At 64.6% G+C, this 57671-nt stretch carries 45 protein-coding genes and 3 pseudogenes (1 of these 48 running past the window's edge); 22 read left to right on the plus strand and 26 right to left on the minus strand.

The features are described from left to right. Positions 1–252, plus strand: a pseudogene (locus tag JQ603_RS27585) (SAM-dependent methyltransferase); the annotation flags it as partial. On the opposite strand, the pseudogene JQ603_RS27590 reads toward JQ603_RS27585, so the two are convergent. Then, a pseudogene (locus JQ603_RS27590) lies at positions 236–465 on the minus strand (Fe-Mn family superoxide dismutase); the annotation flags it as partial. The pseudogenes JQ603_RS27585 and JQ603_RS27590 overlap by 17 nt on opposite strands. A gap of 188 nt (positions 466–653) precedes the next feature. Between JQ603_RS27590 and JQ603_RS27595 the strand changes: the two are divergent. Continuing rightward, entirely contained in the window at positions 654–1361 is a 708-nt protein-coding gene (locus tag JQ603_RS27595; RefSeq protein WP_245003898.1) for a family 16 glycoside hydrolase, read from the plus strand. A gap of 81 nt (positions 1362–1442) precedes the next feature. On the opposite strand, the gene JQ603_RS27600 is transcribed toward JQ603_RS27595, so the two are convergent. Next, positions 1443–2381, minus strand: a complete 939-nt coding sequence (locus JQ603_RS27600; RefSeq protein WP_212343897.1) for a transcriptional regulator GcvA — start codon at positions 2379–2381, stop codon at positions 1443–1445. A 215-nt stretch (positions 2382–2596) separates the two neighbouring features. Here JQ603_RS27600 and JQ603_RS27605 point away from each other — a divergent pair, with 215 nt between their 5' ends. The 3 genes and pseudogenes from JQ603_RS27605 to JQ603_RS27615 form a co-directional block, all read left to right on the plus strand. Further along, a complete protein-coding gene (locus JQ603_RS27605; protein WP_212343899.1) occupies positions 2597–2743 on the plus strand; it encodes a DUF1127 domain-containing protein in 147 nt (48 codons plus the stop codon). A gap of 39 nt (positions 2744–2782) precedes the next feature. Further along, positions 2783–3475, plus strand: coding sequence for a glutathione S-transferase family protein (locus JQ603_RS27610; protein ID WP_212343901.1), 693 nt, complete (start codon positions 2783–2785; stop codon positions 3473–3475). 42 nt (positions 3476–3517) lie between these two features. Then, positions 3518–3757: pseudogene (locus JQ603_RS27615) on the plus strand (SAM-dependent methyltransferase); the annotation flags it as partial. Positions 3758–3844: 87 nt separating this feature from the next. Here the strand turns inward: JQ603_RS27615 and JQ603_RS38125 are convergent. Further along, on the minus strand, positions 3845–8485 hold the full coding sequence (locus JQ603_RS38125) for an autotransporter domain-containing protein (protein WP_212343903.1): 4641 nt from the start codon (positions 8483–8485) through the stop codon (positions 3845–3847). Positions 8486–8898: 413 nt separating this feature from the next. On the opposite strand from JQ603_RS38125, the gene JQ603_RS27625 reads away from it, so the two are divergent. Further along, the gene (locus tag JQ603_RS27625) at positions 8899–9714 is read left to right on the plus strand and encodes a helix-turn-helix transcriptional regulator (RefSeq protein ID WP_212343905.1); all 816 of its coding nucleotides are present in this window, start codon (positions 8899–8901) and stop codon (positions 9712–9714) included. Between the two features lie 666 nt (positions 9715–10380). Here JQ603_RS27625 and JQ603_RS27630 read toward each other — a convergent pair. The 6 genes from JQ603_RS27630 to JQ603_RS27655 form a co-directional block, all read right to left on the minus strand. Continuing rightward, positions 10381–13629 carry an efflux RND transporter permease subunit gene (locus tag JQ603_RS27630; RefSeq protein ID WP_212343907.1) on the minus strand — a complete coding sequence of 1083 codons (3249 nt, stop codon included), beginning with the start codon at positions 13627–13629 and terminating at the stop codon, positions 10381–10383. 3 nt (positions 13630–13632) lie between these two features. After that, the gene (locus tag JQ603_RS27635; RefSeq protein WP_212343909.1) at positions 13633–14805 is read right to left on the minus strand and encodes an efflux RND transporter periplasmic adaptor subunit; all 1173 of its coding nucleotides are present in this window, start codon (positions 14803–14805) and stop codon (positions 13633–13635) included. 13 nt (positions 14806–14818) lie between these two features. Next, complete coding sequence (locus JQ603_RS27640; protein ID WP_212343915.1) at positions 14819–15097, minus strand: metal-sensing transcriptional repressor; 279 nt, start codon at positions 15095–15097, stop codon at positions 14819–14821. A 419-nt stretch (positions 15098–15516) separates the two neighbouring features. After that, complete coding sequence (locus JQ603_RS27645; protein WP_212343916.1) at positions 15517–16101, minus strand: DUF1254 domain-containing protein; 585 nt, start codon at positions 16099–16101, stop codon at positions 15517–15519. Next, the gene (locus JQ603_RS27650; protein ID WP_211410405.1) at positions 16098–16676 is read right to left on the minus strand and encodes a DUF1214 domain-containing protein; all 579 of its coding nucleotides are present in this window, start codon (positions 16674–16676) and stop codon (positions 16098–16100) included. The genes JQ603_RS27645 and JQ603_RS27650 overlap by 4 nt, the downstream gene beginning before the upstream one ends. A 9-nt stretch (positions 16677–16685) precedes the next feature. Continuing rightward, the gene (locus JQ603_RS27655) at positions 16686–18977 is read right to left on the minus strand and encodes a transglycosylase domain-containing protein (protein WP_212343918.1); all 2292 of its coding nucleotides are present in this window, start codon (positions 18975–18977) and stop codon (positions 16686–16688) included. 295 nt (positions 18978–19272) lie between these two features. Between JQ603_RS27655 and JQ603_RS27660 the strand changes: the two genes are divergently transcribed. Continuing rightward, positions 19273–19788: a YcgN family cysteine cluster protein gene (locus JQ603_RS27660; RefSeq protein WP_212343919.1), complete on the plus strand. Its 516-nt coding sequence runs from the start codon at positions 19273–19275 to the stop codon at positions 19786–19788. 160 nt (positions 19789–19948) lie between these two features. Next, positions 19949–21535 (plus strand): MDR family MFS transporter, encoded by a 1587-nt coding sequence (locus JQ603_RS27665; RefSeq protein WP_212344636.1) that lies wholly within the window; start codon positions 19949–19951, stop codon positions 21533–21535. Between the two features lie 8 nt (positions 21536–21543). On the opposite strand, the gene JQ603_RS27670 is transcribed toward JQ603_RS27665, so the two are convergent. From JQ603_RS27670 to JQ603_RS27705, 8 genes are all read right to left on the minus strand, one after another. Beyond that, positions 21544–23256, minus strand: a complete 1713-nt coding sequence (locus JQ603_RS27670) for an alpha/beta hydrolase (protein WP_245003899.1) — start codon at positions 23254–23256, stop codon at positions 21544–21546. A 35-nt stretch (positions 23257–23291) separates the two neighbouring features. Beyond that, positions 23292–25298: a GAF domain-containing protein gene (locus tag JQ603_RS27675; protein ID WP_245003900.1), complete on the minus strand. Its 2007-nt coding sequence runs from the start codon at positions 25296–25298 to the stop codon at positions 23292–23294. An 89-nt stretch (positions 25299–25387) separates the two neighbouring features. After that, complete coding sequence (locus tag JQ603_RS27680; protein WP_283817481.1) at positions 25388–27127, minus strand: thiamine pyrophosphate-requiring protein; 1740 nt, start codon at positions 27125–27127, stop codon at positions 25388–25390. Next, positions 27128–30058, minus strand: coding sequence for an ATP-binding protein (locus JQ603_RS27685; RefSeq protein ID WP_212343921.1), 2931 nt, complete (start codon positions 30056–30058; stop codon positions 27128–27130). A 144-nt stretch (positions 30059–30202) separates the two neighbouring features. After that, a complete protein-coding gene (locus JQ603_RS27690; protein WP_212343922.1) occupies positions 30203–30625 on the minus strand; it encodes a putative quinol monooxygenase in 423 nt (140 codons plus the stop codon). A 78-nt stretch (positions 30626–30703) separates the two neighbouring features. Continuing rightward, entirely contained in the window at positions 30704–31555 is an 852-nt protein-coding gene (locus tag JQ603_RS27695; protein ID WP_212343927.1) for a VOC family protein, read from the minus strand. Positions 31556–31651: 96 nt separating this feature from the next. Beyond that, entirely contained in the window at positions 31652–32665 is a 1014-nt protein-coding gene (locus JQ603_RS27700) for an aldo/keto reductase (RefSeq protein ID WP_212343929.1), read from the minus strand. 55 nt (positions 32666–32720) lie between these two features. Then, a complete protein-coding gene (locus JQ603_RS27705) occupies positions 32721–33476 on the minus strand; it encodes an alpha/beta fold hydrolase (protein WP_433996656.1) in 756 nt (251 codons plus the stop codon). Between the two features lie 337 nt (positions 33477–33813). Here JQ603_RS27705 and JQ603_RS27710 point away from each other — a divergent pair, with 337 nt between their 5' ends. The 6 genes from JQ603_RS27710 to JQ603_RS27735 all read left to right on the plus strand — a co-directional run bounded on the left by JQ603_RS27710 (position 33814) and on the right by JQ603_RS27735 (position 39327). Further along, positions 33814–34749: a helix-turn-helix domain-containing protein gene (locus JQ603_RS27710; RefSeq protein WP_212343931.1), complete on the plus strand. Its 936-nt coding sequence runs from the start codon at positions 33814–33816 to the stop codon at positions 34747–34749. A gap of 82 nt (positions 34750–34831) precedes the next feature. Then, positions 34832–35296 (plus strand): (2Fe-2S)-binding protein, encoded by a 465-nt coding sequence (locus JQ603_RS27715; RefSeq protein WP_212343933.1) that lies wholly within the window; start codon positions 34832–34834, stop codon positions 35294–35296. Position 35297: 1 nt separating this feature from the next. Continuing rightward, positions 35298–37553 carry a xanthine dehydrogenase family protein molybdopterin-binding subunit gene (locus JQ603_RS27720; protein ID WP_212343935.1) on the plus strand — a complete coding sequence of 752 codons (2256 nt, stop codon included), beginning with the start codon at positions 35298–35300 and terminating at the stop codon, positions 37551–37553. A gap of 8 nt (positions 37554–37561) precedes the next feature. Then, on the plus strand, positions 37562–38194 hold the full coding sequence (locus JQ603_RS27725) for a hypothetical protein (protein WP_212343937.1): 633 nt from the start codon (positions 37562–37564) through the stop codon (positions 38192–38194). Between the two features lie 63 nt (positions 38195–38257). Beyond that, a complete protein-coding gene (locus tag JQ603_RS27730; protein WP_212343939.1) occupies positions 38258–38929 on the plus strand; it encodes a type 1 glutamine amidotransferase domain-containing protein in 672 nt (223 codons plus the stop codon). A 92-nt stretch (positions 38930–39021) separates the two neighbouring features. Further along, positions 39022–39327 (plus strand): putative quinol monooxygenase, encoded by a 306-nt coding sequence (locus JQ603_RS27735; RefSeq protein WP_212343941.1) that lies wholly within the window; start codon positions 39022–39024, stop codon positions 39325–39327. A 188-nt stretch (positions 39328–39515) separates the two neighbouring features. On the opposite strand, the gene JQ603_RS27740 is transcribed toward JQ603_RS27735, so the two are convergent. The 9 genes from JQ603_RS27740 to JQ603_RS27780 all read right to left on the minus strand — a co-directional run bounded on the left by JQ603_RS27740 (position 39516) and on the right by JQ603_RS27780 (position 50985). After that, positions 39516–41699: a GmrSD restriction endonuclease domain-containing protein gene (locus JQ603_RS27740; protein ID WP_212343943.1), complete on the minus strand. Its 2184-nt coding sequence runs from the start codon at positions 41697–41699 to the stop codon at positions 39516–39518. 134 nt (positions 41700–41833) lie between these two features. Further along, positions 41834–42103, minus strand: coding sequence for a P27 family phage terminase small subunit (locus JQ603_RS38460; RefSeq protein WP_212344642.1), 270 nt, complete (start codon positions 42101–42103; stop codon positions 41834–41836). Positions 42104–42725: 622 nt separating this feature from the next. Beyond that, positions 42726–45479: a beta strand repeat-containing protein gene (locus JQ603_RS27750; protein ID WP_212343945.1), complete on the minus strand. Its 2754-nt coding sequence runs from the start codon at positions 45477–45479 to the stop codon at positions 42726–42728. A 268-nt stretch (positions 45480–45747) separates the two neighbouring features. Further along, the gene (locus JQ603_RS27755; protein ID WP_212343947.1) at positions 45748–47343 is read right to left on the minus strand and encodes an MBL fold metallo-hydrolase; all 1596 of its coding nucleotides are present in this window, start codon (positions 47341–47343) and stop codon (positions 45748–45750) included. A 4-nt stretch (positions 47344–47347) separates the two neighbouring features. Continuing rightward, entirely contained in the window at positions 47348–48874 is a 1527-nt protein-coding gene (locus JQ603_RS27760; RefSeq protein WP_212344644.1) for a thymidine phosphorylase family protein, read from the minus strand. Positions 48875–49020: 146 nt separating this feature from the next. Then, entirely contained in the window at positions 49021–49185 is a 165-nt protein-coding gene (locus tag JQ603_RS27765) for a Flp family type IVb pilin (protein ID WP_018647793.1), read from the minus strand. Between the two features lie 197 nt (positions 49186–49382). After that, on the minus strand, positions 49383–49565 hold the full coding sequence (locus tag JQ603_RS27770; protein WP_212343949.1) for a hypothetical protein: 183 nt from the start codon (positions 49563–49565) through the stop codon (positions 49383–49385). Between the two features lie 141 nt (positions 49566–49706). Continuing rightward, complete coding sequence (locus tag JQ603_RS27775) at positions 49707–49943, minus strand: hypothetical protein (protein ID WP_212343951.1); 237 nt, start codon at positions 49941–49943, stop codon at positions 49707–49709. 58 nt (positions 49944–50001) lie between these two features. Continuing rightward, positions 50002–50985: a Ku protein gene (locus JQ603_RS27780; protein WP_212343953.1), complete on the minus strand. Its 984-nt coding sequence runs from the start codon at positions 50983–50985 to the stop codon at positions 50002–50004. A gap of 235 nt (positions 50986–51220) precedes the next feature. On the opposite strand from JQ603_RS27780, the gene JQ603_RS27785 reads away from it, so the two are divergent. The 8 genes from JQ603_RS27785 to JQ603_RS27820 form a co-directional block, all read left to right on the plus strand. Next, complete coding sequence (locus JQ603_RS27785) at positions 51221–51376, plus strand: hypothetical protein (protein ID WP_018315820.1); 156 nt, start codon at positions 51221–51223, stop codon at positions 51374–51376. A gap of 229 nt (positions 51377–51605) precedes the next feature. Next, positions 51606–52280 (plus strand): response regulator transcription factor, encoded by a 675-nt coding sequence (locus tag JQ603_RS27790; protein ID WP_212343955.1) that lies wholly within the window; start codon positions 51606–51608, stop codon positions 52278–52280. Positions 52281–52374: 94 nt separating this feature from the next. Continuing rightward, positions 52375–53751, plus strand: a complete 1377-nt coding sequence (locus JQ603_RS27795) for a sensor histidine kinase (protein WP_212343957.1) — start codon at positions 52375–52377, stop codon at positions 53749–53751. Between the two features lie 161 nt (positions 53752–53912). Then, positions 53913–55313, plus strand: a complete 1401-nt coding sequence (locus JQ603_RS27800) for a hypothetical protein (protein ID WP_212343959.1) — start codon at positions 53913–53915, stop codon at positions 55311–55313. Between the two features lie 100 nt (positions 55314–55413). Beyond that, a complete protein-coding gene (locus JQ603_RS27805; protein WP_212343960.1) occupies positions 55414–55683 on the plus strand; it encodes a hypothetical protein in 270 nt (89 codons plus the stop codon). 132 nt (positions 55684–55815) lie between these two features. Further along, the gene (gene ccmI, locus JQ603_RS27810) at positions 55816–56931 is read left to right on the plus strand and encodes a c-type cytochrome biogenesis protein CcmI (protein ID WP_212343964.1); all 1116 of its coding nucleotides are present in this window, start codon (positions 55816–55818) and stop codon (positions 56929–56931) included. A 37-nt stretch (positions 56932–56968) separates the two neighbouring features. Beyond that, complete coding sequence (gene ccmE, locus JQ603_RS27815) at positions 56969–57478, plus strand: cytochrome c maturation protein CcmE (protein ID WP_212343965.1); 510 nt, start codon at positions 56969–56971, stop codon at positions 57476–57478. Next, on the plus strand, positions 57475–57671 hold the start of the coding sequence (locus JQ603_RS27820) for a heme lyase CcmF/NrfE family subunit (protein ID WP_212343966.1). 1786 nt of this gene lie beyond the right edge of the window; only the first 197 of its 1983 coding nucleotides appear in the window; it begins with the start codon at positions 57475–57477; its stop codon lies off the right edge, out of view. Before ccmE ends, JQ603_RS27820 begins: the two co-directional genes overlap by 4 nt.

Here is a 57671-nt window from a genome sequence, read left to right on the forward strand (position 1 = left end):
CTTCCGCTTCTGTCGATGTCGCCGCGCAAGGTGATCGCGATCCTGACGGGCGCCTTCCGCCACATGCAGGAGGGCGGCACGCTCTACCAGTTCACCTACGGACCGCGCTGCCCGGTGCCGCGGCCGATCCTCGACCGTCTCGGGCTGAAGGCGAGCCTGGTCGGGCGCACCGCGCTCAATATTCCGCCGGCATCTGTTTATCGCATCCGGCGGCGTCCGTGGACGCACGCCGGCATCAACCTTGCGGAATAGCTCGGGGCGAGGACGATTGCGGGAGCAGGGCGACGTAGTCGCCGGTCTTGGCGCCGTAGTCGATGTGATAGGAGTGCTCGTACATGTCGAGGGCCAGGATCGGCGTTGCACCCGCAGCGTGTGGCAATGATCGGACGCCCATTGGTTGGTGAACTTCCGATCGCGCGGTGACCAGGTCAGCAGCACCCAGCCGGAGCCGCCGCCCAGTGCCTTGTATTGCATTTGTCGCTTTCCTGAACTACGACGTCTCCAGGGGAACCACAGTCTCCCCTTGAGGCTTCGGTCCAAGAACTGTGCAACGCTCGACGTGTCGAGGATTTGCACATATGGACGAAAGCGGACCTCCGATTTTTCCCGCGGACTTCATGCTTGGAAGGCAATCAAAGCGCCAGTGAGGCTCTTTGAACGATCTGTGCCGTCCCGATATTGCAGGAGCTCTGCCTATGTCTCATCCGCAACGCCGAAGGGCCATCCTCGCTGCCACACTGTTCTTGATGGGAGTAAGTGCCATGTCAAAGGATGCGATCAGCTTCGAGAGTTCGGAGACCGGGGCCGCGCCCCAGGGCTGGACTTCCACCCTCACAGGAACTGGCGCCCCAAAATGGACGGTCGAAAGCGATGCGACGGCACCGTCCAAATCGAAGGTGCTCAGGCAATCCGGCCGCGCGACTTACCCGCTGCTGCTGAAGAACGACACCAGCATCAAGGACGGTTTTGTCGAGATCAAGTTCAAGGCCGTCGCGGGATCGCAGGATCGCGCCGCCGGCATCGTCTGGCGGGCGAAGGATGCGAACAACTACTACGTCGCCCGGGCCAATGCCCTCGAGGACAATGTCGTTCTCTACAGGACCGTCAATGGGGTTCGCAGTCCGCTCGACATCGTCGGGCGCAAGGGAGGATACGGGATTGACGCAAAGGTTCCGTCGGACACCTGGCATAGCCTGCGCGTCGACTTCAGCGGCCCCCGCTTCCGCGTGTCCTTCAATGGCAAACAACTGTTCGAGGTCGAGGATGCCACCTTCGCTGATGCCGGCAAGGTCGGGCTCTGGACCAAGGCCGACAGCGTGACGCTCTTCGATGATATCACCTACGGCGAAGCGCAGAGGTGATCTGGCGCGGCCGTTCTGGATGAGCCCGCCAGTCGCGACCAACCGCCTGATGGGTGAGAAAATCGCGGGAAGCGCAAGGCTCTATCGCCGCTTCGCTACCTTTGAAGTCCCGGTGAAGGATTTGAGCAGGCGCAGGTCGCTCGACGCCTCCGCGAGCAGCCAGTCACGGAATGTCGCAATCTTCGGAAGTGACGCGGTCGCTTTGGGGCAGACGATCCAGTAGCTTTTCGATAATGGCAGGGATTCCGGGAAGGGCAGTGCCAGCCGGCCGTTGATCAGGTCCCAGGCTCCTAATGTCGTGCGAGCCAGGGCGATGCCCTGGCCGTTGATTGCGGCGTCGATGACCATGCTGGCACGATTGAGCACCGGGCCATGCGTGACATCGGCGTCGTCAATGCCGACACCACGCAGCCAATTTGCCCAGTCGGATCTGCTGTCGAGGTGGATCAGGGGAAATTTCAGGATGTCCGCGACCCCGCCGATGCGGCGGCGGCCGGACAGCAGCTTGGGACTGCATACGGCAAAGAGCCGTTCTGTGCAGAGCCTCGTGGCATCGAGGCCCGGCCAGTTTCCATCGCCATGGCGCACCGCAAGGTCGACCTCCTCGCGCGCAAAATCGACGTGATGCATCGTTGCCGAGACGCGGAGATCGATTCCCGAATGCGCTTCCGCGAAATTGCCCAGTCGGTGCACCAGCCATTTGGCGGCAAAATCCGGGGACGTGCTGACCGTGAGCACGCCTGCGTTCTGTCGCTGCAACAGGCGCTCGGTGCCTGCGGAAATTCGATCCAGCGCATCGCGGATCACCGCGAGATAGTCGCGGCCCGCTTCCGTGATGATCAGGCGCTGGCGCTCGCGGCTGAACAGCTTGATCGCGAGCTCCGTCTCGAGCGCCTTGACCTGATGGCTGACCGCACCTTGCGTGACGCACAGCTCCTCGGCGGCCCGCGTGAAGCTCTCGTGGCGGGCCGCGGCTTCGAAGGCCTTCAGTGCGTTCAATGGCGGCAAACGCGGGCGCATCGCGAAAGTCCGGAAGATCATGAGAAAATCTAGGGCTGGCCCGAGAAAGGATGCTTTGCGGCCTTCGCCCTAGCGGCCTTATGCAGGCGGCAATGACGCGAAATCATGCGATCCGGAGCCAACAAATGTCAATATCTTTTGCCGATCGAAGCTTCTTGGCGCGAGTTCGGGGCAGCGCGACGGTCGTGGGTCATAAGCAAAATTCATGGCTAACGATGATCGACAGATGCCTCGCCGGCAGCGAGCGGGCGCACCAGCGCGCTGATCTCCGCACGATTGCTGACGACCCTCATCTCCTTGCCGATCTCGGGCTCACCCGGGAGGAGGCTTTGGAGCAGGCCAACAAGCCGTTCTGGCGCTGATCGAGCTCAGTGACCGGAAGCCAACCGGGAGAAGAAGACATGTCCGAGACCATCGTTTACGGCTTTCCCCGCAGCACGTTCGTCAACATCGTGCGGCTCGTCCTCACCCACAAGGATGTGGTCTACCGCTTCGAGGACCTCGAGCCTGTGATGGGCAGGAGCGAGCATCTCGCGCTTCATCCGTTCAATCGCGTTCCGATCTTCCGGCACGGCGACTTCACCGTCTACGAGACGCGCGCCATCGTCGGCTACATCGATGAGGTGTTCGCGGGGGCACGGTTGACGCCGCAGGACCCGCACGCACGGGCGCGCATGAATCAATGGATCGGTGTCGTCGATTCCTACGTCTATCCCTACATGATCTACCATGTGACCCACGAGCGGCTGGTGTTTCCCGAGCTCGGGATTGCATCCGACGAGAAGGTGGTGGCGCACGCACTGCCCAGGGTCGAGAACGCACTCGTGACCATCGAGCGCGAGCTTGCCGATGGTCGGGACTACCTCCTCGGTCCAGAGCTCTCGATCGCGGATTTCTATCTCTTGCCGAGCACCTTTGCGTTCAGCCTGACGGAGGAAGGCAAGGCCATGTACCCGAAATTTCCGGCCTTCTGTCGATGGCGGGAGCGCATGGAGAGCCTGCCGACGACGCAGAAGCTGCGCGCGATCCTGCCGCCGCGCGAGCCCATTGCACATGCCCGCGAGTGGGCGAAGTCACACCGCCCGCGATATTAACCGGGGCCAGGGCCGGTTTGCGGGGTGAGGACGATCTAGGTGCTTCCGCTTCTGTCGATGTCGCCGCGCAAGGTGATCGCGATCCTGACGGGCGCCTTCCGCCACATGCAGGAGGGCGGCACGCTCTACCAGTTCACCTACGGACCGCGCTGCCCGGTGCCGCGGCCGATCCTCGACCGTCTCGGGCTGAAGGCGAGCCTGGTCGGGCGCACCGCGCTCAATATTCCGCCGGCATCGGTCTATCGCATCCGGCGGCGGCACCGGTTGCAGGCGGTGTCCTAAAGCATGATCCGGAAAAGTGCGAAGCGTAGATCATGCGCAAACAACAACCTAAAGCGCGATGACGATTCATTCCAATCTCATCGCGCTTTAGAACTTCATGCGGAAGTTTGCACGGACGCTGTTGTCGGTGACGCCCGAGCCGAACTGGCCGTTGTAGGAAACCCCGAGCGTGGCGTTGTTGCTGATGGCGAGGTCGAGGCCGGTGTCGATGGCGGCCGCGTTTCTGGCGATGGGAACACCCCAGACGGTGAACGCGCTGCTGCCCGCGAACCGCAGGTTCGATTGCGGCGTCATGTCGCCGAAGGCGTGACGCCAGCCGAGCGAGCCGGTGGCCGTGGCGATAAGGCCGCCAAGGTTGAAGCTGGTCGAGCCGCGCAGACCGAGCGTCGAGAAGGAGGTGTCGGTGCTTCCGCTCCGGCCTGTGAGCGCCGCGGCGCCGCCATGCTCGCTGAAGCCGTTCGTGTGCAGGTTCACATAAGCGAGGTTGGCGAAGGGCTCGAAGGTGACGGCGCCAGTCTTCACGTCGTAGCCGAGTTCGCCGAACGCCTGCGTCGTGCCCGCGTTGTAATGGCCCTTGAGGCTGTCCGAGAAGCCGGAGAACGCGACCGAGCGGCTGCTGGAGATGTTGTGCCACGTATAGGCGGCACCCGAGCGGAAGGCGAGATTGCCCCACTGGTTGCCTGCATAGAGGCCGAGCGTGTAATTGTCGCTCGTGCCCGACGAGCTGCGATCCTTCACATTGAAGTCGGTGTGGCCAATGCCCCCGAGGATGCCGACCCGCCAGCTATCGAATAGCTGACCATCGGCGCCGATGAAGAAGCCGCCGGTCGCGCGGCCGAGTTTTGCCGCGTTGCCGTCGCCGGCGGTGGTGCCCCAGGAGCCGAAGGCCCTGGCCCAGGTCACGGCCTCGGCGCCATCACAGCCCGTGCCCGAACGGCCATCGGCATTGCCGGTCGCGAACGTGGTCGTGCCGCCCGAGATGCCGCAGCGTCCCGACCGCAATCGGTCGAGGGCCGCATCGCGCACGAAACGGCTGTCTTCGATCAGTGCCGTCTTGGCCGAGGCGTGGACTTCGCCGGAGAGCTGGTCGAAGGCTCTGCGCGCGGTCGCGGTGTCGAGCTGGACGACGGCGTCCCAGATGGAATTGCCAAGACCCAGCGTCTCCACACCGCCGCCGGCGGCCCGCTGGTTCACCGTGCCGCCGACGTCGGCGAAGTCGGTATTGTTGCGGGTCATCGTCAGATAGACGTCGCTGGCGTCATAGCTGAGCGAGGGCGTCAGGAAGGCCAGGTTCGAGATGACCCCGCCGAACGTGCCCGTCCTGCCGCCACCCGTCGTGCTGAGGATGGTGTAGGTGGTGCTGGGCGCATAGTTGCCCGAGCCCGCCAGCACATTGACTGTGCCGCCGTTGATTGTGATCGCGCCCGTGGCGATGATGCGACTGCCCTGGCCGGCAGCGTTGACGGCGACTTGATAGATCGAGCCGGCATTGAACGTGACATTGCCGGCCACGCTCATCGTGCCGATGCCGCCATTTTGGCCCGGCGCAATGGTCGCGCCGCTGTTGATCGTCAGGTCGCCGGAGGAGCCGATGCCCGTGAACAGGCCGCCCGAGACTGTGACGGCGCCGGTGATCGTGCCGTTGTTGGTCGTCGTTCCGGCGCTCTGCGTCAGGCTGCCGTTGATCGTGCCGTCGTTGTTGACGATGCCCGCCGTGTTGAAATTGCCGTTCCAGGTCGCACCAGGGCTGTTGGTGATGGTTCCGGTGTTGGATGCGACATTGGCATTGTAGATCGCATTGTTGGTGACGAGCCCGGCATTGGCGAGATCGTCGGTCACCGTGCCGTTGTTGGTGATCACCCCGTTGGCCGTATTGATGATGCCGACAGCGGTTGTCAGCGAGCCGCCCGCGGCGACCGTGACGCCGCCGCTGTTGGTCAGTCCAGCGAATGTGGTGTTGCCACCGTTCGCCACTATGAGGGTTGCGCCGCTGGCGTTGGCGAAGGTGTCATTGCCGACGACAGCACCGCCGATGGTGAAGATACCGGCATTGTTGACGATCGCGCCATTGAGTTGGCCGCCATTGACGTTCACGGACCCGGAATTGGTCACGCCGCCAGAGAGGCTGCCGGCCATCTGGATCAAGACCGCCCCGGCGTTATTGGTGACGCTGCCCGCCACCGTGCCAACGTTCACGATGGTGGCATTGTTGACGATGCCCGCATTCGCCGTCAGCGATCCACCTGAGGCCACGCCGATGCCGCCGCCATTCGTCAAGATCCCCGCGAGGGTGTAGTTGCCGGTTGCGGCCACCGTGAGGCTCGCGCCACTGGCGTTGTCAAACGTGCTGTTGCTGGTCACGGTACCGCCGACATTGAAGCGGCCGCCGGCATGGTTGACCATCGCGCCATTGAGCGCGCCGCCGTTGGCATTCACGGTGCCGTCGTTGGTCACGCCGCCTGAGACGCTGCCGCCCGTCTGAGTGAAGACCGCTCCGGCGTTATTGGTGACGCTGCCCGCCACCGTGCCGGCGTTCGCGAAGGTGGCATGGTTGGTGACGTCGGAGGTGATGCCACCCGTCGCGGCAATCGCCAGCCTGCCGCCGTTGATCATGGTGGCGCCGGTGTAGGTGTTCATCGCCGAGAGCGTCAGCGTGCCGTCTCCGTTCTTGGTCAGACTCTTGCCGTCCCAGCCGCTGGCGAAGGTTCCGCTCTGGTCCGTGAGCGCCACGCCGACAGTGAACGCGTCGGTGGCATTCGTCAGGGTGAAGACGCCATTACCCAGCGCCGTGCCGGCGTTCCAGGTCAGGTCCGTGTGGACGATATAGTCGTTCCCGCTGATCCGCCCCCCGACTGTCAGATAATCGACTGGGCTCGACGAGCCGCCGATGCTGACATTTGCGAAGTCACCGGTGATGCCGCCGGTCGTGTGGATCACCGTATATTGCGTTCCGGTATAGCCGGCGACGTTCAGCGTTCCGTCCAGGGATGCGGTCGCCGCGGTGATGGCGGGATCGTTGGCGCCAATGGCAACGTTCAGCGTCGAGCCCGCGCTTTGTGTGAAGGCTCCGGCCACAACGAGCTGCGCGGTGCCGTCGACGGCCGTGCTTCCGCCGCTCCCGGTCGTATAGCTTGCCGCGGTGAATGTCCCGGTCTGGCCGAACTCGAGCGTGCCGCCGCTGACCGTAACTGCGCCCACCGAGCTGCCGCTGCCGGTGAGGATGGTTCTGCCGGAGCCGATCTGGTTGACCGCGCCCGTGCCGGTGACGGTTCCCCCGAAAGTCATGGTGTTGCTACGATTGAATTCCAGCGTGCCATGATTGACGATGGCACCCGTGACGGAGCCTGTGGTGCCGCCATTGCCAATCCGCAGCGTGCCGCCCGAGATGGTGGTGCCGCCCGTGTAGGTGCTGGCGCCGGTCAAGGTCAGCACACCGTTACCGGCCTTGATGAATGCGCCCGCACCGGAGAGCACGCCGCCATAGGAAGCATTGGCGGTCTGATCGAAGGTCACCGACGCGCCCGATCCAATGTCCGCATTACCGGTGAAGCGCTCGGCGGCGGTGAGAAGCCCTCCGGACTGTATCCCCCAGTCGAGACTCGAATTCCCGGTGAGCGTGAGCTTGCCCGAGCCCTGTTTGATCATAATGCCGGAAGTGCCGCCATAGCCGCCGATATTGCCGGCGAAGGTTCCGTCACTCGCCTGGTCAAAGGCGGCAAAAGCGACGTTGCTGACGCCGATATTGCCCGAGATCGAGCTGGCATTGCCGATCAGCAGACCTTCAGCAACCAGTGTGTTGCCGTAGGCATTGCCGGCGTTGTTGAGGTACAGTGTGCCCGATAAGCCTGTCTTGATCAGATCGCCGGGGCCTGACACCACGCCGGTCAGGTAGAGCGCCGAGCGATCCACGATGTCGATCTCGCCAGCCTGCTGCAATGAAATCGCCCGGGCAATGCTGAAGGTCCCTGATGTGGCCAGCCTGCCGCCATTGAAGGTCAGGGCGCCCGACGTGCCGCCCAGATTGGCGTCGGAGATGATGGAAATCGTGCCGCCGGCGATCGTTGTGCCGCCCGTATGGGTGTTGGTGCCGGTCAGAGACAGCGTGCCCGAGCCGGCTTTGACCAGACTGCCACCGACACCACCCGATATGCCGCCATCCTGAATCGTGCCGCTGACGGCGTAATCGACATTACTTGTGAGGGTCAGCTCGTTGGCGCCAAGCTTGAATGTTCCGGATTCATGAATGTCGCCGGCGCTGATCTTGTGATCCCCGTTGGGACCGCTTGTACCCGAGAAGTCGACAACGTCGCCCGCACTGAAATTGATGAACGCAGCGTTGCCGGGGTTGCTGTTACCGTAGAAAAATATCGAGCTTCCGTAGTTATTGGTGATGATCGCATTGCCGGCGGTGCTCGTGTCCTGGAATGTCGTGTAGCCACCGCCCTCATTTAGAATGAGGGCGCTGCCAGCCGTACTGTTGTTCAAAAACAATGTCACACTGCCATTGCGGATTACCGCAGTGCCGGCGTCGCCGACGGTTCCTTCTGTTGTGTTTGCCTGGAAGTGCACTTCCTGGCCGGGGGTGACATTGTCGATGATCACGTTTGGAACGGGATTGGGATTGGCGGTGCTGCCATCATAGATGACGATCTGCGCAGAAGCAGGCGCAGCGGCGACCATAGCCAGACCAGTGGCTGCAACGAGCGGCGCAAGGATCGTGGTCAGCACAGTGGAGAGCTTGAGGGCTCCTGAAGGAAGCGCCGCCTTGCAACGGGATGCCGGCTGGGATTTCGCCTGAAATGGCGCGCGCTGGTTAGCGCCCGACTGTTTGAAAGCGGCGCGTCTTGCCGCAGCTTGCCACGTCGTCACCGCATACTTCCCCCGGCCGTTGTCGAGACATTGGTGGCAATTCAGTCCCTAAACGAATTCCGCCGGCATCGATCGAATCCCCAAGATGTGTCGCGATGGACACGTTCGTCATACTCTGCGATAGATCGCCGTCTGACTATTACCCCTACGGGTAGTCGGAGCATAAACAACGTTCGCGGGCTGACGCATTGTGAGGCCGGGTGCGCTCGCGCGGGAACGTGAATGGTCTGCAAATCTGAAATCGGCTTGGAATTCGTCGTCAGGAATGCGTGGTGGACAGGGACAGCAAACTCGATCTTGAAATCATCCGTCTCTATGAGTCCGAACCCGATCTGCACAAATTGCCGTTCGCCCTGTTCGAGGCCATCGGCCCTCTCATCGATGCGGACGTCGTGAGTTTCACCGAGTTCCATCATCCGAGCAGAGACTTTCGTGCCCTGATATCCGTCGAGGATGAGCCGGAGAACCGCACACGTGCGATGCAGGCATTTGCGCGGCACATGCACTCGCATCCGTTCTGGCAGCATGATCCCGCCTTCTATGGCGAGCGGGCCTTGCGTGAGTCGGATTTCTTCACCGACGAAGAGTTCGCCCAGCTTCCAATGGCGCGGGAAGCGTTTCTGCCCTCCAATGCGCGCCGGATCATGGGGATCGTGCTGGAATACTCGGGCTATGCCGTTTCGATTACCGGTCACCGTATCGTAGGACGATCGCCGTTCAGCGACGCGGACCGCGACCGGCTGCAAGGGCTGCGTCCGCATATTCTGCGCTGCTATCGTCAGGCGCAGGACCGGACGCTCGCCAAACTGACGCCGGCCGACCGGCTGCGTCTGGCGTTTCCGGCGCTCACGCCGCGCCAGGTCGAGGTGGCGTCCTGCATTGCCCAGGGCAAATCCAACGAGGAGATCGCCAATGCTCTCGGAGTTGGTCTCGACGCCATCAAGGCGCATATCAAGGCGATCAACAGCAAGGTCGATTCCGACAGCCGTCGCGCGGCCATCGTCATCGCCCACACGGCCCCTCCCTTTGCCGACATGCCACCGTTATGGAAGCTCGATCTGAAGAGCTGGAGCGGACGAAGCCAGTAAACCTATCGGGGGATGCGCGATGGATCGCGCAATGTCCGCGCGAAACAAAAACCCGCAACGGATTGCTCCGCGCGGGTGAACTTTCGATGGTGCCAGTATGCCGGTGTTTTGCCCGACGAGTCAAAGGTGCTCGTAGGTTGCCAATAGGGCCACATGCATGATGGTTCGCGGATCGGTGAACGGTGACGTTCAAACGTCCAACGTATGCCCGGGACAAGCCCGAGCGTACGTTGAAACTGCAATTTGCAGAACTACTGTCGTGCCGCGCCGCTGGCTCCGGGGATTTGTCCCCCGAACTTTGACGAGCCGGTGCCACTGACGCTCGTCGGCCCGCCGGCCGTCCCATTCGGGTCGGTCCTGGCCGCGGTCCGGCCGGGGCCGTGCATCATGTTCATTGAATTGAACCACCCGTGGTGGTGATGGCGTTTGGCGCTGTGGGCCGAGGCATAGCCGGTCGAGCAGGCCAGTAAGATCGCCAAAGTAAGCGTTGCTGTTTTCATCTGGGTTTCCTCTCCAGTTGAGGAAACTGCATGGGCAAGCGACTTGTTCCAAGGCGGCGATCAACCGGACCGAAATCCAAGCGATCACGCCATATCGGAAGAGCGTTGAAGTGCGCTGCTCACGGCCACTTCGGATGAAGGTCGGCGAGGACGGAGAGCATGGCCTCTACTCCGCTGCGTGGTCCTGGACGAGGGCCGGAGGCGCCTCGCTGCGCTTGGTCGGCCTGCGTGGTGTGGCAAAGCGTGCGTAGAGCGCCGGGAGCACGACGAGCGTGAGCAGCGTTGCCGTGAGGAGGCCGCCGATCACCACGGTTGCGAGCGGCTTTTGCACCTCGGCGCCGGTGCCGGTCGCAAGCGCCATCGGCACGAAGCCGAGCGAGGCGACGAGCGCGGTCATCGCGACGGGACGGAAGCGCGTCAAGGCGCCTTCGCCGATGGCGCGCTTCGGCTCCATGCCTTCGGCGATCAGCTTGCGGATCTGCGTCAGCATCACGAGCCCGTTCAGCACGGCGACGCCCGAGAGCGCGATGAAGCCGACGGCCGCCGAGATCGAGAACGGCATGCCGCGCAGCCATAGGGCCGCGATCCCGCCGGTGAGCGCAAGCGGCACGGCGCTGAAGACGAGCAGCGCGTCGCGCGCCGAGCCGAGGGCCCCGAGCAGCAGCAAATAAATCAGGGCGAAGACCGCAGGCACCACGAACACCAGCCGCTGTCGGGCGACGGCAAAATTCTCGAACTGGCCGCCCCAGGCCAGATAGCTGCCGGGCCGCAGCGTCACCTGCTCGGCGACCTTTGCCTGGGCCTCGGAGGCCAGCGAGCCGATGTCGCGGCCTCGGACCTCGGCGGTGGCGACGACGCGCCGCTTGCCGTTCTCGCGGCTGATCTGGTTGTAGCCGGTGGTCTGCTCGAACGAGGCGATCGTCCGCAGCGGGATCGAGGCCGCCGGAGCGTCGGGATTGGCGCGCGGAAGCGGAACGGGCAGCTCCTCCAGCGTCGGAATGTCGTTCCGCTGCGCGTCGGCGAGGCGTACCACGATCTTGAAGCGACGGTCGCCCTCGAAGACGAGGCCGGCATCGGTGCCGCCGATGGCCGTCTGCATCAGATCCTGCACGGCTGCGAGGCTGAGCCCGCGCCGCGCGATCTCGGCCTTGTCGATCTTGATCTCCAGGAAGGGCAGGCCGGAGGTCTCCTCGACCTTGACGTTCTCGGCGCCGTCGATCTTGCGGACCACGTCGGCGATCTGGCCCGCGGTCCGCTGCATCTGGGCAAAATCGTCGCCGAACACCTTGACCGCCAGATCCTCTCGGACGCCGGCAATCAGCTCGTTGAACCGCATCTCGATCGGCTGCGAGAATCCCACCTTGTTGCCCGGCAGCTTTCCGGCCTCGGTCTCGATCTTCTTGATCAGATCATCCTTGGTCATGGCGGGATCGGGCCATTCGTCCTGCGCCTTGACGATGATGTAGGTGTCCGACGCGTTCGGCGGCATGGGATCGGCGGCGAGATCGGGCGTGCCTGTACGCGAGAACACGAAGGCGACCTCGGGAAGCTTGCTGATCTGTCGTTCGATCAGCAGCTGCATGGCCTGCGACTGCGCCAGCGCGGTGCTCGGGACGCGCTTCACTTCCATGACGATGTTCTTCTCGTCCAGCGTCGGCGTGAACTCCTGGCCAAGACGCGTGAACAGCAGCGCGGCGCCGACGAAGAGCAGAGCTGCGACGGCAACGATAGGGATGGGCCGCGCGATCGCACCCGAGAGCAGCGGCGCGTACCAGCGCTTCAACGTCCGGACGAGGACGTTCTCGCGCTCGTTGACGAGGCCGCCGATCGAGATCGCCACGGCGGCCGGGACGAATGTCAGCGAGATCACGAAAGCCACGGCCAGCGCGATCATCACCGTCAAGGCCATGGGTTCGAACGTCTTGCCCTCGACGCCGGTGAAGGCGAGCAGCGGCGTATAAACCAGGATGATGATGATCTGGCCGTAGACCGACGGGCGGATCATCTCGGAGGTCGAAACCTTCACGGTGTCGAGGCGCTCTTCCAGCGACAGCACGCGGCCGAGCGCGCGCTGGCGTTCGGCGAGATGGCGCAGGCTGTTCTCGGCGATGATGACGGCGCCATCGACGATCAGGCCGAAGTCGAGCGCGCCGAGGCTCATCAGATTGGCGCTGATGCGTCCTTGCAGCATCCCCGTCGCGGTGATGAGCATGGTGATGGGGATGACGCAGGCGGTGACGAGGGCGGCGCGGAAGTTGCCGAGCAGCAGGAATAGCACGGCGACGACGAGCAGGGCGCCCTCAGCCAGATTCTTGGCGACGGTATGGATCGTGGCATCGACAAGCTGGGTCCGGTTGAGGACGGTGCGGGCATGGATGCCCGGCGGCAGGGTCTTGCTGATGTCCTTGATCTTGGCGTCGGCGGCCGCGGCGACGGTGCGGCTGTTGCCGCCGATCAGCATCAAGGCGGTGCCGAGCACGACCTCGCGGCCGTTGACGCTCGCACTGCCGGTGCGCAGCTCCTTTCCGATCGAGACATCCGCGAGGTCCCTGATGCGAACGGGAACGCCACCGCGCGTCGTCACGACGATCTGCTCGATGTCTTCCAGAGTCTCGACGCGGCCGGCGGCCCGCACGACGAGGCCTTCGCCGTTCTGCTCGATGTAGTTGGCGCCGCGCGTGGTGTTGTTCGCCTCGATCGCGTCCACGACCTGCTTGAAGGAGAGACCATAGGCGACCAGTCTTGCCGGGTCCGGCTGCACCTGGAACTGCTTGACGAAGCCGCCGATCGCGTCCGCCCCGGCGACGCCGGGAACGGTCTTCATCTGCGGCCGGACGATCCAGTCCTGCACGGTGCGCAAATAGACGGTGCGCTGGAAATCGTCGGTCAGCCGCTCGCCTTCGGGCGTGAGATAGCTGCCGTCGCTCTGCCATCCCGGTTGTCCGTCCCGGACCGGCACGGATGCGCCCGGCTTCTCGTACTCGACGGCCCACCAGTAGATTTCGCCGAGGCCGGTCGAAACCGGCCCCATCCGGACATCGACGCCGGGTGGCAGGCTGCCCTTGGCTTCGTTCAGACGTTCCGTGACGAGCTGCCGCGCAAAATAGATGTTGGTGCGGTCGGCGAACACGGCCGTGATCTGCGCAAAACCGTTGCGCGAAAAGGACCGTGTCGACTCCAAACCTGGCATTCCCGCGAGCGCGGTCTCGAGCGTGACGGTGACCTGTTTCTCGATCTCGACGGGCGTGAGAGCCGGCGCGGTCGCGTTGATCTGGACCTGGACGTTGGTGACGTCAGGCACCGCGTCGATGGGAAGACGCGTCAGCGACCAGAATCCGGTCGCTGCCAGGGCGAGAGTCGCCAGCAGAACCAGCCATCGCCGCCGGACGGAGAATTCGACGATCCGTTCGATCATCGCTCAGTCCTCATCGCTGGGCTTGGAGAGCTCGGCCTTGAGCGAAAACGTGTTCGAACTGGCAACGGTCTCGCCGGCCGAAAGCCCCGACACGATCTCGACGACAGGACCGTCGCGTCGTCCCAGAACGATGTCGCGTTTTTCGAACCCTTCCTTGGTCCGGACAAAGACGGCCTTGCGGCCATCCACCGTCTGGACGGCGGAGAACGGAACTGCGACGGCGACGTCACGGCGTTCGACCGCGATGCCCGCGGTGATGAACGAGCCGGGCCGCCAACGGCCATCGGCATTTCCGAGCGAGGCGACCACGCGGGCCGCGCGCGTCTCCTTGTCGAGGAGGGGGCTGACGAAGACGATCTTGCCGGAGCCGGCTTCCGTCATGCCGCGCAGCGCGATCTCGACCGACTGGCCTTCCTTCACCAGCGGCAGATCGGTCGAGGAAACCGCCAGCTCGACCCAGACGCGGCTCAGATCGACGATGACGAACAGCTCCGTTTCAAGACTGTCCCGGCCCACTGCGGTGCCAGCTTCGACCTTGCGTTCGGCGATACGTCCGGAGATCGGCGCCCGGATGTTCTGACTGCGCAGCGTTCCGTCGGGAGCCTGCGGCAAGCCTGCGATCTCCGTGTCGGTCACGCCAAGCGCCATCAGCTTCTGGCGCGCGATGCCGAACCGCATCTCGGTTTGCGCCGCCGCGTTGCGCGATTTGATGTATTGCTGCTCGGGGATTGCGCGGCCTTCCGACAGCGACTTGTCGCGCGCCGTCAGTTCCTGCTGCAACTCGTTGGAGAGTTTTGCTGAAAGGTATTCGCTCTTGGCGTCGGCGACCTCGCGGCTCTCCAGAACGGCCAAGACCTCGTCCTTGACGACGTCGTCGCCGATGTTCTTGCGCAGTTCGGCGACCGTGCCCGACAGCTTCACCGAAACATGAGCGACCCGTCCGGCATCGGGCACGATGGTGCCCGGTACCATCAGCCGCCGCGCGATCGGGGCGGGACCGGCCTCGCGCAGTTCGATCTCGGCGAGCTTGATGCGCGCATCGTCCATGACGATCACGGACGGCTTACCGCCGTCCGGCTTGGCGGGCGCGGATTGTGCGAACGCCTGCGGGTTGACGCCGGTGACGGCGAGCAGGACCGACAGAATCGCCGCGGCCGAATGGGGGGCCGAGAACATCGAAAGCTCCGCCTTACAGATATCGCGAGATCGCCTTGAACTCGGCGAGCACGTTCTTGGGCGATTTGCCGGAACCGCCATTGGCGGCCGCGTCGAGGCAGTGATCGACGTGATCGTGGATCAGCGCTTTCTTCGCCTCGGAGATCGCCTTCTCGACGGCGTGGAGCTGCTGCGCGAGATCGAGGCATGACCGGCCGTCGTCGAACATGCCGATGACCCTGCGCAGATGCCCCTCGGCGCGTTTGAGCCGCTTGACGATGTCCGGGTGCCTTTCGTGGATGTGCTGTGCCATGGTTATATCCTATCCCCTGGGAGGGGATAGCTCATAACAACGGCACAGCCAAGCCTCGTGCCGGTCAGGATTGTCGCAGCGCAAATACCGCCTTCGCTTGCAGGCCCCGGTCCGCCGCAGCCGGGGGTGGTTCCGCAAAGGAGATGTTTCACTGTTCGCGTGATCACTGCATTCATCGTCGCGAGGCCAGCTTGTCCGTCTGAAACGAAAACACCCGCGACGGACGGCTCCGCGCGGGTGTGACGAACTCTCGATGATGCCAGTATGCCGGTGTTTTGCCCGACGTGTCAAAGCTGCGCACGCGGAGCCGGCAGCCTCAACATCACCGAGCCGAAGAGCATAATGATTCCAACACCCCCGCTACTGTGCATGGGGTTGTTTTCGCACTTTTTTGTTTGGCGCTGCCGAAATGGCCCGCTTCAGCGCCGTCCGCGTGGCGCCTCGGCCTTGGCGGGCTGGTCGGTCTGCGGGCCGCAGGTAGCCGCGCCGAGCGTCGCCTGCGCCTGCGGCATCAGGCCGGGCTCGGCGGCGAGCGCCTTCATCACGATCAGGCCGGTGGTGCTGGGGGAGTCGATGATCAGGCGGTCGGCGGCGGTGACCTCTTCGTCCTCCGGCAGCTCCTCGTGCTGCGCTTCGGTCATCAGGTCGAGCTCGATCACCTTCTTGCCGGCCGAGCGATCGTTGATGGCGTAATAGGCGATCTCGTTGCGGGTGTAGAACGACACCGAGGTGTAGGCCTGGCTCACCGGCACGGTCAGCTTGATCGGGCCGCCCGAGAGGTCGTAGCGGCAGATCGCCAGTGCAAAAGCCGGATCCATGAACGGCATTGGCGAGGTCTGCGGATCGGCGAGGGGCAGCTGCGTCACGCCGTTGAGCTTGGTCATCGGCGTCAGCCGCGAATAGGCGTCCTGCGTCGCGATCCGCGGCAGCGCCAGCACGCTGACGAGGTGGACCACGAGGCCCAGCACCACGCCGGCAACGATGGTGAAGGCGAGGCGGATCATGAGCAGCCCACCGTCGAGATGGTGGGCATCGGCGCATCGCGCTGGGTGCGCGTGGCGACGCCGACGGGGGTGTCGTAAAGGCGCAGCATCAGGGCGTAGCGCTCGATGCCGCCGGTCGGCAGCCAGTTGCCGGCGCGCGAGCGCGAGGCGATGCGGATCTCGAACGTGCCGTCGGACGACCGCACGATCTCCTGGCTGGTGAAGCCGTAGCGCTGCAGCGAGTTGGCGACGAGATGGCCCTTGCGGTCGTAGAGCGTCAGCGTCCAGAACCGCGCCGGCGGCGTCACGCCGGAGACGATCACGTCGCAGCGGCCGTCGAGCGCCTTCTTCTTGTCGTCGGCGGTGGCGGTGAAGGCGACGCCGTCGCCGGTGCCGATCGGCAGCTCGCCGTTGCGCACGATGGTGGCGCGCGAATAGGGATCGACGTCGGCGGTGCCGGTGCGCGGCCTCGCGGTCCAGGCTCCGATGGTCAGCGCGCCGATCTCGGTGCCGCGCGTCGTCGTCATCCAGGTGGCGCCGACGCCGACCACGGTCGCGAGCAGAAGGGCCGTCAATGTGATCAGGATCAGCCGCACGGGTTTCGATCAGTTCTTGCGCGGAGCGGATGCGTTCGCATTCTCTTCCGCATAATTCTGCGGGAAGGCGAGTGCGCTCGATGCCGAGGACGGCTTGGCCGTCTTGCTGTCATCAGCCGTCGATTTGGTCGCGGTCCTGGCGGCGTCGTCGAGCATCTTCTCGACCCGCACCAGGATGTCGGCGCCGCGCTTGGTCAGCACGGGCGGCGGACCGGGCTTGGTCTCCAGCACCTTCGGCGCTGCGCTGGCCTGCGCGTTCGCGTCCTTCGGCTGCGGCGGCAGCTTCTGGCCCATGCCGATGCCGGGGATCTCCCGAACCTCGACGCCCTGATGCGCGGCGACCATGATGTCGTGCCAGGTCTGCGCCGGCAGCGAGCCGCCGGTCATGCGGTTGGTCGGCGAATAGTCGTCGTTGCCGTACCAGACCGCGCAGGTGAAATTGCCGGTGTAGCCGACGAACCAGGCGTCGCGATACGCATTGGTCGTGCCGGTCTTGCCCGCGGTCGGAATGCCGTCGAGCGCGGCGCGGCGCGCGGTGCCTTCGCTGACAACGTGGCTCATCATGCCCGCCATGTCGGCGGCGATGTTCGGCGGAATAGCCTGCTTCGGCTTCGGACCGTCGCGGTCCCAGCGCCAGACCAGATCGCCGGCGCCGGTGCGCACCTCCAGCACCGAATGCGGCGTCACCGACTTGCCGCGGTTGGGGAAGGTCGCGTAGGCGACCGCGTGCTCGAGCACGGTGACTTCGTCGGAGCCGATCGGCAGCGAGGGCGTGTCGGGCAGCGGCGCCTTGAGGCCGAAGCGGCGCGCGACCTCGACGATCTTGGCGCGCCCGATCTTGGCCGGGTTCGGCGCCTTCGGCTGTTCCTTCTGGCCGATCGCGATCGACAGCTTCACCGGCACGACGTTGATCGAGCGCGTGATTGCCTGCGTCAGCGTCACCGAGCCGGAATAGGAATGGCCATAGTTCTGCGGGCACCAATTGCCGATGCAGACCGGGCCGTCGACCACGATCGAGTTCGGCGTGAAGCCGTTCAGCAGCGCGGTGGTGTAGACGTAAGGCTTGAACGAGGAGCCGGGCTGGCGATAGGCGTCGGTGGCGCGGTTGAACTGGCTGGCGCCGTAGTCGCGGCCGCCGACCATGGCGCGGATGCCGCCGTCGAGATCGGAGACCACGGTTGCGGCCTGGGTCGCGTGATAATCGCGGCCGAACTGGCGCAGCTGGTTCTCGATCGCGTCCTCCGCCGCCTTCTGCACGTTGGCGTCGATGGCGAGGCGTACCACGAAGACGCGCTCGACGTAGGATTTCGGGAAGGTGTCGACCAGCTTGCGCATCTCGTCGAAGGCGTAGTCGAGATAATAGTTCGGCGAAGCCTCGTCGCGGCGATCGACGGCGAAGGCGGGGTTGCGGCGGGCGCCGAACACCTGGCCCTCGGTCATGAAGCCGGCATCGACGAGATTGTCGAGCACGACGTTGGCGCGGGCACGCGCCGCGGGCAGGTTGATGTGTGGGGCGTATTTGGTCGGCGCCTTGAACAGGCCGGCGAGCATCGCCGCTTCCGAAAGCGTCACGTCGCGTGCCGACTTGTTGAAATAGAAGTGGGCTGCGCCATCGACGCCGAAAGTGCCGCCGCCCATGTAAGCGCGGTCGAGATAGAGCTTGAGGATCTCGTTCTTGGTCAGGCGCCATTCCAGCCAGATCGCGAGGAAGGCCTCGTTGACCTTGCGCTCGATGGTGCGCTCGTTGCTCAGGAACAGGTTCTTGGCGAGCTGCTGGGTGATCGAGGAGCCGCCCTGGCGGACGCCGCCGGCTTGCGCGTTGGTGACGAGAGCGCGCGCGGTGCCGGCGATGTCGATGCCGAAATGCTCGTAGAAGCGGCGGTCTTCGGTCGCCAGCGTCGCCTTGATCAGGACGTCCGGAAAATCTTCCAGCGGAATGGAGTCGTTGTGCTTGATGCCGCGGCTGCCGATCGGGTTGCCGTAGCGGTCGAGGAAGCTCACGGCGAGATCGGACTTCTTCAGCCAGTCCTCGTCCGCGGTCTCGCGGAAGGCGGGGATGGCGAGCGTGAGCATCACGACCAGGCCGCCGAGCCCGAGGGTCGCGGCCTCCGACAGCGGCTCGATGAACACCCAGCGCTTCCACCGCCCGACATAGAAGCGGTCCATGAAGGTCGAGTAGCGCTCGTAGAGCTCGCGGATGCCCTTGGCCGAGGAGAACAGCGAGGAGTCGATGCGCGCATCGAGATCCAGGAAGAAATTCCGGACCTTCTGCTTCCAATACGGTGGTATGATCTGGCGCACCTAGAACCCTTGAGGCTTGGTTCGAAAGCGTTCAAGCACCCGGCCGGGGGCGGCATCGAGACGTCTTGAGGGAATGTTGCGGCAAACCCAAGGCGCCCGGTTCGCGTCCTCTGGGGACTCTGTGTTCCTTCTAGCCGAGCAGGGCCCATAAACCAATGGTCAGGCTCGCGATTTTGAACAACAGGCCTAATCGAACCCCGGTTCATTACGGGCGTTCCGGGGACGTTGCTTGCAGCGTCACGGCCGCACGGCCTAGATGGGTTAGCCGTAGCTCTTTCGAATCTTGTTGAGGCGCATGACCGCAGCTCCCAAACGACCTTCCGGCCAGGAAGGATTCTTCTGGAAAACCAAGACGTTGGAAGAGATGTCTGGGGAGGAATGGGAAAGCCTGTGCGACGGCTGCGGCCGCTGCTGCCTGAACAAGCTGGAGGATGAGGACACCGGCCAGATCTATTTCACCCATATCGGCTGCAAGCTGCTCGATGGCGCGACCTGCGCCTGCAAGGACTACCCGAATCGTTCCGACAAGGTTCCGGACTGCGTCCGCCTGACCCCGGCCAATGTCCGCACCCTGAACTGGCTGCCGCCAAGCTGCGGCTACAAGCTCGTCGCCGAGGGGCGCGACCTCTATTGGTGGCACCCGCTGGTGTCGGGCGATCCCAACACCGTTCATGAAGCCGGTGTCTCCGTACGCGGCCGGGTCGAGGGCAGCGAGGAAGAGGTCCCGGACGAGGAGCTCGAGGACCACATCGTGCAATGGCCGGCGGTGCTGCCGAAGCGGGCACGCCTGAAGCGACGTCCGAAGGACTGATCCGTCGTTTGGCTCTGTTGGCTATCACGTCTTCGGGATGACCCGGGGGCGGGATGCACCCATGCGCCGCGGTGCCTGCCTGGGAAGAACTTTCCTCTCTACATTGGATGCATAGAACGAATCCTTCGCGGCGTTGCGCCGCCCCATGCGTCCGATCGAGATGAACAAGTTCGACCGGCAGAGCAGTTCTGCCGACATCCAGGCATTGCCCGACGACATCGCCGAGGAGCTCTCCCGACTTCCGAGCGAGGTTATCAGCGTCGACGACGCGCCCTCGCTCGCGCCGCCGGCGCCACTGGGGCAGGACGAGGTCCGCACCATCGTCATCAGCCTGATGCTGACGATGTTCCTGGCCGCCCTCGACCAGACCATCGTCGCGACCGCGCTGCCGACCATCGGACGTCAGTTCCAGGATGTCTCGAACCTGTCCTGGGTCATCACCGCCTATCTGCTCGCCTCGACCGCTGTCGCGCCGGTGTTCGGCACGCTCAGCGACATCTACGGCCGCAAGGCCATGATCATCACTTCGCTGAGCCTGTTCGTGACTGGCTCGATCCTATGCGCGATCGCACCGAACATGCCGATGCTGATCCTCGCGCGCGGCCTTCAGGGGCTTGGCGGCGGCGGCATCATGCCCGTCGTGCAGACGGTGATCTCCGACGTCGTGAGCCCGCGCGAGCGCGGGCAGTACCAGGCCTATTTCTCCAGCGTCTGGATGGTCGGAGGTATCCTCGGCCCCGTCATCGGCGGCGTGTTCGCCGAGCATCTGCACTGGTCGATGATCTTCTGGATCAACCTTCCGCTCACGGCCGCGGCGCTCGCGCTGCTGCTGCCGAAGATGAAGAAGATCCCGGTGTTCCACCGCAAGCGCAAAGTCGACTGGCTCGGCGGCGTGCTGCTGATGGCCTCCGCCGTGGTCTTCATGCTGGTGCTGACCTGGGGCGGCACGCGCTATCCCTGGCTGTCGCCGACCGTGCTCGCGATGGTCGGAGGCGCGGTCGCGCTCGCTGTCACCTTCATCTGGCACGCGCGGCGTGCTGACGAGCCGTTCCTGCCGCTGCCGCTGCTCGGTGGATCGGTGGTGCCGTTCGGCCTGACCGCAGGCGGCTGTGCGCTCGGCGCGATCACGGGCCTCACCGTGCAACTGCCGCTCTATTACGAGTCGGTCTACCATCTGAGTGCCAGCGAGGCCGGTCTTGCGCTGATTCCGCTCGCGGCGGTCTCGACCTGCGGTGCGGCGATCGCCGGCCGCACCATGGCGCGTGCCAAGCACTACAAGCGCGTCGCCATCGTCGGCACGTCCTGGGCCGCACTGTGCGGCGTTGGTCTCACGGTCACCACCTTGCCGCTGTGGGGGCTGCTGACGCTGATGGCCGCGTTCGCGCTCGGCCTTGGTACGACCTTCCCGGTCTGCGTGGTCTCGATCCAGAATTCGGTCTCGCGGCCGCAAGTCGGCACCATCACCGGCGCGCTGAATTTCTTCCGCTCGTTGATGTCCTCGTTCACGGTCGCGGCCTTCGCAGCGATCCTGCTGATTGCGCTCGGTGCCGACGTGCCGCTTGCCGGCGAACATCATGTCGCAGGCGGCATTCCTGCGATCCCCACAGAGGACATGCGGCACGCATTCCGCTACGTCTTCGGCGCCGCCACCGCGCTGATGACGGGCGCTGCGCTCTGTCTGATCATGATGGAGGAGCGGCCGCTGGCCGGTCCGACCGTCACGCAGCAGGTGGAGATGGCCGAGTAGAGTAGGGGTTAGCCCCCGCGGTCGGGATCGTCGTCGGCATTGCCTGCGCCCGTCTTCCGCGCTTTCGCCGCGAGCTGTTCCTTCAGCCGCGCCAGCGCATCGGCAGACCAATCCCTGATATCGGTGACCGCGACCCAGGCATCGACGTAATGCTCGGGCGCGTAGACATGGCCAAAGCCCATCGGGGTATTGGTCGCGACCGCCATGTCGAGGGCGAGCTGCAGCATCGTCACGATCGGATACCATCGCAGCTCCGGTGAGACATCGGGTCCGCGCGGCGCGCTCATCCAGGCCGGGGCCTGAAAGGCATCGCGATAGGCGAAGAACGTGATCGCGTCGCTGGCATATTGCAGGTAGACGACGCGCATCGGGCCCCAGGGCGCATCAGGCGGCACCGTCGGCCCGTTCTGGTTCATGAAGCGCACGAAGCGGCTGTCGCGGAATTCCGGCAGCCACGCCGGCGAGCCAGGGTTGCGGTTCGCGGTGACCGAGCGCCAGATGCGGCTCTCGAACGGTGGCCCGCTCCAGAGCGCGCCGGCAATGGGATCGCCGATCGTCTCGAACAGCTCCGCGGATTTTTCCGAGTTCATGGCGCCGAGGCTGAGCCCGTGAAGGTACAGCTTCGGTCGCTTGTCCTTCGGCAAGCTCGTCCAGTAGCCGTAGATTTCCGCGAACAGCGCGCGCGCCGCCTCTGCGCCGTATTCTGGCTGAAACAGCAGCGACAGCGGGCTGTTGAGGTAGGAATATTGCATCGCGACGCTCGCGACATCGCCGTGGTGGAGATATTCGACCGTGTCCATCGCGGACGGATCGATCCAGCCGGTCCCGGTCGGCGTGATCACGATCAGGATCTTGCGATCAAAGCCGTGCTGGCGCTTGAGCTCCTCGAGCGCGAGCTTCGCGCGCGCCTGCGCCGTATCTTGCGCAGCGAGGCCGACATAGACGCGCACGGGGGCCTGCGCGGGCCGTCCGGTGACGGCGCTGATCTCGGTTGCGGTCGGGCCCGAGGCGATGAACCGGCGCCCCATGCGCCCGAGCTCTTGCCACTTCACCAGTGATGCCGGGCTTCCGGTCCGGCCGGGATCAGTCGGCTGTGGCCGCTCGGGCTCGAGCAGGACGTCGAGCTCGCGGAAGGAGGAGTCGAGCGCGTTGAACGCCGTGCGGATCAGGACATTGCTGGCGATCGACCAGAACAGCAGGCCTGCAACCACGACGCCAATGACGTTCGCGACCTTGCGCGGAATGACGCGTCGGATGCGCGCCGCGAGGAAGCGGGCGACGGTCGCGAACAACCGCCCCAGCACCAGCAGCACCATGAACGTGACGAGGGCGATGGCGCAGACCTTGAAGGGATGCGCGGTCTCGACCGGCGCCATCTCCATCACGGCTCGGATCGAGTTCTGCCATTCGGCGGCGCGCCAGAGATAGATGACGACGACAATCAGGCAGCCGGCCGCGACCAGCGCATTGGCCTGCGAGCGCAGGCGCGGCGAGGGCTCGGGCAGTTCGAGATAGTGCCACAGCCAGCGCCAGAGGTTGCCGGCGAGGTAGCCGATCGCAAAGCAGGCGCCGGCGAGGGCGCCCTGGGTGAGATAGCTCCGCGGCACCAGCGTCGGCGTCAGTGCGGCCGCGAAGAACAGGGCGCCCAGCATGAGGCCGACGCCGGTCAGCGAGACCAATTGTCGCCGAATGAGCCAAGCCAGATTCTTCAAAGCACCCATCGAGCGACGATTTCCTGATCCGGTAGACGATACGGCTATCCGCTGTCCTTGTCCGAAAAATTGCTCTTTCGCGGCAGCACGATTTTGAACTCGGTGAACTCGCCGGGCTCGGTCTCGATGTCGAGCGTGCCGCCGTGCTGCTTGACGATGATGTCGTGGCTGATGGAGAGGCCAAGGCCTGTGCCTTCGCCGGCCGGCTTGGTCGTGAAGAAGGGATTGAACATCTTCTCCTTCACCTCCGGCGGGATGCCGGTGCCGTTGTCGCGGATGCGGATCTCGACATGGCTGCCGCGGTCGTGGGTTGCGGCGCTGAGCGTGGGCTCGAAGTCTCCGCCGGCCTGGCTGGTACGCTTGGCCATCGCATAGAAACCGTTCGAGATCAGGTTCAGCAGCACCCGCGTGATCTCCTGCGGAAACACTTCGGCTTGCCCGGCCGCGGGATCGAGCTCGTGCTTCAGCGTTACGTCGAACCGCGGTGTTTCGGCGCGGGCACCGTGATAGGCGAGGTTGAGGCTCTCCTCGACCAGCGCGTTGATGTCGCTCAAGCGATGCTCGCCGCCGCCCTCGCGCGAATGCAGCAGCATGTTCTTGACGATGGAATCGGCGCGCCGTCCGTGCTGCACGACCTTGTCCAGATTGTCCTTCAGAAGTCCGGTCAGCTCGTCGACCTCGCTTCGGACATCGTCAGGGAGCGGAGCGGGCGCCAGCACCCCGTCCAACTCGCTCGTCAGCTCGGCGGAGAGCGAGGCAAAATTGTTGACGAAGTTGAGCGGGTTCTTGATCTCGTGCGCGATGCCGGCGGTGAGCTGGCCGAGCGAGGCCAGCTTCTCGGTCTGGATCAGCCGGTCCTGCGCTGCGCGCAGATCGTCGAGCGATCTGGCGAGCTCCCGCGTGCGGTCCTGCACCTCGTTGAACAGGCGCGTGTTCTCGACGGCGATCACGGCCTGGTCGGCGAAGGTCTTGAGCAGATTGATCGCCTTGTCCGGAAACTGACCGGCCTCCGGCCGCGTCACCGCGATGGTGCCGATCGCGACGCCGTCGCGCAGCATCGGCACGACGAGGATGCTGCGATAGCCGCGGGTCCGCGCCAGCTCCTTCATGGCGTCGGTGAGGTCGGGCTCGTTCTGCATGTCGCTGCGGGAGGCATACCGCCCGCTCGTCGCGACGCGGCTGTGGATACCCGACGACGACAGCGATGCCGGGAAAGAGCTGAGCAGATCCGCATTGCCGGCCTCGTTGTCCGTGGTGAAGGCGGTCAGATGCAGCATGCCGTCGATGACGCGGGTGACGGTGGAGGAATGCCCGCCGATCAGCGCCTTGGCACTGTCGGAGATTGCCTGGAACACCGGGGTGACGTCGGCCGGCGAAGCCGCGATCACTTTCAGAATATCGGCGGTCGCCGTCTGACGCTCCAGCGCCTCCCTGGTCGTGTTGAACAGGCTGACATTGCTCAGCGCGATCACCGCCTGGTCGGCGAAGGTCTGGAGCAGGCGCACATGGTGCTCGCCGAAGGCACCGGTCGTCCGGCGCGTGGCGATGATGACGCCGATCGCCGCGCCCTCGCTCATCAAGGGGACGAACAGCATGCTGCGAAAGCCGCGGGCGCGCGCGATGTCGCGCGCGGCCGGCTCGAGCTCGGTGTCGGGCAATTGCGCCGCCGCACCATCGGCCACGAGCTCGTACGCCGGGAATTGCGCGAACGGCACCGGGAACGAGGCCTGCAGTACGCGGTCGCCGGCCGGATCGGTCGGCGTGAAGGCCGCAAGGTGCGCGGCGCCGTCGATGTAGCGCAGCACAGCTGTGGAGAACCCGCCGATCAACCGGTTGGCGTTGGCGGCGATGGCGTCGAACACCGGTTGCACGTCGGACGGCGAGGCCGCCATCACCTTCAGGATCTCGGTCGTCGCGGCCTGCCGCTCGAGGGCTTCCCGTCTCTCATCGCCGAGGCGCGCGTTCTCCGCCGCGCTCGATTTCAGCTGCTGCTCGAGCTCGTCGATCCTGCGCCTCAGCGCGTCGGCCATATCCTCGGTAAGCGCGGTCATTGATCGTCCGGTGCGGCCGGGAGCGTGTCCCTTAGCCTGCGCCTTTAGCGCCAAACGCCCGGCCGGCCAAGACTCAAATCAAGAAGATCTCACGTGCCCGGCCGCGACACCTCGGTCTCCTTGCTGGTGGTGAACTCCAGCAGCACCGGGACGCCTTCCTGTGTCTTCTGGATGCCGCGTCTGATCGCGGGGACGATGTCCTCCGGCTTGGTCACCCGCTCGCCATATCCGCCGAAGGCGCGCGCCATCGCGGCATAGTCGCCGGAGATGTCGGTCGAGCGATATTTTTCGGTCGAGACCGGCATCACCTTGAGCTCGATCGCCATCGAGAAATTGTTGAGCAGGATCGACATGATCGGAATGCGCTCGCGCACCGCGGTCTCGAAATCCATGCCCGTAAAGCCGATCGCCGCATCGCCCCAGACATTGATGCAGAGCTTGTCGGGCTTTGCCAGCTTTGCGCCCATCGCAAGGCCGAGGCCGTAGCCGAGCTGCGTCGTCTTGCCCCAGCCGAGATAGGTGAGGGGCTCGACCGCCTTCCAGAACGGCGAGAGCTGGTCGCGCGGGCTGCCGGCATCATGTGTGATGATGGTGTTCTTGATGTCGACGGTGTGCTGCAAGTCCCACAGCACGCGATAGGGGCTCAAGGGCGCGTCATTGCTGGTCAGCTTCGGCATCCACTTCGCCAGCCACTCCTTGTGCGAGGCCGCGATCTCGGCCACGACTGCCGACGCGTCGCGGTCCGCGGTAACGGTCTTGCCGATCTCCTCCAGCAACGCATCGAGCACGAGGCCGGCGTCGCCGACGAGGCCGATCCTGGCCTCGACATCCTTGTTGAGATGGTTCGGATCGAGCGTGGAGTGGATGATGGTTTTTCCTTTCGGCATCGCGATGCCGAAATTGGTCTCCGTGAACGAGCAGCCGATGCCGAAGATGACGTCGGCCTCCGCGAGGAATTTCGGGACCGCGCGCGGCACCGCGAGGCCGCCGGAGCCGAGCGAGAGCGGATGCGTCTCCGGGAACGACGATTTGCCCCCGAGGCTGGTGGTGACGGGAATGGCCAGCCGTTCGGCCAGCCGCTTCAATTGCGGCCAGGCCTGCGCGTAATGCACGCCCTGGCCGGCATAGATCACCGGCCGTTTCGCATTCACGAGCAGGCCGGCTGCTTCCTTCACGTGCACGGGGTCCGCGCCGTAGCGGGTGCGCAGCACCGGCGTGTAGTTCAGCGGCTCCGGCACCTCCTCGTTCCACATGTCGGAGGGGATCTCGACGATCACCGGCCCGCCGCGGCCGTTCTTCAGCTTGGTGAAGGCGCGGCGGAAGATGTTGGCGACCTCCGCGGCCAGGATGATGGGCTCGGAGGACTTTGCGAACGGCTTCATCGCCTCGCTGGAATTGAAGTTCGGCTCGATATGCGCCAGCCGGCGCTGGTAGCCCATCGGCAGCACCAGCACGGGCACGGATTCGCCGAAGCACTGGGCGACGCCGCCCATCGCGTTCTCGGCGCCCGGCCCGTGCTGCATGCAGAACGCGCCGATCGTGCGTCCCGACGTCACCCGCGAGATCGCATCCGCCATGTGAATGCCGACGCGCTCCTGCCGCACCATGACGGGGCGGATCTCGGCCCTGGCCGCATGCTCGATCAGGTGATTGACCGGATAGCCGCAGAGGATCTCGATCCCCTCGCGCCGCATGATTTCCGCAATGGCGGTGCCGAGCTTCATGGCGTCTCTCTCCCTGGCGAGGCCGGTTGATCCGGCTGTTAGTGAGAGAGGATCAGGAAATCCGGGAAGCGTAAAGCGCGCGCGGTGAGCGCGGCGGTAGGCCAGCTATGCACCGCGAGCGTGCACTGGCTCCGACCGGCGATAATGGCCGCAGCCGCCCGCCGCTGGCTGTACGCGCTGCAGCAGCCGCTTGGCCGCAACGAGATCCAGCGTTTCGAAGCCTTCCGTGAACTCGTCATAGAGCGGGGCGAGCAGTCGGACGGCCTTGGCCCTGCGGCCGGTCGCAATCCAGTATGCTGCGAGATCGGTGGCGATCCGCAACTGGAAGGTCATCGCGCCGATGGCGCGCGCTTCGGCGAGTGCCTGCTGTAGCCGCTTTTCGGCGCGCAGCGGCTCGCCGGCATCGAGAAGGACCAATGCGTCGACCCGCTGAAGTTCCGATCGGCACCAGCGCTCGCCCTGACGTTCCTGATGGCCGATCGCCCGCGTGATGGCCTCGCTTGCCTCAGCGATCCGCCCTTGCCGCAGATAGGCGCGGGCGAGGGCCGCGAGATAGCTGCCGATCCGCATCAGGAAGCGGCATTCGATCAGTTCGTCGATCGCGGCCCGGATATCCTCCACCGCGCGCGGATCACCGCGCAAGTCGCGAAGGCAGGCGGAGAAATAGCGCTCGACCGGAACCCAGCGCGAGATGCGCTCACGTTCCAGGTTGCGACGCAGGCGCATCGTGAAGCTCTCGAGCGCGTCCAGATTGCCGGTTTCGAGCGCGACGGGAAGTGCAGCAAGCCCCAGTGCGTTCGACTGAGACACCCAATGGCCGCTGCGGTCTGCGGCGTCGACGGCGTCGCGGGCGAGCCTCGCCGCGTAGTCGGCTTGCCCTTGCATCCACGCCACGAAGGGCAGGTTGAAGCGGACGGTGATGAACCGGTAGACCTCGTTCGCATCCTTGCGCGAACGGCCCTCGGCCAGCGAATAGGTTGACGCGAGACGATCCAGCACCGGGCGGCTCTTGCTCAACTCTCCGGCAAAGGCGTGGGCCCAGGCGAGTGCCCGATCGGCTTCGGACGTCGCCGTGAGGTCGCGATCCCGGTCGGCCTGCGCGGTGGCCTCCTCGAGATAGGTTATGGCGCGCGGGATCTCACCGATCTGCAACAGATAAAAGGAAAAACCCACCAGCGCTCGCTGCTGGTACTCGATGCTGCCGGCGCGCCTTGCGAAGGCGATCGCGTCGAGCCAGGCAATCTCGTTCTCGTTCGACATGTTGCGGGCGTAGAACAGGCTCCATCCAAGAGCGCAGGCGATCTTTGCCTTTGACAGATCGTCGCACGCGACGGTCTTGGCCAGGGCGAGCGCGTCCTCCAGCCGCGCCTGTGCTTCCGACAGGATGAAGGTTTCCGACCACAAGGTGATTGCCGCAACCGCGAGCCTGATGCCGAGGACGGGATCGCCTTCCTCGCCAACCGCCCATGACAGCGCAGCGCGCAAATCGGCGATGCGGCCGAGGTAGCGCTGGGTCCAATCGGCCGGCTCGCGCCAGTTCCACTCCTCCTCGGACCGTTCGAAGAGCGCGAGAACGCGCTGCGCATGGCGGCGCAGCGCCTGGCTGCAGGCGGGATCGGCCTGGCGCCGCTCGGCCGCATAGCGGCGCGTGCTGTCGAGCAGTCGGTAGCGAAGGTGCGCGCCGCGGGCTTGCGCGCCGAGGAGCGATTTGGTGACGAGACTGCCGAGGCCGGTGACGACGTCGACCGGAGTGAGCCCTGCGGCTTCCGCGACGAAGAGAGCATCCTCGACCTCGAAGGCATCGCTGAACACGGACAGCAGGCCGAACAGTGTGGCCTCCTTCTGCGACAGCAGCCGGAAGCTCCAGTCGATCGTCGCCATCAGGGTCTCATGGCGCGGCGGCGCACCCTCGGCGCTGGGAGCGCGAAAGCCCAGTTTCTGGTCGAGCAGCGCCACCAATTCGCGAGGATTGAACCTGCCGATCTGGGCTGCCGCCAGTTCGATCGCCAGCGGAAGGCCGTCGAGCGCATGACAGATCGAGGCGACGGCCTCGCAATCATCATTGACGAACTGGTAGCCCGACCATTCGGCGGCGCGGCGGACGAACAGCTGCACCGCCGGAAATCTCACGGCCTGATCGACGCTCAGGGTGCGGCCGGGTTTCGGTGAGGGCAGCGAACCAAGCCGCACGATGTGCTCGGTGGCAGTGCCGAGCGGCTCGCGGCTCGTCGCCAGCAGCCTGGACGGCGATGTGTCCGTCAGGAACTTGCCGGCGAAGATCGTGGCGGCGGGCAGCACATGCTCGCAATTGTCCAGAATGAGCAGCATCTGCCGCGGCCTCAGATAATCGAGGGCTGCAGCCAGACCGTTGTCCGTATTGCCTCTGATGCCCAGTGCCGTCACGAGCGCCGCGCCGAACAGCGTAGGATCGGAAATTGTCGCGAGATCGACGAAGCAGACGCCGTCGCGGCACCGCGGCGCAAACGCCTGGGCGACGGCCACGGCAACGGTCGTCTTGCCGATGCCTCCTGCGCCAGCCAGGGTTACGTGCCTGTTGTCGGCCAATAGATCGGCGATCTCGACGATTTCCGCCTCGCGGCCGACGATGCCGCGCGGCAATGGCGGATTGGACAGGGGGAGTGGACCGGCCAGTGCCGGATCGTCCCCGATCTCGCCGATGCTGGTTTGCACCTCCGCGATGAACTTGTAGCCGCGGCGCGCCACGGTCGCGATGTAGGCGGGCTCGATCTGGGCGTCTCCCAGCGAGCGCCGCAAGCTCCACATGTTGACCTTGAGATTGCTGTCGTGGAGGAAGGTGCCCGGCCAGGCCGCGGCCATCAGCTCATTCTTGCTGACCAGATCGCCGCGGCGCTGCACCAGCAGCTGCAAGAGCTCGAATGCGCGCCCGCCCAATTTGACAGGACGCCCGTCAAGAAGCAGGAGCTGGCGGCTGGGAACCAGTCGAAACGGGCCGAAACAGTATGTGAGTTCCCGTCGGCGTGTGCCCCGTTGCCGTGTCTCGGTGGCAGCCTGCATGGATCATTGCCAATCGATCGAAGAGATCACCAGCAATTATCATGCGCTGCAAAATTGTTGGAGTGAGCCGTTCTGAATTCGCACGATTGCGACGGGCATTTGCCCGCAGGATGGCTGCGACAAAACGGCTCGCGCAGGCGCCGGCTATTTCTTGGGCACACCAAGAACCGCCATGCGCATGACCTCGACGCCGCCATCGGCAAGCTCGGGAAGCCTGGCGAACCAGTCCTTCACGTAAGGCATTGCATTATGGGCGTCGAAATCGGCCTGGCTCGCGAACACCTCGTAGAAGATGAAATGACCGGGCTTGGCGCGGTCTTCCTGCAGAAAATAGACCAGGTTCTTGGGATCGCCGCGAACCAGATCGATCAGCGGCAGCGTGGCCGCGCGCAACGCGTCTTCCTTTCCAGGCTTGGCTCGCACCTGCGCCACCACCGAATAGGCACCTTCAGGAATCTCCTGATAGCGAACGCGCGGGGCTTCCTGGGCGACCGCGGACGGCGCCGTCATGGCCATCGCGGCGGCGAACAGCAGGGGGCATAGCGAATTGCGGACGAGAGTTCGCATGATGAAGTCCTTCACATCGTGATGGTGAGCGCTTTGTCGTGCGACCGGCAAAAAGCCGGTCGCGCGACGTTTGACGGGTCAGCGAATGATTGTCTGCTGCCGCTTTGCCAGGGCCTCGCTGAAACGCTGCTTGACGGGGCCGAGCGCTTTGACGAACTCGAGCTGCTCGCCCTCCGGCCCCTTGCAATAGATCAGCTCCCAGCCATTCGAGGGTTCTGCGGTGACCCGGTTCGTGTTGGTGCTGCGGGGAGCGGCCTTGCGATCCGCCTCCGTCATGACGCGGATGGTGCGGTTTGCCCGCACCTGCGTCATGCCGCGCCGCGCGGATTCGGCTTCAAGGTCGGCGATGAACTTGTTGAAGTCGACATCGTCGCGAACATAGAAGCAGATGTGCATCATGCGCGGGAAGGCCGGGCTCATATGCTCCACCGGCTCGGCAAAGCTCTTCGCGCCGCCCATCGGCTGGTCGGCCTCGCGATATTGCAGCAGTTCGATCACCACGTTGTCGAACTGGATGAAGCGGACATCGAGCCGCTGCGCCCCGCTCCGCAAGTCGGGCACGCCGATGGTTCGCGGATTGACCCCGCGCGCATTCGCCTCGATCTCCTGGTCGGCCAGCAGCGTGTTCTGCACCTCGTCACCCTGGAAGTCGCCGTGACGGAACACTTCGGTGCCGCCGAGCACTTCCGTGTAGAACTGATAGGCCCGCTCCATGTTCTGCACCGTCAGCCCGAAATGCTGGACGCCCTGGAGCCGCGCGCCGAGCGGCGCCTCGTTGCGCTCGGCCGGCGACATGCTGTTGGCGCCTTGTGTCGCGGCCTGCGCGTCGGCTGCCGTGCCGGCGACGAGGCCGGTGACGACGGCTGCGCCGGCCGTCTGGAGCAGGACACGGCGGCCCATGTCGGTGGCGTTGTCGGCTTTGTCTGTCATGTCGCTTTCCTCAGTGGTTCGGTGGATTTTGCGTGTGTTGTCCTGCCAGCCGGACCGGTGCCCGACCGGGATGAGCCTGCTGCGCACTCCGACGGCTCAAGCGGCCGCGGGAAGCGGAGCTGCGGGGTTGACGAGTCCCTCCGAACGGAGCTCGCGCCAGAAATCGGCGGATATGGCTTCCTCGAGCGCAGCGCGATCCTCGGCGACGCGGCCCGGGCGGCTCGCACCGGGAATGACGGCCGCCACCACGGGGTTGGCGAGTGCGAACTGCAGGCCCGCCGCCTTCATGCTGATGCCGTAGCGATCGGCGATGGCCTTGATCCGCGCCACCTTGTTGAGGATTTCCGGGGGCGCCGGCGCATATTCGAAGTTCGGGCCGCCGACGAGCGCGCCCGAACTGTAGGGGCCGCCGACGACGATCGCGAGTTCGTGCTCCGCCACCATCGGCATCACCCGCTGTAGCGCCCTTGCATGGTCGAGCAGCGTGTAGCGGCCCGCGAGCAGGAAGCCGTCGGGGCGCGGCTCTTCGAGCGCGAGCAGCAGCTCGATCGGCTCGACACGGTTGACGCCGAGGCCCCACGCCTTGATCACGCCCTCGTCGCGCAGCCGGTCGAGCGCGCGGAAAGCGCCCTTGCGTGCGCTTTCGAAGACCGAAAGCCATTCGTCGCCGTAAAAATCCTGCGCGACATCGTGCACGAAGGCGATGTCGATGTGCGAGGTAGCGAGCCGCTTCAGGCTGTCCTCGATCGAGCGCAACGTCCCGTCCCGGGAATAGTCGTTCACGATCCTGTTCGGGCGCCCGTATTGGAAGACGCCGCCCTTCTCGCCGAGGTCGCGGGCGCTGACATCCTCGATCTCGTCCAGGATCACGCGTCCGACCTTGGTGCTGACGACATAGTCGCCGCGCGGCCGGCCGGCGAGCGCAGCGCCCATGCGGATCTCGGCAAGACCCGCGCCGTAGAAGGGCGCCGTGTCGAAATAGCGGATGCCGTCGTCCCAGGCCGCATTCACCGTCGCGAGCGCTTCCTGCTCCGGGATGTCGCGGAACATGTTGCCGAGCGGCGCCGCCCCGAAACCCAGTTTCCCCGGCAGAATATCCTTGAGGGCCATGTTGAGAGTCCTTGTTTGTGACAGCCAAGACCATCCGTGCGCGGCGCGACCGATCTCAGTCGGCTGCGGACGTATCTGCGCTTCTGATGAACGCCGCGACCTCGCGCGGATGCGACAGCATCACCGCGTGGCTGCTTTTCATCTCCGTCACCTTGGCGCCCGAGCGCTTGGCCATGGTGCGCTGTGCCGTCGGGGGGATCATGTGATCCTCGCTCGTCACCATGTAATGGGTCGGCTTCGTCTTCCAGGCCACGCGATCGACCTTGGTCTGGACCGCCTGCAATCCCCAGGGCAGTTGTGCTGCACCCATGAAGCGGGTCGTGGCCGTGTCGACATCGGCGGCGAACGAGGTGGGGAATTTGTCGCGGTCGACCAGGAGATAATTGCCCTCAGTGACCAGCGGAGCCTTGTGCTCGCCGGCCGGCACGGGGGCCTCCGCCAGCGTGCTGACCGACTCGCCGGCGTCGGGCGCGAATGCCGCGAGATAGACGAGGCTGCGGACCTTCGGATTGTCGCCTGCTTCCGTGATGATCATTCCACCATAGGAGTGCCCGACGAGAATGACCGGATGCCGGGCCTTGGCGATCACGCGTTCGGTCTCTGCGACATCGTCGCGAAGCGTGATCGTCGGCTGCTGGACGACGAGCACCTCGTAGCCGGCGTCCGAGAGGATGTTGTAGGTGTCCTTCCAGCCCGAGCCATCGACGAAGGCGCCGTGGACAAGGACGATGGAAACGGTCCTCTCGGCCGCGATCGCGGGGGCGGCCGTTGCGAGCGTCATTGCGGCAAGCGCGGAGATAAGCGGCTTCATACCAGGCTCCGATCCTCGATACGGCGGCATTGCCGTTGATGTGCGCTTCACTAGCGTTCGTGAGCACTGCGGTATTTCCGATTCCTGCGCGATGACCAACGCATCTTGCTCATCCGCGGAGAAGCCGGCGTTGGAAGCCGATCGTGCCTGGCTCCAAGCCTTTGCTTTGCCTGGCTTTTACCTCTTTTAACCGCGCCGCCTCTGGACTTCGCTATCGCCGCTTGTGAGAAATTCGCGGTCGGCGTGGCAGCGGCCGGGGCTGCAACTCACCACCGGATGGAATGATCGCTCGCTCGCGATACGGGGCCGGGATTCGCCGCAACCAGCGGAGGTCGTGATGGCGCTCGTGACGCATGGAGATCAGAAATACAAGAACAGCGAGAAGCTCGCGGAGACCAGCGACTGGCCGGGGCTGAGCATCGAGCATCGCAAGTTCGAGGCGGGCCGCCAGGCAACGCCCGTTCCCATCTGCACCGAGCTCGTCATGCTGCTGTCAGGCGGCGGGATGGTGTGCCGGGCCGGCAACGGCGAAGTCCAGAAGAGCCTCGCGCGGCCCGGCATGAGCTACCTCGTGCCCGTGGGGACGCAGGAGAGCCATCTCGAGCTTTCGGACCGGATGGAATGTCTTCATCTCTATCTTCCTCCGGCGCTGCTGGACCAGAGTGCGCTTGCGGACTTTGATATCGATCCGGCAAGAGTCGAGATCGCCTACGCCCACGGTCTGGCGGACCAGGTGCTCTTCCACATCTGCTCGCCACTTCGCGATCTGCTCCATCGCCCGCGTCAGCCGACCGACGCATTGTTCGTCGAGGGAATCCAGGTCGCGCTCGCGGCGCATCTGCTGGGGAATTACACGATCGACCGCTGGCGCGCGCCCGACAAATTGCCGGCGCTCGATCCGCGGCGCCTGCAGCGCGTGCTGGACTATATCGAGGCTTCTCTTGGCGGCGACATCAGGCTCGAGGATCTAGCGGCCCAGGCCTGCCTCAGCCCCTATCATTTTTCCCGGCTGTTTCGCGAGGCGACCGGATTGTCGCCGCATCGTTACGTGACAGATCGCCGCGTCCAGGCTGCGCGGCAGGAGCTCGCGCGCAATCGTCTGTCCCTGGTCGAGATTGCCCTGGAGTTCGGTTTCGGCTCGCAGGCCAATTTCACGCGCGTGTTCCGCAAGGCCGCAAGTCTCACGCCTGGGCAGTATCGCGAATTGTGCTGCGGCCAGGCTGACGTGAAAACCGCTCGTTCCGATACGGCATCCCGCAGGGATTGCGCATGATCCCGCAGGAATCGGAAATACGGCTCAGCGTCCATCAGGCAGTGCTGTCGTGCCGACCAGATCCGCAAGGGGATGTACCGACATGATCGAGCTCACGGTGAACGGGATCAAGCGCCAGGTCGACGTCGTCCCCGAGATGCCGCTCTTGTGGGTGCTGCGCGACGAGCTCGGCATCACCAGTCCCAAATATGGCTGCGGGGTCGCGCAATGCGGCGCGTGCACCGTTCAGATCGACGGACTGGCGGTCCGGTCCTGTCAGGCGCATATCGGCGAGGTCGCCGGCAAATCGGTCGTCACGCTCGAAGGGCTGGAGAAGAAGGAGCAGCACCCGGTCTTGCAGGCCTGGATCGCGCATCAGGTGCCGCAATGCGGCTACTGCCAGACCGGACAGATCATGCAGGCCATCTCCCTGCTTGCATTGATCTCCAAACCAACCGACGAGCAGATCGATCAGGTGATGTCCGGCAATCTCTGCCGTTGCGGCACCTATCCGCGCATCCGCGCGGCGATTCATGCGGCTGCTGCGAACAAGATGGCGGAGAAGTGAGATGGGCCATGTGCAGCGCCTTTCCCGTCGCGCCTTCGTTTTCGGCTCTGCTGCTGTCGCCGGCGGCGTTGCTTTCGGCGCCTATGGCTGCGCCGAAGCGGCCGCGCCGATCGCCAGCGACAATCCATTGGTCACGGGCCTCGGGCCGAATTCCGCGAGCTTCAACCCCTGGGTCGAGATCAGCCCGGACAAGATCACGCTGATCGCCCAGCACGCCGACATCGGCCAGGGCGTCGGATCGGTGCAGCCGATCATGATCGCCGAGGAGATGGACCTCGACCCCGGCCAGTTCGAAATCCGCTTCGCCGGTCCAAGCCCCGCCTATTTCAACACCGGTTTCGCGGACGAGTTCGCGCCGTTCGTGGCCGCGGACCAAAGCCCGGCCGCCGAGGAAGCGCGCGCTGCCACGCTCGAATGGCTGCGAAAGGCCGGCCTGCAGATGACCGGTGGATCGAGCACGATCCCGGACACCTATCAAAAGCTGCGTGTTGCCGGTGCGGTCGCGCGCGAAACGCTCAAGGCCGCCGCGGCCAAACGTTCGGGCATCGCAGTGGCCGACCTTCGCACGCAATCCGGCCATGTGATCCTGCCCAACGGAAGCAGGATCGCCTATGTCGAGCTCGCGGCGGAAGCATCGAAGATTCCGCCGGTGCTCGATGCGCAGCCGCGCGACCCGTCCAAATGGCGCATGCTGGGCAAGCCGATGATGCGGCTCGACGTCCGCTCGAAGGTGATGGGCGAGCTGAAGTTCGGCATCGATATGAAAATGGACGGCATGCTGTATGCGTCCGTCAAGCTGAACCCCGCCAAGGGACAGCCGCTGAAATCATACGATGCCAGCAAGGCGCAGGCGATGCCGGGGGTCAAGAAGATCCTCGAAATCAAGAATGGCGTCGCGGTGATCGCGACGAACAGCTGGTACGCAATGAAGGCGGTCGACGCCATCATTTGCGAGTGGGCGCCCTCGGCCTATCCCGCGGAGCAGGCGGATCATTGGAAGGTTCTGGAATCGTCATTCAAGCCTGAGTTCCTGGGCAAGGAGTGGCGGAAGATCGGCGACATCGAAGCCGGGCTGAAGACAGGGACGCGCGTCGAGGCCGAGTATCGCGCTCCTTACGTGGCGCATCAGCCGCTCGAGCCGCTGAACGGGATCGGCCTCGTCACCGACAACGGGATGGAAATCTGGGTCGGCCATCAGAGCCCCCGCTTCGTGCAATATGTCGCGGCGACGGCGATCGGCCTCAAGCCGGAACAGGTCACCTTCCACAATCAATGGACTGGTGGGAGTTTCGGCCATCGCCTCGAGTACGAGAACGTCCGCGTTCTTGCCGAGATCGCCAATCAGATGAAGGGCACGCCGATCAAGCTCGTGTTCTCGCGCGAAGAAGATTTCCTCCAGGACATTCCGCGCCAGATTGCGATCGCCCGGCACCGCGGCAGCATCGACAAGGGAAAGATCGTAGCCGCCGACCTTGCTCTGGCCTCGACGACACCGCTCAAGGGGCTGCTCGAGCGTTCGGGCACCCCCTCGAAGGATCCTGACGGGCAATTGGCCGCTGGGCTCTGGAACGTCTATTACGACATCCCCAATTTCCGGGCCACGAGCTACGAGGCGCAGGGGTTGTCGCCGAGCACCACATGGCGGTCGGTCGGCGCTTCGACATCAGGTTTTTTCACCGAAAGCTTCATCGACGAGCTGATCCATGCGGCGGGCCTCGATCCGATGAAGGCGCGCATCGCGATGTGCACCGTTCCGCACTATCGCAAGGTGCTGGAGACCGTGGCGGAGATGTCGGATTGGAAGGGTCCGCTCGGCAACGGCCGAGGGCGCGGCGTCGCCTTCGTGGAGTCGTTCGGGACGCCGACCGCGGAAGTCGTCGAGGTGACGGCGACGGACCGCGGCATTAGAATCGACAAGGTCTGGGTTGCGGTCGACGTCGGCAAGGTCGTCGATCCCGTCAATTTCGAGAACCAGGTGCAGGGCGGCGTGATCTGGGGGCTCGGCCATGCCATCAATTGCGAGCTCACTTATGCCAAGGGCGCGGTGCAGCAGACCAACTACAATCACCACGAGGCGATGCGGATCTATCAATGCCCGGTCATCGAGGTTCGCGGGCTCGAGAACGATCCGAAGGTGAGGGGTGTCGGTGAGCCGCCGGTTCCGCCGGCCGCGCCTGCGCTCGCCAATGCGATCTTTGCGGCGACCGGCAAGCGTATCCGCGAGATGCCCTTCAACAAGTTCATCGATTTCGTGTGAGGCGGATGATGAAGAGATCTCTGATCGCGGTCGTCTTCGCAGCTTCAGCCATCGCGGCCCTCACCGGGATCGTCGCGGCCAAGGACGAAGCCACGAAGGATGTCTTGCCACCGGGCAGCGTCAGCCGGGTGGAGGGGCTGGAGGCCTGGAAGCGGATCGAAGCCGTGGTGATGCATCCGCGCTGTGCCAACTGCCACGTCGATGCCAAGGCCGTCCCGATATGGACGCCAGCAGGCGAAACCAGGCCGCGCGTGCACGGCATGAACATCCACGGTGGCGAGAGCCGCATCGGCGCGGAGGCGATTCCGTGCTCGACCTGCCACATGACCTCGACCCAGGCGAACGAGCCGGCACCGGCGCCGCCGCGCGCCGGCATCGACTGGCAGCTCGCGCCGGTGGCTTTCATCTGGTTCGGCAAGAGCGGCGCCGAGATCTGCGCGCAGCTGAAAGATCCCAAGCGTAATGGCGGCCGCGACGCCGCCGGCCTCGTCGACCATCTGCGGCACGATGCATCTCTGAACGGCTTCATTCCCCGGGGCTGGGCCCCCGGAGCAGGCCGCTCGACGCCGCCGGGCACCTTCGAGGATCACGTCAAGGACATGGCAATGTGGGGCGCGGCCGGGCAGCCCTGTCCGAATTGATCCGTTCTCCGCGTCGCGCCAACTGGCCGCCTGCATGCACACCGATATCCAAAGGAGAAACCCATGACCCAACATGTCCTCTTCATCGTCACCAACGCAGCCGTGCTCGGTCCGCATAATCGCAAGACCGGCTTCTTCTTCGCCGAGGTCGCCCATCCCTTCGAGGTGCTCGACAAGGCCGGGGTCGCGGTGGAGTTCGCATCCCCGGCCGGGGGATGGACGCCTTACGATGCGTACGACGAGAAAGATCCCGCTCAGAAGGATTTTCTCGCGAGTAAAGCCTTTCGTCGCCTAAATCACAGTCGCAAATTGTCCGAGGTGGACGCCGCCGACTACGACGCCATCCTGGTGCCCGGCGGTCTTGGGCCCATGGTGGACATCCAGCGCAATGCAACGGTCCAGAATGCCATCGTGCGGGCCTGGAGCACCGGCAAGCTCGTCGCCGCTGTTTGTCATGGGCCGTGTGCGCTGCTTGGCGTCAACCTCGGTGATGGTACCCCATTCGTACGCGGCAAGAAGCTCACGTCGTTCTCGAAGAAGGAAGAATACGACTACGCTCGCGATGATGTGCCTTACGAGCTTGAGGACGCGTTAAGGGCAGAGGGTGCCGAGTACTCGTCTGCAGCCAACTGGCAACCTCACGTCGTCGTCGATGGCCGTCTCATCACGGGGCAGAACCCCGCTTCGGCGGGACCGCTGGGAAAAGAGTTGCTGTCCGCCCTCAAGGACCGGTGACGCGAAAATCTGAATTTTCCGAGTGGACGCAATTCGCGAGGGCGGGCTCGGCATCTCCGAAGCCGCGCTTGCCCTCGCATTGGAGCTATCGAATGACGCAATCGCCAGCCAAGATCACCGGTATCCTGGTTGCTCGCCCGGGCAAGTCCGCTGAACTCAGGGCACTGCTTGCCGCCATGGCACCGCATTCCAGGGCCGAACCTGGCAACCTGCGCTGGGACGTCTGGCGCGACACATCGAACGAAGATCGCTACGTTCTCGACGAGCTGTACCGGGACGTTGCAGCCGTCGAAGCTCACCGAGCCACGCCGCATTACCAGGCCTACCTGGCCAAGATTCCCGAGCTGGCTGATCGGACGGCAGTGGTCCTGGAAGCGGTCGAGGTTGGGGACAGGTGAACAGCGTCAGCCAATCTTTGAAGTAACTGCATCCGCGGGAACTGCTCTCCGGATTTCGCCGCGCTCCATCCGGGCTACATCATTGAAATATATGGCCTATTCGGCGCGACGGCGGACTGTCCCCCGATCTAACCCCATGAAAGCGCACGGTGGCCGGGCTGCGGCCAGAAGCGGGACCGCCGCGCCGTCTATGTTTCGTCATCATCATCCTCGTCGCCCTGTTCGTCATCGTCAGAATCAACAGCCATAGCTTCGATGTAGTCGCGGCGAACTGCTCGTAGTGTGCGACCCGACGCAGGAGCGGTGAGGAAGAACCACCACCCCCCGGTCTTCTTTCCATAGATCGCTGTTGCGGCCTCCCTGGCGGTCGCAAAAGCCTCGCCATCCACTTCTACACGCCCGTCCGCTAACAACGTAGCCACACGATGGCTGAACTTCTTACGCTTTGGAATTAATGACATTCCTGGCTGCAGAAGACCCGCGTTGATGAGGTCGGTGAGTTCTACCTTTCTTCCCGGTCGTCGCCGAGTAATGGCAAAGCCGGAGCGGTGATTGGGGGGGACCGCCCAAATCTCCGCGAGGATTAGTGCGAGTCCTTGCGAACGCCGACTGATTGAATCGTCATTCCACTCCGCTCCTGCTTCTTTCAACAAGGTCCGATTTAGGAGGAGTACGTCATGCGCCTCAAGACCTGCCCGCTTGCTGTTCGTTCCGCACCAAGGACCGTTGGATACCGTTGAGTTCAACTTGCCGGTCAGGAGGGTAAGATTGCCTAGCGTATGTATAAGTTTATCGCGCTCCTGCTCGTCGGAGCCTTGCGTCGGCCAGTGCTGCTGCCATTTTCGCGGCATCACATGCTCAATCGCCAGCTTCCCGCGAGCAACGCGCTCCCCTCCGAGGCCTTGCTTACCATCTCGCCAACCGCGCAAATGATCCTCAATCGCTTCAAGGACCATCCGAAGGCGTCCCCGCCGTAGACGGCGGTAAGCTTGGAGATCAGTAATTTCCTGCTCCAGCTCAGCATCGTCCGGCCAATAGCGGCTCTCTGCGGTTTGTCCTGCGAGAAAGGCTTGGATTCTATCGCCTACGGTCGCTCTATCCCAACCGCGAAGCTGCCCCACGAGCTCAGCAATTAGCTGATTGTAACCTTTGGCTGTGGCGCGCACGAGCGCTCTGCGAACCATCCAACTTTCGATCACATCCAATGCTTTATTTAGCTGGATCGCCGGAACAGGAGGACTTTGTGGATCAAGGAGAGCCAGTACCAGAGGTTTTATTACCTCGCTCTCAAGAACGCTTGTTCGATATCCAAACAAGCCAAGTTGATCTATTGAGCCCCCTTCTCTCGAAGCAGCTTCAATGAAGTTGCGGTAAATACCAGCGGCTGCGTGGATTTGTTTAAGCAGGTCCTGCATAGGCAGGCGCGCGTCGTGGTCCACGAAGCGCTTGAAGCGGTCAAACACCTCCCTCGCAACTACTTCTTCGCCCGTCTGCGCTATGAGCCAATGGTTCAAAAAAACAGATGATCGCGGATAGCGAAACCGCCCAACACTTATCTCAACTTCCCAGAAACCAGTCTCGAATTCCTTCCAATACTTCTGATAGGCATCCTCAACATCAGCTCCGGATTCGAGAAGGCGCTGAAAGATGAGGTTCTTAATCAAGTCGGCAGCGGTAAGCTGAGCACCACGCGCGTTCAGAGTCTCGAAAATCTCTTGAGCATTCTCGTCAGCCGCGAGATCGATTACAACCAATTGAATCAGTTCGCGCACTGAGCGTTCTATTGCAGCCGCCCGCGCTTGCACCATCTCAGGGCCCTTTTCATTGAGCCATGCGCGCGATTGCTCACAAAAAAAATGATGAGCCTGTGTCATTCGTTCGTTGCGGAATTTGAGTTGTTCGTGATCGACCGGAGGAGTTGCTCCCATCACTTCGTTGAAAGCCGGCCTGTCCCGATTGGTCGGCCAAACCTTAAAACGATCCTCCGGTTTCGCGCAGAATGGCTCGGCGTTGGCCACAAGCGGCTCGATACGTGCTGCAGAAGGCAACGCTTGGGCTGCGGTCAATTCAGCACTAAGCGCATCGAGCAATAGCTGGAGCGTTGTTAATCTTTGTTGACCGTCAATGATTGTGCGCTGCTGCATCAAACCCGCTTGGTTCGGCATTTGTTGTAGGACAACGGCACCAAGGAAGTGAGGCTGGTGCTTATCGGTCGGATGGGCAAGCACGCGCTCCGCAACACGTTGCACGTCCTCCCAAAGTGGCTCCCATTGGGTTTCTTGATTCCAAACATAAGGTCTTTGAAACAGAGGTACGACTAGCCGTTGCGGCTGCATAAACACCATCTGTGGTGTCCGAACTTGCGTCTCCATGCCCTAATTCCCCAACCTGAGGCTTTCTCAAAACGGAAGGGTTGCAACTTACGGGCTGATGAAGTTCGTTGGCAACCTGCTGATAGTCACGCCGACATTTATCAACTGTTCCGATTCAGGCCCAAACAGCATGATCAGCGCAGCAGCCCGTCGAACTTGCTTGGCCCCGAAGGCGGCGCGTTGAAGCCAGCGCTGATACGGCTTCTGGCAAGCGCGCTCAGGCCAAATTCGCCTGCATATCGGACCACATCGGCGGCATGCTTGCGCGCGATGCTCACCAGCGGGTTTTGCGCCGCATTTACAGGGGCTTCCGTACTGCTGCGGACTTCGGCGGACTTCCCCGGAAGGGCGATTGCCCGGACGCTCCATCCGGCTACCAGCTTGCGAACTTCCAGAGCCGCAATCCGGAGCCGACTGACAACATCCTATTTGCAGTTCTTGCAGATCATCAGCTTTCGCTTCAACGCCCCATCTTCCTGATCGAGGTCATCTGCATCCGGAGTGGACCTGGTGTCCTTTGCGGCGCGTGACCGCACGGGCGGCGTTACCCGGCTCGGGGTGTCAGTGTCATCGCCGGCGCCGACGCTGAAGCCGTCATAGTCCGCGGCCGGATTCGGCATCGGTTGAGGCCCGCCAATCACGGAAGGCTCTCTGCCCGATACCGGCGGAGTTCTGTTTGTCGTTACCCGCGCGGGCTTGCTGGCGCTCGGGCGCGGGGGCGATGCATCAGGCGGAGCAAGCGAAACCGGCGGGGCCGGAGTTTGCGCGCTCGCGCTGTTGTGCGACCACGGGCCGGTAAACATCAGGCTGAGAGCCAGGAGCGTCACGAGTCTCATCAGAATCCTTCGATCAGCTCTGGTTCACCGGTTGGCGGCATGGCGCGCCGAGCCACGACGTGGTGCAGAGTATCAGGACTCCCATGGCCGTCAAAGCGTCGTCGCCCGGATGGCGCTCCGCACCATCCGGGCTGCGATTCCTTTCGCTTTGCCCGGCAAAGCCATCACCGGGCGAAGCGCGACCGTCGGCTCAGACCAGCGTGCCCGCGTGGAAGCTCGCATGGGCCAGCAGCGATTGGATCACGACGTTGTCGCCGGGACCTCCGTCCAGCACGTCGGTTCCGCCGCCGCCGATCAGCACATCGTCGCCGAGCCCGCCGAGCAGCGTATCGTTGCCGGCGCTGCCGATGAGCACGTCGTCGTCGGCGCCGCCGTCGAAAACGAGGTGCGGCCCGCCGGGACCGACGCCCGATGCCTCGATCACGTCGTCGCCGCCGAGGCCGTTGATCGTGATGGTGTCGTTGAAGTCGAAGTTCTCGATCACGACCTGGCTTGCCAGTCCGTCGATCACCAGTGCGCCGTTGCTGTTGAGCGAAAGCGTGATGACGTCGTCGCCGCCGGTGCCGTTGATCACGATCTTGTCGGCCGCGCCATCGCCGCCCGGGTTGCCGGGAACGCCGCCGAGGTCGATCTTGACCTCCGTCACGTCGGTCCCGCTCATGTCGCCGACATTGATCGTATCGGCGCCGCCGCGAGCATTGAACGCGATCGTCTCGACGCCGTGCGTATCCATCGTGATCGAGGCGACGTCCCGCGTCAGCTCGGCACGGGAGCCGTTCGCGAAGATGTTGATGGTTTCGGCGATGTTGGCGCCGCTGAACAGCAGCGTGTCGGCGCCGCCCTGACCCTCGACCGTATCGTTGTCGTCGCCCGGATTCCAGACGAACGTGTCGTTGCCCGCGCCCATCAGCGCGACGTCGTTGCCGTCACCGCCGTTGATCACGTCATCGCCCTGGCTGCCGCGGATGGTGTCGTTGCCAAGTCCGCCATTGATCGTCAGCTGCAGCACGCCGGCGGCAAGTCCGCTGGCGTCGATAACGTCGTCGCCACCAAGGCCGTTGAGCGTCAGCTGGTCGGTTGCGTCCATGGCGCTCAGGCTGGTGGCCGCCTGCAGGCCGAACACGGTCACGCCGGCGGCATTGCCGCTGACGCCGAACGTATCGGCGCCCTGGGTCGCATCGACCGAGACCGTATCGACGGCGCCGTCGGGCGTACCAGTCGAACCGCCGAGGTCGATATTCACCTGCGTCACGTCGGTCCCGGTCAGATCCCCCACCGCGATATGGTCGGCGCCGCCCAGCGCGTGGACATCGACATGCTCGACCCCGTGCAGGTCCATCGTGATGTTTGCGACGTCGCGCGTGAGCCGGGCGTGATCGCCGTTCGCCGCAAGGACCATATTCTCGGCAATGTTGGCACCGAAGAACTTCAGCGTGTCGACACCGGCTCCGCCGTCGACGGCGTCGCTGCCATCGCCTGGATTCCACTGGAACACGTCACGGCCGTCGCCGAGCTGCACGAGATCGTCGCCGCGGCCGCCGACGACGGAATCATTGCCGTCGCCGCCGATCAGCGTGTCGTTGCCGGCGCTGCCAGTGATCGTATCGTTGCCGGTGCCGCCGTCGATCGTCAGGTGTACGACCCCCGCGGCAAGCATGGCGGCCGAAATCGTGTCGTTGCCGCCAAGGCCCTCGATGACGAGCGCATCGCTCGCGCCTTCCGCGTTGGTGATGGCGAGGGCGGCGGGCAATCCCGTGACCGAAACCGACGTGCCTGAGCCCGACACATTGATCGTGTCGGCGCGGGACGTGCCCTCCAGCGTCACCGTATCGGCCGCGCCGTCGCCGGTCCCGGCCGAGCCGAGATCCACGTTGACTTGCTTGACGTCGGTTCCGGCCAGATTGTTGATGACGATGTTGTCGCTGCCGCCGCGCGCGCCGATCGTGATGGTCTCGATGCCGTCGAGGTCCATCGTGATGTTGCCGACATCGCGGGTCAGCAGCACGCGTCCGCCATTGGCGGCGGAAACGGCGATGTGCTCGGCGATGTTCGAGCCGTTGAACAGCAGGGTGTCGGCTCCGGCCTGACCGTCCACCTTGTCGCTGCCGTCGCCCGGGTCCCACTGGAAGGTATCGTTGCCCGCGCCCAGCAAAGCGGTGTCGTTGCCCTGGTTGCCGTCGATGAAATCGTTGCCGTCACCGCCCAGCAGGCGGTCGGCGCCATTGCCGCCGAGGATCGTGTCGTTACCGGCCCCGCCGTCGAGCGTCAGCGTGATGAGCGCGGCGAGGTTTCCGGTGGCGGTGATGATGTCGTCGCCGCCATTGGCATGGACCACGAGGTTCTCCGTGGTGCCGATGTCCAGCGAGAACGGCGCCGGGTCGACGCGGTCGAAGCGCACGCGCGTGCCATTGGCCGTGATGGCGAAGGTCTCGCCGCCGTTGCCGCCGTTCACTTCGGCGGTGTCGATGCCTTCGCCGCCTTCCATCAGGTCGCTGTCGTCGCCGGGATTCCAGATCATGCGGTCGTCACCGGCCTCGCCGAACATCTGGTCGTTGCCGTCGCCGCCGACCAGCACGTCATTGCCGGCACCTCCGAACAGCAAATCGTTGCCGCCCTTGCCGAACAGCGTGTCGTTGCCGGACTGGCCGAACAGCATGTCGCCGCCGGACCCGCCGGTCAGCTTGTCGTTGCCGGCGCCGCCGAACAGGTTGGCTGCGGGCATCGCCCCGTTGCTCTCGTCGATGGTGATGATGTCGTTGCCGTCGAGGCCGAAAGCCTGGATCAGCTTGGTGTTGGCGACCGTTGCAGGTCCGCCTTTGACGGCGATTGCGCCGCCATTGACGACGATCGTTCCGGCCGCATTGCGGCCGAGTGTGATCGTGTTGTTCATACCAGTGCCAAGGACGGAGAGAATTCCGGCGGAAAAATTTGCTGTGACAGCCATGTGCGCTTCTCGCTTGCGTGATTGTCGAAACGGGCCGGCGGTATCGCGACGCTTTCGCGATGTCGCGGGTGAGGGGCAAACGAGATCGTCTGTAGGCTGGAAGGGCGGTTCCGGCTTGACGGAAGGCTTCGGGCTGCCTCCTGTTTCTCTTGAGAGGAGCTTGATTTTGCGGAAAGCCGATCACGCCCGCGCGAAACGGCACGGCGCTTACAGTTTCAATGACGAGTTCGTGAAGGCGCGCTGCGCCTGCCGCTATTCTCGCGCCGCTCTACGCGTTCTCCTTCAACGCCCGCCGCAGCCTGCGGATGATGACGCCGCGGGCGCGGTCGTCGGCGGCGGCTGCGACCTTGTCGCTGATGTCGAGCATCAGCTCCGACATCTCGTTGTGCCAGTCGAGATGTGTGACGGCCTCGGGCGCGAGGCGGCGGCGATGGTCGACGTCGAGCACGCGCGGCTCGGCTGCTGCGAGCTCGTAGATGTCGTCCAGCACCGGCTGATAGATCTTTGCGGCGGGGAGGATGCGTTCGCCCAGCCGCTCGGCAAGGCCCGCGATCGCGTCCTGCTCACCATGGGTGAGGAACACCCCGCGCGCGATCGGACGGCGCGCCGCGATCCAGCCGGCCATTCCCGCGGCGTCGGCATGACCGGAATATTCGTCGATCATCCGGATGCGGGCCGCGACCCGGATCTCCTCGCCCTGGATCCGCACCGCCTTGGCGCCGTCCTGGAGGAAGCGGCCGAGCGTGCCGTGCGCCTGGAAGCCGGAGAGCAGCACGGTTGCGCGCTCGTTCCACAGCCAGCGCTTGAGATGATGGCGGATGCGGCCAGCATCGCACATGCCGCTGGCGGCGATGATGATGTGGAAGCCGGTCAGGCGCATGATCGCCTTGCTCTCGGCGACTGTCTCGGTGAATTTCAAATGCGGCGAGTTGAGCAGGCGGTCGACGTCGACCTCGGGATCGAGGCTCGCGGCGTGCTGGCGGAAGACTTCGGTGGCATGGATCGCGAGCGGGGAATCGAGAAAAATCGGCGCCGCCGGAATCTCGCCGCGCTCCATCAAGTGGACGATGTCGACGATCAGCTCCTGCGTGCGCTCGACCGCGAAGGCCGGGATCAGCAGGGCGCCCTTGGCGGCGGCGGCCTCGCGGATCTCGCCGGCGAGGTGCTGCCGCCGTTGCTCGGGCGTGGTGACGGCGCGCACGCGGTCGCCATAGGTGGATTCGCAAATGACGTAGTCGAGATCCACCGGGGCTTCGGGATCGGGTTGCAGCAGCTTGGCTTCCGGCCCGACGTCGCCGGAAAGCAGCACGCGCAACGGCCGCTCACGGCCGGCCTGGTCGAACTCCAGCTCGATCGAGGCAGAGCCGAGCAGGTGACCGGCGTTCCAGTAGCGCGCGCGAACGCCGGGGATCACGTCGGTCCAGCGCTCATAGTCGACCGCGCGGAACGATTGCAGCGACGCCGTCGCGTCGGTCTGCGTGTAGATCGGCGCGACCTCCTTCCATCGGCGCGCCGCGTTGCGCCGGTTGAGCTGCGCGACCTCGGACTCCTGGATGCTGCCGGCGTCCGGCAGCATCCAGGAGCAGAGGTCGATCGTGCCGCGTGTCGCCAGGATCGGGCCGTCAAAGCCCTCGCGCACGAGTTTCGGTAGCAATCCGCTGTGATCGATATGGGCGTGCGTGAGTAGCACCGCCTGGATGTCGGCCGGGCGAAACGGGAAGGCGCCGTAGTTGAGTGCCTTCAGCGTCTTCTGTCCCTGGAACAGGCCGCAATCGACCAGGAAGCGTCCGGTCGCGGTCTGGAACAGATAGCTCGAGCCGGTCACGGTGCGGGCGGCGCCGCAAAATCGAACGGTTACGCTCATGTGTTCACTCCCCCGCGAAGCTGCCGTCGATCGCATAGCCGTTGTCCGCGGCGGCCGCGCTCGCAGCCAGATCGTGCTCGGGCCGGTCGAAGGCGTAGACGCGATAGAGCGGCTCGCCCTGCTCGACGCGGTCGCCTATCTTCTTGAACAGGCGAATGCCCGCGCCCTTGTCGAGCGGCGCGCCGGCGGTACGGGCGAGGCGATTGAGGCGCAGGCAGTCGATTGCGGACACCACGCCGTCATGCGCCGCCTCGACGTCGAAGTTGAGCGATCCAAGCTCGGTGCTGCATGTCGAGGGACCCTGGGCGCCGATGATCTTCTGCATCTGCTTCAACGCCGCGCCGCTGTCGAGCAACTCGCGCGCCCGCGCATAGCCGGCGCCGCCGCGCAGCTTCGGATCGTATTCCAGGAGATGGGCGGCGAGCCGCAGCGACTTCTCGCGCAGATCGCGCGGCGCATCCTTCTCATTGCCGAGCACCGCCATGACGTCATTGGCCTCGAGCACCGGCCCGATGCCGTTGCCGATCGGCTGGCGGCCGTCGGTCGTGATCACTTCGACCGTGCGCCCGAAGCGGTCGCCGACGAATTCGAACAGCTTTCGCAGCCGCATTGCCTCGACCGCGCTGGTGACCTTCGCGGTCGGCCCGACCGGAATGTCGATCAACAGATGCGTCGAGCCTGCGGCGATCTTCTTGGACATGATGGAGGCGACCATCTGTTCGCGGGTATCGAGGCTCAGCGGGCGCTCGACCGAGATCAGCACGTCGTCGGCCGGCGACAGGTTCACGTGCCCGCCCCAGATCAGGCAGCCGTTGCAGGCCGAGACGATCGCCTTCATCTCCTCGACGCCGACATTCACCTGCGCCAGCACCTCCATCGTGTCGGCGGTCCCGGCGGGCGAGGTGATGGCGCGCGAGGAGGTCTTGGGGATCGGCAGGCCGTGCGCGGCGACGATCGGCACCACGACCATCGAGGTGCGGTTGCCGGGAATGCCGCCGATGCAGTGCTTGTCGACGACGACAGGGTCGGGCCACACCAGTTGCGTGCCGGCCTTCGCCATCGCCCCGGTGAGAGCCAGAAGCTCGTCGCTGGTGATGAAGCTCGCCGAGCCGATCAGGAAGGCCGCGATCTCCATGTCGGAGTAGCGATAATGCGCGAGGTCGTTGATGATCGCGCCGATCTCGGCCTCGCTCAACGTCCGCCCGTGGATTTTCGCGCGCACCGCTTCCAGGCTCTCCGGAGGCGAGGCCGGCGTCACCGTGACCGGCGTGCCGACCGGTTCGGCGAAACGGCGAAATGCAGGCTCGGAGAGGCCGATCTCGTCCTGGGCCGCCAGCGTGTCGTCGTCAGTGATCAGCAAGGTCGCCAGCAGCACCTTGCCATTGAGGCGGAGCTCGACGCGGCTGAAGCCGCGAAAGATCTCCGCACGCAGCGCCTTTGATTGCCTGGAGATGACGACGACGTTTTCGCGGCCGGTGTCGAGGCGGACGCGGCGGATCTTCAGTTGGGAGCGCGGGAAGTCTGGATGCATGGACAGGCCGGCAGCGGGAAGCTCGGCTTCCATGCTTAGCCGTCGCCGCCCCTTTGCTGTTGACGCAGATCATGGTCTGCGACGCCGGCAGGGCCGCACGCCGCGACGATATCGCCGATCTCGGGAGGCCGGGCCGGATATGCCGCCTACTTCGTGGCGGCGTCGATCGAATTGAACTTGTTGTTCAGCAGCGCGCTGCCCGTGTTGTTCACGACAGCGACGATCGCAAGCGCGATGCCGGCGGCGATCAGGCAATACTCGATAGCGGTGGCTGCACTTTCATCGGCAAGAAAGGACCTGAGCAAAGCCATCGTCAACTCCTGTTCATCCGTCTAATTTAGGCTGGTGCCGTTTTCGGAATGGTAAATTGATTCAGTAAGTTTTTCGCGGCGCGCGCACGCCAAAGCGCAAGGTCGGATGGTCCCAACCTCCAGCTTTATATGCTGCCATTCCTTGATTTAAGGTTTCGTCACCCGATGCAGGTGCATTCGACCGTGTCGCCGCTGCCTCAGGATTCGATCCGGCGTCCGGACGCGGCCTTGCCGGGGCGTCTCAGCGCGGCTGCGAGGCGTCCGATCAGATTGCCCATGACGCGCGGCTGCGATTGCGCCGAGCTGTCGGCAAGGCGTTTGTCCTCGGTCGTGTCATTCACGAGACCGATATAGTTCTTGCTGGCATTCTGCCGCTGCATCGTGCGCAAATCCTGCTTCGATCGACGGCGCGACCTTGTCCTCGGCAACGGGAATCGACGGTTAATTTTGTCTTCCGTAGGACTACTTGTCGGCCCGCAAGCGGACCGGAAAGACTGGCGCGGCTTAAGGGATTGTTGAGGCTATTTGCGGGGTGCGTCTGCGTTCAGCGCCCGCAACATCGCGATGCGGGCGAACATCATCCAGCCGCCGCCGGTCTCGGCCGCGTTGATCAGGGTCTCGATCGCGGTCTGCCAGTGGCCGGCGTGCTGCGAATCCTCGGGCAGCTGCATGATGTGATCGGCCGCCTCCTGCAGCGTCCGCAGCTTGCGCCCATTGCGCAATGGGATCGGATCGTCGAACGCCGCCGACCAGGGCATGTCAGGCCGGCCGACCGGAGGGGAGGGACATCACGGCGCGATCGCAGATTGGGTGCTGCTAGCTGGCCTTCTTCGCCCGTGCCGGTGCGCGCACCGGCTTGTCGGCGGCCTTCTTCGGGGCTTCCTTCGCCGTCTTCGCCGCGGCGTCCTTGCCGCCCTTGCCCGATATCGGCAGCAGCATCTCGCGCTGGCCCTCGACGCGCTTCTTCGGCTTCTTGCCCTTGACGGCCTCCTTGGCGACCTTCGCCGCAGGCGCCGCTTCCTTCTCGCTCGCTAGGCTCTTCTTCAGCGCGTCCATCAGGTTGATGACGTTGCCGCCCGTCTTCGGCGCCGCCTTCGCGGTGATCGGCATGCCGCTGCGCTTCTTGTTGATGAGATCGATCAGCGCGGTCTCGTAGTGATCCTCGAACAGCTCGGGCTCGAACGCGCCGGACTTCTTCTCCACGATGTGCTTTGCAAGGTCGAGCATGTCCTTGGTCAGCTTCACGTCCTGGATGTCGTCGAAGTATTCCTGCTCGCTGCGCACCTCGTAGGGGTAGCGCAGCAGCGTGCCCATCAGGCCGCTCTCGAGCGGCTCCAGCGCGATGATGTGCTCGCGGTTGGTCAGCACCACGCGACCGATCGCGACCTTGTCCATGCTGCGGATGGTCTCGCGGATCACCGCAAAGGCGTCATGGCCGACCTTGCCGTCCGGCACGAGGTAGTAGGGGCGGATCAGGTAGCGGCTGTCGATGTCGGTCCTCGGCACGAACTCGTCGATCTCGATCGTATGCGTTGAATCGAGCGCGATGTCGTCGAGCTCGTCCTTGGTGACCTCGATATAGGTGTCGGTGTCGACCTTGTAGCCCTTGACGATGTCCTCGGACGTGACCTCGTCACCGGTCTCGGCGTCGACCTTGAGGTACTTGATCCGGTGGCCGGTCTTGCGGTTGATCTGGTTGAAGGAGACCTTCTCGGTATCCGAAGTGGCCGGATAGAGCGCGACCGGACAGGTCACGAGCGACAAACGCAGAAAACCCTTCCAATTGGCGCGGGGGGCCATGGGCTACTCCAAACGCAACAGGGGACAGACCTATGAGGATACCATCGGGGAACACCGAATCATACACGGCTCGACGCGGAATCTTGCAACTGCGTTAACCGGTTGCCGGGCGCGTGGTTGCTGCTCGATCGGATGGCAAAAGCCGGAACATCATATCGGATCGGGCGTTGGCTCAGGACACTAGGCTGCGAGGAGGTCGCGGCCACTGGGGCAGCATCCAGAGATTGAGGGCATCATGGCAACCACGCGAGAGCAGCGCCAGATCGTCGAAACTCCGACCGAGGCGCGCCAGGGCGAGCCCGGCCCGTCGGTGGCGGCGCTGCTCGCCATCTCGACCGGACTGGCGATCCTGATCCTCGCCGTCATCTGGTTCGTGTTCTTCCGGACCTGACGGCCCCGACCGGAACGCTCCGGGCCTTCCTGATCGCCGCGTAACGCGGCACATTGCGCCCGCCATGCCGCCGGTTCGTCCGGCCGCGCGGCGGGCGCAGTCGCATTGGTACACGAGAAATCGTATATGACCAAAAAGTAACGTCGGCGGTTCCCGGCGTTCATATTCAGTTCACGCCGGAATTGCTCATCTGGAGCGGTGTTCATGCGGTCTATTTCTGGAGAGAAGCGTGCGCCTGCTCGTTGTTGAGGACGACCCCGATCTCAATCGCCAGCTCACCAAAGCGCTGGCGGACGCCGGTTATGTCGTCGACCGCGCCTTCGACGGGGAGGAGGGACACTATCTCGGCGACAACGAGGCGTACGATGCCGTGGTGCTCGACATCGGCCTGCCGAAGAAGGACGGCATCTCGGTGCTGGAGGCCTGGCGCCGCAACGGCCGCACCATGCCGGTCCTGATCCTGACCGCGCGCGACCGCTGGAGCGACAAGGTGCAAGGCTTCGACGCCGGTGCCGACGACTATGTCGCAAAGCCGTTCCACCTGGAGGAGGTGCTGGCCCGCATCCGCGCGCTGCTGCGCCGCTCCACCGGCCATGCCCAGAGCGAGCTGAGCTGCGGCCCTGTCACGCTCGACACCAGGACCGGCCGGGTCAGCGTCTCAGGCAACCCCGTCAAGATGACCTCGCACGAATATCGGCTTCTGGCCTACCTGATGCACCATTCCGGGCGCGTCGTCTCCCGCACCGAGCTGGTCGAGCATCTCTACGACCAGGATTTTGACCGCGACTCCAATACGATCGAGGTGTTCGTCGGCCGCATCCGCAAGAAGCTCGACGTCGACATCATCCAGACCGTCCGCGGTCTCGGCTATCTCCTGACCCCGCCGCCCGCGCCCGGCGCTTGAGGTCGTCTCGGGCTTGACGGGAGGCCGAACAGGGCCCTTGGTCCGGTCATGACCTCCGACGCCCCGATATCCTGCGCCTGCCGGGACCCTGCCGATGGCTGCTAGCTCACTCGCCAATCGCCTGTTCCTGTCGGCGACGGGGTGGCTCGTGGTGATCCTGGCCATCACCGGCGTGGTGCTGTCGTCGGTCTACAAGAACGCCACCGAGCGCGCCTTCGACCGCCGGCTCAATCTCTATCTGCGCACCCTCATCGCCGAAGTTGCCACTCCGGACGAGCCGCCGGACCGCCAGTTCCAGTCGCTCGGCGAGCCGCTGTTCGAGCTGCCGCTGTCCGGCTGGTACTGGCAGATCACGCGCACCGATACCGAGAAGCCGGAGGTGCGCTCCTCGCGCTCGCTCTGGGACAAGAAGCTGCCGAAGCTTGAGGAGCAGGGCGCCGAACTCACCGCCGCCGGCATCAGGCTCGGCTATGTCGACGGGCCTGAAGGGCAGAATTTGCGGATGGTGGAGCGGCCGGTCGACCTCGGCGCCGACGGCAAATACCTCGTCAGCGTCGCCGGTGACGACACCGAGATCTTCGACGAGACGCGGAGCTTTGACTACTACCTCGGCGGCACCTTCACCGCGCTCGGCATCGTGCTGCTACTGACCACGGTCTTCCAGGTCCGCTTCGGCCTTGCGCCGCTCAAGCGTATCTCCGAATCGATCGCTGACATCCGTTCGGGACGGGCCGAGCGGCTCGAGGGCGAATTCCCGGTCGAGATCGCGCCGCTGGCACGCGAGACCAATGCGCTGATCGACGCCAATCGCGAGATCGTCGAGCGCGCCCGCACCCATGTCGGCAATCTCGCCCATGCGATCAAGACGCCGCTGTCGGTCATCGTCAACGAGGCCGGCGCCCATTCCGCGGAGCCGTTCGCGGCCAAGGTGATGGAGCAGGCGGACGTGATGCGCGACCAGGTCGCCCATCATCTGGAGCGTGCGCGCATCGCGGCGCGCGTCTCGGTCGTTGCCACCGTGACCGAGGTTGCGCCTGCGATCGAGGCGCTGCGGCGGACCATGGAGAAGATCCACCGCGACCGCGGCATCGTGGTCGAGGCCAAGGCCGATCCGTCGGCCAAATTCCGTGGCGAGCGGCAGGACCTCGAGGAGATGGTCGGCAATCTCGTCGACAATGCCTGCAAATGGGCGGCCTCGCGGGTCTTCATCGAGGCGCTGGTCGAGGCGCCGCAGCAGGCGGGCGCGGGCCCGCGGCTGCGGATCATCGTCGATGACGACGGCCGCGGCCTGTCGGAGGCGGAGCGGGCCCAGGTCTCCCGGCGCGGCCAGCGGCTCGACGAATCCAAGCCCGGCTCCGGGCTCGGCCTGTCCATCGTGACCGACCTGGCCGCCCTCTATGGCGGAAGCCTCTCCCTCAGCGGCGCGCCGACCGGGGGCCTGCGGGCCGAACTGGTGCTCCCCGGAATATAATCCTATGTTCCCAAGGGGTTACTGGGCCCGCGGAGCGCCGATCCGGAGCAAAACGGGGGCATTCGAGCCAACGTCCTCAACGGCTTCTTAAGGCGCTCCCTCCTATGATCGCGCCCGGACGCATCCCATGTCCGCCATTTTATCGTGCATTACCCGGGCGCATGAGCCAGACATCGATCGAGCGGCTGAGGGAATATCTCGCGCAGCTCCCGCCGCAGTCGCAGGCGCTGCTGATGCGGGAGTTCGAGCGCGCGCTCGAGCGCGGCCAGGACACGGCTGTGGCCACCCTCGTGCTCGAGCAGCTGCGCAAGATCGTCCGCAAGACCGAAGCCGACGACGCCTCGCCGCCGCGCACCGACGATCTGTCGCGGCTGCTGTTCCAGGCGCTGGAACCGTTCCTGGTCGAGGGGGGCGCTCCTATCCGGGTCGGCCAGATCCGGCGTTCCTCGCTCCAGCCGATCTGGCAATGGCTCGGCCGTGACGGCGCCGCGGACAAGGTGAACGAATTCGAGGCGGCGCTGGCGCGCATGCCGGCTGACAGTGCGGGGCAGGTCGAGGCTCTCGCCCAGAAGCTCCAGGCGGTCGCCGCGGATGCGATCTTCGCGCTGACCGGTCCAGGTGGTGGTGACAAGTCGCGCGCGCTCGCCCGGGTCGGCCCGCCCAACGTGATCGAGGATCTCTATTCGGTCGGGGCGGTGCTCCAGGTCCGGGAAGCCATCGCCACGCTGAACGAGAAGTTGCCGCGCACCTTGCGCGCCTTCGGCGACTCCCAGATCGCCTCGGTGACCTCGGCGCTCAACATTCCGGTTCTCCAGACGCCGCAGATGCTGCCCTTCGCGCTGTCGATCGTCGTGCAGCGCATGATCGCGCCGTGGCAGATCATTCGCCTCGCCATCAAGATCGCCGCCTCCGACGACGAGATCCGTGTCGCGGCAACGCCCTATGGTGTCGCCGTCACGATCGCCCTGCACGATTTGTCCTGCGTCGCCGCGATCCTGCGCATGGACATCAAGCGCGGCCATTTCGACAACGTTGCCGACAACCTCAAGGCGCTGCACGATGGTGTGCGCGGCCTGCGCACCGAGCTCGATCTGCGCAACGATTCAGTCTGGGGCAAGCAGCTGACCTCGATCCGGGCCGACATCTCCAATGCGCTGCAATCGGAGATCGACAGCGTTCCCGGCCGCGTGCGCCGCATCCTGCGCCAGCGGCCCGAGAAGGACATTCCGCCGGGGGCGCGGATCGACAGTACCGAGGTGGAGGAAACCGCGGCGCTGATCGATTTCGTCGCGACCTGCCGCAATTACGCGAGCGAGCTCGCGATCAACGAGGTGACGCTGCGCACCTATTCCGACCTGCAGCAATATGTCGAACGCTCGACCGAGCAGCTGGTGCAGTCGCTGCGCGCCGCCGATCACAAGGTCCGCATCTATCGCCAGCAGCAGGTGCAGGCCGCGATTCGCTTCTGCCAGGTGCTGTTCGGCGATGACTATGCGTCGCTGATGAGCCGCGCTGCGGAGAACGCTGCGACCGGTGAGCGCAAATCGTCGCGCGCGAGCTGATCCAAGCGCATATTTTCGTGATCACAATTTGTGGTTGACGCTGCCGGTGGCGGGCCCTACGGTCGCTGCGCAAGCTTTTGGAATTTCTACCTGTGGGCGCATGAAATCCATTATCAGCTCCATCGAGATCGAGAACCGCGTCATTGTGGCCAAATATCAACGGCTGATGGTCGGCGCGAAGGTCGTGCTCGTCGAGAAGGCGAGCGGCCGGCAACTGCCTGAGACGGTCACCAGGGTTGCTTCTCCGGTTCCGGTCGGCGCGGTGCGCATCAGGTTGCCGGATGCGATTCCGCCGGGAACGTACTTCCTGAAGGCCTTCAACGGTCGCGGCGAGGATGCCGCGCGGAGTGCGGACTTCGAGATCGGCTAAGCCGTTGGGATCCTGACCGTTTCAGGACAGCGCGCGGTCGCGCCAAATTGACAATTGTCAATTGCCGCATCGTCCGGCCGTGGTGTAAAGCCACCTATGGGCGCGGGTGGCGCGCTGCCGGAAGCTTGCCAGATGACGTTATGGTTCGTGTTCGCGCTGATGACGGTCGCGGCGATTTTCGCCGTGCTCTGGCCGCTTGGCCGCAGCGGACGCGCGCAGGATCAGGGCAGTGAGGTCGCGGTCTACAAGGACCAGCTGGCGGAGATCGAGCGTGATCTTGCCGCGGGGTTGATCGCGGCGCCCGAGGCCGAGGCGGCGCGCGTCGAGATCAGCCGCAGGCTGCTCGCCGCGGCCGGAAGCGAGTCCTCGCCGGATCTCAAGTCGGCGCCGAGCCTCAACTGGCGCCGCGCGGCAGCGGTGCTGGCGCTCGTCGGTCTGCCGCTCGTCGCGATCGGCGTCTACATGCCGCTCGGCTCGCCGCGGCTTCAGGACTTTCCGCTGGCGCAGCGGGAACGCGGGGCCGGTTCCGGCATGGCGCGATCGCTTGAGAATCTCGTCGTGCAGGTCGAGCAACATCTGGAAAAGAACCCGACCGATGGACGCGGCTGGAACGTGCTCGCGCCGGTGCTGCAACGGCTCGGCCGCTTCGACGATGCGGTGCGGGCCTATCGCAACTCGCTCACCTACAATGGCGAAAGCCCGGAGCGCCGGTCCGATCTCGGCGAAGCGATCTCGGCCGCAGCCGGCGGCGTCGTCACCGCCGAGGCCAAGGCCGAGTTCGAGCGTGCGCATGCGCTCGACGCCGATGATCCCAAGGCGAACTACTTCCTCGGGCTCGCGGCCGAGCAGGATGGCCGCAAGGACGATGCCGCCGACATCTGGCGCGCGCTGCTGGCCAAGGCCCCGGCGGATGCACCGTGGCGGCCGCTGGTGCAATCTTCGCTGGCGCGGGTCGGCGGCGGCACGATGCCGGCGCTGTCGGATGAGACCATCGCGGCTTCCAAGGACATGGCCGAAGGCGATCGCAACGCGATGGTGCGCGGCATGGTCGAACGTCTTGCGACCCGCTTGAAGCAGAACGGCGACGACGTCGAGGGCTGGCTGCGCCTGGTGCGCGCTTATCTCGTGATGGGTGATCGTGACAAGGCGATGGGCGCGTCGACCGACGCCCGCCAGGCGGTCGCCAAGGATGCCGAGCGGCTCCGCCAGCTGAACGAAGGCCTCAAGACTCTCGGGCTCGACGGATGATGATTTCGGGACGAGACGAGCGGAGAACGGATACGCCATGACGCGCAAGCAGCGACGTATGACCATCATCGGCGGCTCGCTCGCCGTGCTCGCGCTCGCAGCCGCGCTGGTGCTCAATGCCTTGCGCGACTCCATCGTGTTCTTCTCGACCCCGACCATGGTGGCGGAGAAGCACGTCGCGCCCGGCAAGCGGTTTCGTCTCGGCGGCCTGGTGCAGCCCGGCTCGCTCCAGCGCGGCGACAATCTCGCGGTGACCTTCGAGGTCGCCGACGGCAGCGCAAAACTTCCCGTCGCCTACAAGGGCATTTTGCCCGATCTGTTCCGCGAAGGGCAGGGCGTCGTCGCCGAAGGCGCGCTCGATGCCAATGGCGTGTTCAAGGCCGATACCGTGCTCGCCAAGCATGATGAAACCTACATGCCCAAGGACGTCGCCGATGCCCTGAAGAAGCAGGGACACTGGAAGGACGATTACGGCACCCAGGCTTCCGGTGGCGCCGCGCCCGCGGCGACGACCGCGCAGGGCAACCCGCAGGGAGCAGTTCGTTGATCGTGGAGTCTGGACATTACGCGCTGGTGCTGGCGCTTGGCCTTGCGCTGATCCAGTCCATCGTACCCTTGATCGGTGCGCGCTTGCGCGACGATGCGCTGATGAACGTGGCGCGGTCCACCGCGCTGGCGCAGCTGTTGTTCGTCGGTGCGTCGTTCGTGGCGCTGGTGATGCTGCACGTCAATTCGGACTT

This window comes from Bradyrhizobium liaoningense, from assembly GCF_018130825.1.
Taxonomy (GTDB): domain Bacteria; phylum Pseudomonadota; class Alphaproteobacteria; order Rhizobiales; family Xanthobacteraceae; genus Bradyrhizobium; species Bradyrhizobium liaoningense_B.

Bases quoted from the DNA above. Each gene is read 5' to 3' on its own strand.
- JQ603_RS27805 (WP_212343960.1), top strand. From the start codon at position 55,414: ATGAAATCCATTATCAGCTCCATCGAGATCGAGAACCGCGTCATTGTG.
- JQ603_RS27610 (WP_212343901.1), top strand. From the start codon at position 2,783: ATGTCCGAGACCATCGTTTACGGCTTTCCCCGCAGCACGTTCGTCAAC.
- JQ603_RS27755 (WP_212343947.1), bottom strand. From the start codon at position 47,343: ATGAGCGTAACCGTTCGATTTTGCGGCGCCGCCCGCACCGTGACCGGC.
- JQ603_RS27750 (WP_212343945.1), bottom strand. From the start codon at position 45,479: ATGGCTGTCACAGCAAATTTTTCCGCCGGAATTCTCTCCGTCCTTGGC.
- JQ603_RS27635 (WP_212343909.1), bottom strand. From the start codon at position 14,805: ATGTTCTCGGCCCCCCATTCGGCCGCGGCGATTCTGTCGGTCCTGCTC.
- JQ603_RS27640 (WP_212343915.1), bottom strand. From the start codon at position 15,097: ATGGCACAGCACATCCACGAAAGGCACCCGGACATCGTCAAGCGGCTC.
- JQ603_RS27715 (WP_212343933.1), top strand. From the start codon at position 34,832: ATGATCGAGCTCACGGTGAACGGGATCAAGCGCCAGGTCGACGTCGTC.
- JQ603_RS27795 (WP_212343957.1), top strand. From the start codon at position 52,375: ATGGCTGCTAGCTCACTCGCCAATCGCCTGTTCCTGTCGGCGACGGGG.
- JQ603_RS27725 (WP_212343937.1), top strand. From the start codon at position 37,562: ATGAAGAGATCTCTGATCGCGGTCGTCTTCGCAGCTTCAGCCATCGCG.
- JQ603_RS27600 (WP_212343897.1), bottom strand. From the start codon at position 2,381: ATGCGCCCGCGTTTGCCGCCATTGAACGCACTGAAGGCCTTCGAAGCC.
- JQ603_RS27690 (WP_212343922.1), bottom strand. From the start codon at position 30,625: ATGCGAACTCTCGTCCGCAATTCGCTATGCCCCCTGCTGTTCGCCGCC.
- JQ603_RS27665 (WP_212344636.1), top strand. From the start codon at position 19,949: ATGAACAAGTTCGACCGGCAGAGCAGTTCTGCCGACATCCAGGCATTG.
- JQ603_RS27770 (WP_212343949.1), bottom strand. From the start codon at position 49,565: ATGCAGCGGCAGAATGCCAGCAAGAACTATATCGGTCTCGTGAATGAC.
- JQ603_RS27800 (WP_212343959.1), top strand. From the start codon at position 53,913: ATGAGCCAGACATCGATCGAGCGGCTGAGGGAATATCTCGCGCAGCTC.
- ccmI (WP_212343964.1), top strand. From the start codon at position 55,816: ATGACGTTATGGTTCGTGTTCGCGCTGATGACGGTCGCGGCGATTTTC.
- JQ603_RS27740 (WP_212343943.1), bottom strand. From the start codon at position 41,699: ATGGAGACGCAAGTTCGGACACCACAGATGGTGTTTATGCAGCCGCAA.
- JQ603_RS27785 (WP_018315820.1), top strand. From the start codon at position 51,221: ATGGCAACCACGCGAGAGCAGCGCCAGATCGTCGAAACTCCGACCGAG.
- JQ603_RS27675 (WP_245003900.1), bottom strand. From the start codon at position 25,298: ATGACCGCGCTTACCGAGGATATGGCCGACGCGCTGAGGCGCAGGATC.
- ccmE (WP_212343965.1), top strand. From the start codon at position 56,969: ATGACGCGCAAGCAGCGACGTATGACCATCATCGGCGGCTCGCTCGCC.
- JQ603_RS27775 (WP_212343951.1), bottom strand. From the start codon at position 49,943: ATGCCCTGGTCGGCGGCGTTCGACGATCCGATCCCATTGCGCAATGGG.
- JQ603_RS27705 (WP_433996656.1), bottom strand. From the start codon at position 33,476: ATGAAGCCGCTTATCTCCGCGCTTGCCGCAATGACGCTCGCAACGGCC.
- JQ603_RS27605 (WP_212343899.1), top strand. From the start codon at position 2,597: ATGATCGACAGATGCCTCGCCGGCAGCGAGCGGGCGCACCAGCGCGCT.
- JQ603_RS27630 (WP_212343907.1), bottom strand. From the start codon at position 13,629: ATGATCGAACGGATCGTCGAATTCTCCGTCCGGCGGCGATGGCTGGTT.
- JQ603_RS27670 (WP_245003899.1), bottom strand. From the start codon at position 23,256: ATGGGTGCTTTGAAGAATCTGGCTTGGCTCATTCGGCGACAATTGGTC.
- JQ603_RS27735 (WP_212343941.1), top strand. From the start codon at position 39,022: ATGACGCAATCGCCAGCCAAGATCACCGGTATCCTGGTTGCTCGCCCG.
- JQ603_RS27710 (WP_212343931.1), top strand. From the start codon at position 33,814: ATGGCGCTCGTGACGCATGGAGATCAGAAATACAAGAACAGCGAGAAG.
- JQ603_RS27730 (WP_212343939.1), top strand. From the start codon at position 38,258: ATGACCCAACATGTCCTCTTCATCGTCACCAACGCAGCCGTGCTCGGT.
- JQ603_RS27695 (WP_212343927.1), bottom strand. From the start codon at position 31,555: ATGACAGACAAAGCCGACAACGCCACCGACATGGGCCGCCGTGTCCTG.
- JQ603_RS27660 (WP_212343919.1), top strand. From the start codon at position 19,273: ATGACCGCAGCTCCCAAACGACCTTCCGGCCAGGAAGGATTCTTCTGG.
- JQ603_RS27780 (WP_212343953.1), bottom strand. From the start codon at position 50,985: ATGGCCCCCCGCGCCAATTGGAAGGGTTTTCTGCGTTTGTCGCTCGTG.
- JQ603_RS27685 (WP_212343921.1), bottom strand. From the start codon at position 30,058: ATGCAGGCTGCCACCGAGACACGGCAACGGGGCACACGCCGACGGGAA.
- JQ603_RS27700 (WP_212343929.1), bottom strand. From the start codon at position 32,665: ATGGCCCTCAAGGATATTCTGCCGGGGAAACTGGGTTTCGGGGCGGCG.
- JQ603_RS27765 (WP_018647793.1), bottom strand. From the start codon at position 49,185: ATGGCTTTGCTCAGGTCCTTTCTTGCCGATGAAAGTGCAGCCACCGCT.
- JQ603_RS27760 (WP_212344644.1), bottom strand. From the start codon at position 48,874: ATGCATCCAGACTTCCCGCGCTCCCAACTGAAGATCCGCCGCGTCCGC.
- JQ603_RS27645 (WP_212343916.1), bottom strand. From the start codon at position 16,101: ATGATCCGCCTCGCCTTCACCATCGTTGCCGGCGTGGTGCTGGGCCTC.
- JQ603_RS27720 (WP_212343935.1), top strand. From the start codon at position 35,298: ATGGGCCATGTGCAGCGCCTTTCCCGTCGCGCCTTCGTTTTCGGCTCT.